General features: G+C 49.9%; 57 protein-coding genes, 3 pseudogenes and 1 other annotated feature (1 of these 61 only partly in view). Of the genes and pseudogenes, 24 read left to right on the forward strand and 36 right to left on the reverse strand.

The window, feature by feature from the left end:
* The first annotated feature begins 677 nt into the window (after window positions 1-677).
* Together ACFPYJ_RS16150 and ACFPYJ_RS16155 are read left to right on the forward strand one after the other, a co-directional pair.
* Window positions 678-2,009 carry an ArsB/NhaD family transporter gene (locus tag ACFPYJ_RS16150; protein WP_379189199.1) on the forward strand — a complete coding sequence of 444 codons (1,332 nt, stop codon included), beginning with the start codon at window positions 678-680 and terminating at the stop codon, window positions 2,007-2,009.
* Between the two features lie 123 nt (window positions 2,010-2,132).
* Window positions 2,133-2,804, forward strand: coding sequence for a DUF2642 domain-containing protein (locus ACFPYJ_RS16155; RefSeq protein ID WP_379189200.1), 672 nt, complete (start codon window positions 2,133-2,135; stop codon window positions 2,802-2,804).
* 199 nt (window positions 2,805-3,003) lie between these two features.
* On the opposite strand, the gene ACFPYJ_RS16160 is transcribed toward ACFPYJ_RS16155, so the two are convergent.
* The 7 genes from ACFPYJ_RS16160 to ACFPYJ_RS16190 all read right to left on the reverse strand — a co-directional run bounded on the left by ACFPYJ_RS16160 (window position 3,004) and on the right by ACFPYJ_RS16190 (window position 10,880).
* Window positions 3,004-4,164, reverse strand: a complete 1,161-nt coding sequence (locus ACFPYJ_RS16160; RefSeq protein ID WP_379189202.1) for a hypothetical protein — start codon at window positions 4,162-4,164, stop codon at window positions 3,004-3,006.
* 865 nt (window positions 4,165-5,029) lie between these two features.
* Entirely contained in the window at window positions 5,030-5,209 is a 180-nt protein-coding gene (locus ACFPYJ_RS16165) for a hypothetical protein (RefSeq protein ID WP_379189204.1), read from the reverse strand.
* A 510-nt stretch (window positions 5,210-5,719) separates the two neighbouring features.
* On the reverse strand, window positions 5,720-7,483 hold the full coding sequence (abc-f, locus tag ACFPYJ_RS16170; RefSeq protein WP_379189205.1) for a ribosomal protection-like ABC-F family protein: 1,764 nt from the start codon (window positions 7,481-7,483) through the stop codon (window positions 5,720-5,722).
* Window positions 7,484-7,996: 513 nt separating this feature from the next.
* Complete coding sequence (locus tag ACFPYJ_RS16175) at window positions 7,997-8,218, reverse strand: hypothetical protein (protein WP_379189206.1); 222 nt, start codon at window positions 8,216-8,218, stop codon at window positions 7,997-7,999.
* A 121-nt stretch (window positions 8,219-8,339) separates the two neighbouring features.
* A complete protein-coding gene (locus ACFPYJ_RS16180; protein WP_379189208.1) occupies window positions 8,340-8,753 on the reverse strand; it encodes a DUF2203 domain-containing protein in 414 nt (137 codons plus the stop codon).
* A gap of 77 nt (window positions 8,754-8,830) precedes the next feature.
* Entirely contained in the window at window positions 8,831-9,499 is a 669-nt protein-coding gene (locus ACFPYJ_RS16185; protein ID WP_379189210.1) for an MgtC/SapB family protein, read from the reverse strand.
* Between the two features lie 142 nt (window positions 9,500-9,641).
* The gene (locus ACFPYJ_RS16190; protein ID WP_379189307.1) at window positions 9,642-10,880 is read right to left on the reverse strand and encodes a winged helix-turn-helix domain-containing protein; all 1,239 of its coding nucleotides are present in this window, start codon (window positions 10,878-10,880) and stop codon (window positions 9,642-9,644) included.
* A gap of 224 nt (window positions 10,881-11,104) precedes the next feature.
* Here ACFPYJ_RS16190 and ACFPYJ_RS16195 point away from each other — a divergent pair, with 224 nt between their 5' ends.
* Entirely contained in the window at window positions 11,105-11,479 is a 375-nt protein-coding gene (locus ACFPYJ_RS16195; RefSeq protein WP_379189212.1) for a hypothetical protein, read from the forward strand.
* A gap of 109 nt (window positions 11,480-11,588) precedes the next feature.
* Here ACFPYJ_RS16195 and ACFPYJ_RS16200 read toward each other — a convergent pair.
* Window positions 11,589-11,753 (reverse strand): annotated as a pseudogene (locus ACFPYJ_RS16200) (NAD-dependent dehydratase); the annotation flags it as partial.
* Window positions 11,754-11,906: 153 nt separating this feature from the next.
* Here ACFPYJ_RS16200 and ACFPYJ_RS16205 point away from each other — a divergent pair.
* The 3 genes from ACFPYJ_RS16205 (at window position 11,907) to ACFPYJ_RS16215 (ending at window position 13,607) form a co-directional block, all read left to right on the forward strand.
* On the forward strand, window positions 11,907-12,053 hold the full coding sequence (locus ACFPYJ_RS16205; protein ID WP_379189214.1) for a hypothetical protein: 147 nt from the start codon (window positions 11,907-11,909) through the stop codon (window positions 12,051-12,053).
* A gap of 106 nt (window positions 12,054-12,159) precedes the next feature.
* Window positions 12,160-12,585: a cupin domain-containing protein gene (locus ACFPYJ_RS16210; protein ID WP_379189215.1), complete on the forward strand. Its 426-nt coding sequence runs from the start codon at window positions 12,160-12,162 to the stop codon at window positions 12,583-12,585.
* 161 nt (window positions 12,586-12,746) lie between these two features.
* Complete coding sequence (locus tag ACFPYJ_RS16215; protein ID WP_379189217.1) at window positions 12,747-13,607, forward strand: AraC family transcriptional regulator; 861 nt, start codon at window positions 12,747-12,749, stop codon at window positions 13,605-13,607.
* Window positions 13,608-14,009: 402 nt separating this feature from the next.
* Here the strand turns inward: ACFPYJ_RS16215 and ACFPYJ_RS16220 are convergent, their stop codons facing one another.
* From ACFPYJ_RS16220 to ACFPYJ_RS16230, 3 genes and pseudogenes are all read right to left on the reverse strand, one after another.
* A complete protein-coding gene (locus ACFPYJ_RS16220; protein WP_379189218.1) occupies window positions 14,010-15,140 on the reverse strand; it encodes a glycerate kinase in 1,131 nt (376 codons plus the stop codon).
* An 81-nt stretch (window positions 15,141-15,221) separates the two neighbouring features.
* Window positions 15,222-15,656: a glycoside hydrolase family 32 C-terminal domain-containing protein gene (locus ACFPYJ_RS16225; RefSeq protein ID WP_379189219.1), complete on the reverse strand. Its 435-nt coding sequence runs from the start codon at window positions 15,654-15,656 to the stop codon at window positions 15,222-15,224.
* 66 nt (window positions 15,657-15,722) lie between these two features.
* Window positions 15,723-16,909: pseudogene (locus ACFPYJ_RS16230) on the reverse strand (glycoside hydrolase family 32 protein).
* A 240-nt stretch (window positions 16,910-17,149) separates the two neighbouring features.
* Between ACFPYJ_RS16230 and ACFPYJ_RS16235 the strand changes: the two are divergent.
* Together ACFPYJ_RS16235 and ilvD are read left to right on the forward strand one after the other, a co-directional pair.
* Window positions 17,150-17,377, forward strand: coding sequence for a hypothetical protein (locus tag ACFPYJ_RS16235; RefSeq protein ID WP_379189220.1), 228 nt, complete (start codon window positions 17,150-17,152; stop codon window positions 17,375-17,377).
* A gap of 16 nt (window positions 17,378-17,393) precedes the next feature.
* Complete coding sequence (gene ilvD / locus ACFPYJ_RS16240; protein ID WP_379189221.1) at window positions 17,394-19,085, forward strand: dihydroxy-acid dehydratase; 1,692 nt, start codon at window positions 17,394-17,396, stop codon at window positions 19,083-19,085.
* A 143-nt stretch (window positions 19,086-19,228) separates the two neighbouring features.
* Here the strand turns inward: ilvD and ACFPYJ_RS16245 are convergent, their stop codons facing one another.
* From ACFPYJ_RS16245 to ACFPYJ_RS16255, 3 genes are all read right to left on the reverse strand, one after another.
* A complete protein-coding gene (locus ACFPYJ_RS16245) occupies window positions 19,229-19,357 on the reverse strand; it encodes a hypothetical protein (protein ID WP_379189222.1) in 129 nt (42 codons plus the stop codon).
* Between the two features lie 430 nt (window positions 19,358-19,787).
* Window positions 19,788-20,027, reverse strand: a complete 240-nt coding sequence (locus tag ACFPYJ_RS16250; RefSeq protein WP_379189223.1) for a hypothetical protein — start codon at window positions 20,025-20,027, stop codon at window positions 19,788-19,790.
* Between the two features lie 357 nt (window positions 20,028-20,384).
* Window positions 20,385-20,651, reverse strand: a complete 267-nt coding sequence (locus ACFPYJ_RS16255) for a hypothetical protein (protein WP_379189224.1) — start codon at window positions 20,649-20,651, stop codon at window positions 20,385-20,387.
* Between the two features lie 315 nt (window positions 20,652-20,966).
* On the opposite strand from ACFPYJ_RS16255, the gene ACFPYJ_RS16260 reads away from it, so the two are divergent.
* Window positions 20,967-21,800, forward strand: a complete 834-nt coding sequence (locus tag ACFPYJ_RS16260) for a sugar phosphate isomerase/epimerase family protein (RefSeq protein WP_379189225.1) — start codon at window positions 20,967-20,969, stop codon at window positions 21,798-21,800.
* 77 nt (window positions 21,801-21,877) lie between these two features.
* Here ACFPYJ_RS16260 and ACFPYJ_RS16265 read toward each other — a convergent pair whose 3' ends face one another.
* Window positions 21,878-22,141, reverse strand: a complete 264-nt coding sequence (locus tag ACFPYJ_RS16265; protein WP_379189226.1) for a zinc ribbon domain-containing protein — start codon at window positions 22,139-22,141, stop codon at window positions 21,878-21,880.
* 312 nt (window positions 22,142-22,453) lie between these two features.
* Here ACFPYJ_RS16265 and ACFPYJ_RS16270 point away from each other — a divergent pair, with 312 nt between their 5' ends.
* From ACFPYJ_RS16270 to ACFPYJ_RS16280, 3 genes are all read left to right on the forward strand, one after another.
* On the forward strand, window positions 22,454-23,200 hold the full coding sequence (locus tag ACFPYJ_RS16270; RefSeq protein ID WP_379189227.1) for a spermidine synthase: 747 nt from the start codon (window positions 22,454-22,456) through the stop codon (window positions 23,198-23,200).
* A gap of 125 nt (window positions 23,201-23,325) precedes the next feature.
* Window positions 23,326-24,756: a helix-turn-helix domain-containing protein gene (locus ACFPYJ_RS16275; protein ID WP_379189228.1), complete on the forward strand. Its 1,431-nt coding sequence runs from the start codon at window positions 23,326-23,328 to the stop codon at window positions 24,754-24,756.
* Window positions 24,757-24,820: 64 nt separating this feature from the next.
* Window positions 24,821-25,228, forward strand: a complete 408-nt coding sequence (locus tag ACFPYJ_RS16280) for a VOC family protein (protein WP_379189229.1) — start codon at window positions 24,821-24,823, stop codon at window positions 25,226-25,228.
* Between the two features lie 10 nt (window positions 25,229-25,238).
* Here the strand turns inward: ACFPYJ_RS16280 and ACFPYJ_RS16285 are convergent, their stop codons facing one another.
* The 4 genes from ACFPYJ_RS16285 to ACFPYJ_RS16300 all read right to left on the reverse strand — a co-directional run bounded on the left by ACFPYJ_RS16285 (window position 25,239) and on the right by ACFPYJ_RS16300 (window position 29,207).
* On the reverse strand, window positions 25,239-26,435 hold the full coding sequence (locus tag ACFPYJ_RS16285) for an aminotransferase class I/II-fold pyridoxal phosphate-dependent enzyme (protein ID WP_379189230.1): 1,197 nt from the start codon (window positions 26,433-26,435) through the stop codon (window positions 25,239-25,241).
* A 143-nt stretch (window positions 26,436-26,578) separates the two neighbouring features.
* Window positions 26,579-26,819: a binding site (T-box leader), on the reverse strand.
* Between the two features lie 109 nt (window positions 26,820-26,928).
* Window positions 26,929-27,210 carry a DUF6171 family protein gene (locus ACFPYJ_RS16290; RefSeq protein ID WP_379189231.1) on the reverse strand — a complete coding sequence of 94 codons (282 nt, stop codon included), beginning with the start codon at window positions 27,208-27,210 and terminating at the stop codon, window positions 26,929-26,931.
* A gap of 5 nt (window positions 27,211-27,215) precedes the next feature.
* Complete coding sequence (locus ACFPYJ_RS16295) at window positions 27,216-28,709, reverse strand: alpha-N-arabinofuranosidase (protein WP_379189232.1); 1,494 nt, start codon at window positions 28,707-28,709, stop codon at window positions 27,216-27,218.
* A gap of 246 nt (window positions 28,710-28,955) precedes the next feature.
* On the reverse strand, window positions 28,956-29,207 hold the full coding sequence (locus ACFPYJ_RS16300; protein ID WP_379189233.1) for a DUF1657 domain-containing protein: 252 nt from the start codon (window positions 29,205-29,207) through the stop codon (window positions 28,956-28,958).
* Window positions 29,208-29,321: 114 nt separating this feature from the next.
* Between ACFPYJ_RS16300 and ACFPYJ_RS16305 the strand changes: the two genes are divergently transcribed.
* Entirely contained in the window at window positions 29,322-30,182 is an 861-nt protein-coding gene (locus tag ACFPYJ_RS16305; protein WP_379189234.1) for a DUF421 domain-containing protein, read from the forward strand.
* 1,402 nt (window positions 30,183-31,584) lie between these two features.
* Here ACFPYJ_RS16305 and ACFPYJ_RS16310 read toward each other — a convergent pair.
* The 6 genes from ACFPYJ_RS16310 to ACFPYJ_RS16335 form a co-directional block, all read right to left on the reverse strand.
* Window positions 31,585-32,604 carry an LLM class flavin-dependent oxidoreductase gene (locus tag ACFPYJ_RS16310; RefSeq protein WP_379189235.1) on the reverse strand — a complete coding sequence of 340 codons (1,020 nt, stop codon included), beginning with the start codon at window positions 32,602-32,604 and terminating at the stop codon, window positions 31,585-31,587.
* 147 nt (window positions 32,605-32,751) lie between these two features.
* Window positions 32,752-33,153 (reverse strand): DUF4259 domain-containing protein, encoded by a 402-nt coding sequence (locus ACFPYJ_RS16315; protein WP_379189236.1) that lies wholly within the window; start codon window positions 33,151-33,153, stop codon window positions 32,752-32,754.
* Window positions 33,154-33,527: 374 nt separating this feature from the next.
* Window positions 33,528-34,601 (reverse strand): ABC transporter substrate-binding protein, encoded by a 1,074-nt coding sequence (locus ACFPYJ_RS16320; protein WP_379189237.1) that lies wholly within the window; start codon window positions 34,599-34,601, stop codon window positions 33,528-33,530.
* Complete coding sequence (locus ACFPYJ_RS16325) at window positions 34,598-35,401, reverse strand: ABC transporter permease (RefSeq protein ID WP_379189238.1); 804 nt, start codon at window positions 35,399-35,401, stop codon at window positions 34,598-34,600. The genes ACFPYJ_RS16320 and ACFPYJ_RS16325 overlap by 4 nt, the downstream gene beginning before the upstream one ends.
* 10 nt (window positions 35,402-35,411) lie before the next feature.
* Entirely contained in the window at window positions 35,412-36,230 is an 819-nt protein-coding gene (locus ACFPYJ_RS16330; RefSeq protein WP_379189239.1) for an ABC transporter permease, read from the reverse strand.
* Window positions 36,227-37,315, reverse strand: coding sequence for an ABC transporter ATP-binding protein (locus tag ACFPYJ_RS16335; protein ID WP_379189240.1), 1,089 nt, complete (start codon window positions 37,313-37,315; stop codon window positions 36,227-36,229). The genes ACFPYJ_RS16330 and ACFPYJ_RS16335 overlap by 4 nt, the downstream gene beginning before the upstream one ends.
* A gap of 244 nt (window positions 37,316-37,559) precedes the next feature.
* On the opposite strand from ACFPYJ_RS16335, the gene ACFPYJ_RS16340 reads away from it, so the two are divergent.
* The 5 genes from ACFPYJ_RS16340 (at window position 37,560) to ACFPYJ_RS16360 (ending at window position 41,228) form a co-directional block, all read left to right on the forward strand.
* Window positions 37,560-38,555 carry a 2-hydroxyacid dehydrogenase gene (locus ACFPYJ_RS16340; protein WP_379189241.1) on the forward strand — a complete coding sequence of 332 codons (996 nt, stop codon included), beginning with the start codon at window positions 37,560-37,562 and terminating at the stop codon, window positions 38,553-38,555.
* Window positions 38,542-39,234, forward strand: coding sequence for a hypothetical protein (locus ACFPYJ_RS16345; protein ID WP_379189242.1), 693 nt, complete (start codon window positions 38,542-38,544; stop codon window positions 39,232-39,234). Before ACFPYJ_RS16340 ends, ACFPYJ_RS16345 begins: the two co-directional genes overlap by 14 nt.
* Before the next feature lie 127 nt (window positions 39,235-39,361).
* Window positions 39,362-39,565, forward strand: coding sequence for an SRPBCC family protein (locus tag ACFPYJ_RS16350; RefSeq protein ID WP_379189243.1), 204 nt, complete (start codon window positions 39,362-39,364; stop codon window positions 39,563-39,565).
* Window positions 39,566-39,644: 79 nt separating this feature from the next.
* The gene (locus ACFPYJ_RS16355; protein ID WP_379189244.1) at window positions 39,645-40,088 is read left to right on the forward strand and encodes a hypothetical protein; all 444 of its coding nucleotides are present in this window, start codon (window positions 39,645-39,647) and stop codon (window positions 40,086-40,088) included.
* A gap of 585 nt (window positions 40,089-40,673) precedes the next feature.
* Complete coding sequence (locus tag ACFPYJ_RS16360) at window positions 40,674-41,228, forward strand: chromate transporter (RefSeq protein WP_379189245.1); 555 nt, start codon at window positions 40,674-40,676, stop codon at window positions 41,226-41,228.
* A gap of 280 nt (window positions 41,229-41,508) precedes the next feature.
* Here the strand turns inward: ACFPYJ_RS16360 and ACFPYJ_RS16365 are convergent, their stop codons facing one another.
* Together ACFPYJ_RS16365 and ACFPYJ_RS16370 are read right to left on the reverse strand one after the other, a co-directional pair.
* The gene (locus tag ACFPYJ_RS16365) at window positions 41,509-41,700 is read right to left on the reverse strand and encodes a DUF3658 domain-containing protein (RefSeq protein WP_379189246.1); all 192 of its coding nucleotides are present in this window, start codon (window positions 41,698-41,700) and stop codon (window positions 41,509-41,511) included.
* Window positions 41,701-41,702: 2 nt separating this feature from the next.
* Window positions 41,703-41,973: pseudogene (locus tag ACFPYJ_RS16370) on the reverse strand (excalibur calcium-binding domain-containing protein).
* Between the two features lie 192 nt (window positions 41,974-42,165).
* On the opposite strand from ACFPYJ_RS16370, the gene ACFPYJ_RS16375 reads away from it, so the two are divergent.
* Window positions 42,166-42,861, forward strand: a complete 696-nt coding sequence (locus tag ACFPYJ_RS16375) for a class I SAM-dependent methyltransferase (RefSeq protein ID WP_379189248.1) — start codon at window positions 42,166-42,168, stop codon at window positions 42,859-42,861.
* 123 nt (window positions 42,862-42,984) lie between these two features.
* Here the strand turns inward: ACFPYJ_RS16375 and ACFPYJ_RS16380 are convergent, their stop codons facing one another.
* The 4 genes from ACFPYJ_RS16380 to ACFPYJ_RS16395 form a co-directional block, all read right to left on the reverse strand.
* Window positions 42,985-43,611 carry a zinc dependent phospholipase C family protein gene (locus ACFPYJ_RS16380; protein ID WP_379189249.1) on the reverse strand — a complete coding sequence of 209 codons (627 nt, stop codon included), beginning with the start codon at window positions 43,609-43,611 and terminating at the stop codon, window positions 42,985-42,987.
* A 113-nt stretch (window positions 43,612-43,724) separates the two neighbouring features.
* Window positions 43,725-43,901, reverse strand: coding sequence for an NUDIX hydrolase (locus ACFPYJ_RS16385; protein WP_379189250.1), 177 nt, complete (start codon window positions 43,899-43,901; stop codon window positions 43,725-43,727).
* 15 nt (window positions 43,902-43,916) lie between these two features.
* Window positions 43,917-44,207: an NUDIX hydrolase gene (locus ACFPYJ_RS16390; protein ID WP_379189251.1), complete on the reverse strand. Its 291-nt coding sequence runs from the start codon at window positions 44,205-44,207 to the stop codon at window positions 43,917-43,919.
* Window positions 44,208-44,233: 26 nt separating this feature from the next.
* Entirely contained in the window at window positions 44,234-44,707 is a 474-nt protein-coding gene (locus tag ACFPYJ_RS16395) for a hypothetical protein (protein ID WP_379189252.1), read from the reverse strand.
* Between the two features lie 332 nt (window positions 44,708-45,039).
* On the opposite strand from ACFPYJ_RS16395, the gene ACFPYJ_RS16400 reads away from it, so the two are divergent.
* The gene (locus ACFPYJ_RS16400) at window positions 45,040-46,026 is read left to right on the forward strand and encodes a phosphotransferase enzyme family protein (RefSeq protein WP_379189253.1); all 987 of its coding nucleotides are present in this window, start codon (window positions 45,040-45,042) and stop codon (window positions 46,024-46,026) included.
* A 433-nt stretch (window positions 46,027-46,459) separates the two neighbouring features.
* Here ACFPYJ_RS16400 and ACFPYJ_RS16405 read toward each other — a convergent pair whose 3' ends face one another.
* Both ACFPYJ_RS16405 and ACFPYJ_RS16410 read right to left on the reverse strand, forming a co-directional pair.
* Complete coding sequence (locus ACFPYJ_RS16405) at window positions 46,460-46,951, reverse strand: GNAT family N-acetyltransferase (RefSeq protein ID WP_379189308.1); 492 nt, start codon at window positions 46,949-46,951, stop codon at window positions 46,460-46,462.
* 67 nt (window positions 46,952-47,018) lie between these two features.
* The gene (locus tag ACFPYJ_RS16410) at window positions 47,019-48,800 is read right to left on the reverse strand and encodes an SgrR family transcriptional regulator (RefSeq protein WP_379189254.1); all 1,782 of its coding nucleotides are present in this window, start codon (window positions 48,798-48,800) and stop codon (window positions 47,019-47,021) included.
* A 125-nt stretch (window positions 48,801-48,925) separates the two neighbouring features.
* Here ACFPYJ_RS16410 and ACFPYJ_RS16415 point away from each other — a divergent pair, with 125 nt between their 5' ends.
* Together ACFPYJ_RS16415 and ACFPYJ_RS16420 are read left to right on the forward strand one after the other, a co-directional pair.
* On the forward strand, window positions 48,926-49,126 hold the full coding sequence (locus ACFPYJ_RS16415; protein ID WP_379189255.1) for a hypothetical protein: 201 nt from the start codon (window positions 48,926-48,928) through the stop codon (window positions 49,124-49,126).
* A gap of 266 nt (window positions 49,127-49,392) precedes the next feature.
* Window positions 49,393-49,617 carry a hypothetical protein gene (locus ACFPYJ_RS16420; RefSeq protein WP_379189256.1) on the forward strand — a complete coding sequence of 75 codons (225 nt, stop codon included), beginning with the start codon at window positions 49,393-49,395 and terminating at the stop codon, window positions 49,615-49,617.
* Here the strand turns inward: ACFPYJ_RS16420 and ACFPYJ_RS16425 are convergent.
* Complete coding sequence (locus tag ACFPYJ_RS16425; RefSeq protein WP_379189257.1) at window positions 49,595-53,560, reverse strand: IPT/TIG domain-containing protein; 3,966 nt, start codon at window positions 53,558-53,560, stop codon at window positions 49,595-49,597. The genes ACFPYJ_RS16420 and ACFPYJ_RS16425 overlap by 23 nt on opposite strands.
* Before the next feature lie 276 nt (window positions 53,561-53,836).
* On the opposite strand from ACFPYJ_RS16425, the gene ACFPYJ_RS16430 reads away from it, so the two are divergent.
* The gene (locus tag ACFPYJ_RS16430; RefSeq protein ID WP_379189258.1) at window positions 53,837-54,487 is read left to right on the forward strand and encodes a fumarylacetoacetate hydrolase family protein; all 651 of its coding nucleotides are present in this window, start codon (window positions 53,837-53,839) and stop codon (window positions 54,485-54,487) included.
* Between the two features lie 102 nt (window positions 54,488-54,589).
* Here the strand turns inward: ACFPYJ_RS16430 and ACFPYJ_RS16435 are convergent, their stop codons facing one another.
* A complete protein-coding gene (locus ACFPYJ_RS16435; protein WP_379189259.1) occupies window positions 54,590-54,979 on the reverse strand; it encodes a VOC family protein in 390 nt (129 codons plus the stop codon).
* A gap of 451 nt (window positions 54,980-55,430) precedes the next feature.
* Between ACFPYJ_RS16435 and ACFPYJ_RS16440 the strand changes: the two genes are divergently transcribed.
* On the forward strand, window positions 55,431-56,540 hold the full coding sequence (locus tag ACFPYJ_RS16440) for a glycoside hydrolase family 88 protein (RefSeq protein WP_379189260.1): 1,110 nt from the start codon (window positions 55,431-55,433) through the stop codon (window positions 56,538-56,540).
* Window positions 56,541-56,577: 37 nt separating this feature from the next.
* Here the strand turns inward: ACFPYJ_RS16440 and ACFPYJ_RS16445 are convergent, their stop codons facing one another.
* Window positions 56,578-57,210: the 3' portion of a helix-turn-helix domain-containing protein gene (locus tag ACFPYJ_RS16445; RefSeq protein ID WP_379189261.1), read on the reverse strand. The gene runs 243 nt beyond the window's last position; the window shows 633 of its 876 coding nt (coding positions 244-876); its start codon lies beyond the right edge, outside the window; the stop codon is at window positions 56,578-56,580.

The raw sequence follows: 57,210 nt of genomic DNA on the forward strand, positions 1-57,210 counted from the left end.
TTTATTTTTAAGTATACAGGTCTTCCATTAAGGCGTGTCTACTAAATAGTCTAACTGCAAATTGAGCTTCCAATAAGCCCTTTAGCTCTTCCTGCGGTTTTTTAGCTGCAAATTTCCAGTATAGCGCCCGCTTGAATCAAAAAAAGCCCCAAATACCTGCAATTATCCCGTATAGATGCCGTTGACGATACAATTTTCCACAGCTGAAGTAATACCTCGCTGCTGCGCATCCCTAAGTCCCCATTTAAAGGTTAGGGGGCTGCCCCATAACCACCTTCTGACTTTTCAACCCCGCTTTAATCCTCCTATCTTAACGAACATAAAGAATCTTAAGCTCCACTTTTTCAGTGGTGGTTTTAAGGTTTTTTTGCAGTAAGAAGTAAGGATTAAATCTCTTGTGTTACGAACTCCATTAGGCAGCCATCTATTACTGACAAGTATCATTAAGAGATATCTATCATCAATTGATAGGAGATGGTTTTCATAGAGTTAGGGATAATGACCAGTGCGAGCTATATGTCTTGTACGTATATATACAGTACATAACTGCTTATAACAGCATACAAAAGGAGGCTCATCTATGAAATTGATCTAGCGATCAAAGCATCATCCCAGTATGTAAAGGAGAGCAGATTCCTAGAGAAAATGAACATCAATCCTTGAAAAGAGGCTAAATCATGCACGACTTAATGGTCATTATTACAATTTGCTCCTTCATTTTGACTGTCGGCTTCATCTACTGGCGACCTAATGTCAATGAAGCTATACCGGCGACCATAGGTGCTTTCTTTGTTCTTCTAAGCGGCAGCGTAACATTGACCGATCTATGGAAAATAACAGAAACGATAAGCGGTGCCGCCATAACGATTATTGCAACTATAGTTATGGCAATCGTTTTAGAGAGCTTTGGATTTTTTAATTGGTCAGCCGAGGTGCTCACAAGAAAGGCAAGAGGGTCAGGCATTCGCCTTTTCTGGTTAACCAATCTGTTTTGCTTCCTCATGACACTCTTTGTCAACAATGATGGCAGCATTTTGATTACAACTCCGATTCTATTGCTTTTGCTGAAAAAAATGGGGCTTAAAACCCATCAAAAAATACCTTATCTGCTCTCCGGAGCCTTGGTCGCAACAGCCTCCAGCGCACCCATCGGCGTAAGTAACATCGTCAACCTGATTGCACTCAAAATCGTTCATATGGATCTTTACATGCACACGGCTATGATGTTCGTTCCCGCATCACTCGGGCTCATCCTGCTCACGTTTCTCTTATTTGCAGTCTTCTATCGTGCACTCCCCAAGAAATTGCCTAACGCCGGTCAATGGAATATAACCCCTGGGAATCATCCGCTGAAAGATGTTTCCCCGCAGGAGAATCGCAGCAAGTTTATGCGAAATATATTGATTTTCGTCTTCTGCGTCCGCGTCAGCCTGTTTGCCGCATCCTTCATCCACTTCCCGGTTTCTTTAATGGCCGTCATCGGATCCTTGTTCCTGCTGGGATGGCGCTGGATCTATTTGAAAATTTCCCCTGCCGACATGTTGAAGAAAACGCCTTGGTACATCCTCATTTTTGCCTTCAGCATGTACGTGATTATCTATGGCTTGAACAACATCGGACTGACCGAGAAGCTGATCCATCTCCTCCAGCCTGTAATGTCCGGCAGCCTGCTGGACGCTAGCGTCCTGATGGGCATCCTGTTAAGCGTTTTGTCCAATTTATTCAATAACCATCCTGCATTGATGGTCGGAACAATAACGCTGACCAATATGGGACTCGATCCCTTAACGCTGAAAATCTCCTATTTGGCGAGCGTCATTGGCAGCGACGTCGGCTCGCTCCTGCTGCCGATCGGCACTCTGGCTACGATCATGTGGATGCATATTGTCAGGAAGGGCGGTGTGAAAATCAGCTGGGGTCAATATTTGAAGGTTACCGCCATCGTCATTCCGGTCACCGTTATATTCACCTTGGTTATTCTCACTTATTGGGTCTCTTGGTTATTTTAATGAAGCTTATGCTTCCGATGCGAGTGTTTGCTCTCAGGGAAGCCGACGAGCAGTTTGCGCAAAAAACGAAGCGTATGCTCCCAAAGCGAGAGGTTTGCGCAAAAAACTTTAGGAGGAATCAGATTGAACGAATTTCAACCTTTTATTGGTAAGAGAATTATGGTAGAGGTATCGGGGAAACGGCCGCTGCCGGGTAAATTAATCGATATTGGACCGGACATACTCGTACTTGTCCACCAGCAGCGTTTCTTGTATATTCCGATCGCCCACGTGCACAACTTAAAGGCAGATCTCCTGTCAGACGAGGATATCGGCCAAACCGACGACCTGCTGGTGCAGCCTCAAATCGAACAAATATCGGTTCCCAGAATGCTTCGTGAAGCGAAAGGCATATTCGTTGAAATCCAAGTGAGCGGGAACAAGCCCCTCCGCGGTTATTTAATCGGGATCATGACGGATTACATTGTCATTCACTCACCCGTCTATAAGTCCATCTATGTATCCCTGCGTCACATGAAATGGCTCATTCCCTATCCGCCTTCCTATGTTCCTTATTCACTGTCCGCCGATCCTTTGCCTGCACAGCACGCTTCTCTCGCATTATCCAAAACATTCGAGACCCAGTGCAAAAAAGAAGAAGGAAAAATGGTTGTTCTTGATCTTGGGGAGCAGCACGAGAAAATAGGACTCATCAAAAGGGTAAGCAGCGGAATCATGGATTTCCTGGATGCAGACGGGAACAGCAACCTATTGAATATCGAACATTTAAAAACGATGTATACTCCCTCAAAGTAACAAATGCGAAAGATGACAGCTATGAACGCTAGGATACCGTTAGGGCTGACCTTCGTTTTTCTCAAAAAAAAAGACCTCCAAGAAGAAGGTCCAACAAAGAGAGTCATGCACATCATAGTCTATGTGAATGGAATTAAAAAAGCGCGGGATATTTGTCCTTAAATCATAGCCGGGATGGAAACTGGGTTCTATGTCCAACTTACCCTTCTACCTTTAAGGCAGTTAAATAATAATCCTGTGAATCATTGTCCCTAACGATAAAATAAACGTTTTGCTCCGCTTGATCATACGCTACGAAGTTCGCATACGGCTGAAAGCCTTTTTGAATGGGCAGCAAGGCTCTGCCTGCATCATCATAGAGGTTCCACTCTGTGCTGCCGATGTCATAATTAAAGGTGACCGCATCCTTTCTCTGCGTGGACCAACCTGATTGTTGGTCCTCCGGCAGAGAGGTGAATTTCTGTTTAAGCTGGTATATATCTTTACCGGTATTTAACTCGTAAGCATAAAGAAAGACTTGCGGCTTGCTGTAGTTCGGCCAATTAATGTTAGCAGGGTGTGTACCGTTGTTATGCGACATAGCAATATACACTCGATTACCGGTAACATTCATTGCAAATGGAGTGGTGGAATAAAACTTCTTATACACCGTCTTCGTGTCCAGATTATATACTTTAATAAAATAATCGGATCCCATGATATAGCTGCCGCTGTATTTTACGATTAAATGGGAAGGATTCTCCCAGCTCCAATCCCTCACGTTAATATATTCGTATAGGGAATTCGGCTTAATTTTCACTTCTTCAGCAAGAAAAGCTTTATCCCACGGGAATTGAAATAAACGGAAATTCTCTTGATTCATGAGAGCGATGCGCTCCTGCATTTTTCCTTGAGGAGGTATCCATTGTACGGTTTTCGCATATTCGTTATCTGACTCCGGAACGGTCAGTTTGTTGTTAAACACGTCCCTAGATAAGAGTTTGCCATCAAAATTATACACTTCTTTATGCAGCTTCCCATTCACAGCCGTTATGAGAACGATTTTATCCGGGTGACTCAAGAGATGCAGATCTTGTATCTCCTCTGTCGTAATCTGCCATAGCAGCACATTATGAACCAAATCTAGCATGTTAAGAGATGTTTTTGGTTTGCCGCCAGAACCGCTATCTACAATAAGAGCTCTCCGATGATCGGGAAGTGCATGAATGGAGTAAGGGTTCCATATGATTTCATCAGAGAAATGCGGTCCAGAAGACGGGTCTTCCGCCTGTGCCGCAGCAGGCATGGAACTAATAATGATGCAGACGAACAATAAAAGGCTGATAGAGATTCGTTTCAACTGAATTGCAACACCAATCACAATTATTCCTCCTAGCACATTTGCAACTTTATTCCATTTCTAAATTAGACGCAGCAAGGTCGGACAAGTTTCACGAATAAGGAATATAGCTTGCTTAAGTTGATGACATGAGGATCCCTCATCATTGGCAGAAGAAACAGAACCGTTAACAGCAGCAGTATTAAACAACACTAACACTAACATTAACAGTACCAGTATCCAGCATCAGTACCAGATCAACGTCAAAATCATAAGGTACCATTTCCATCATCAACACCAACACTAGCATCATCAGCATCCAGCACCAGCATCAGCAGCATCCAGCACCAGCATCAGCAGCATCCAGCACCAGCATCAGCAGCACACCAACATCAGCATCTACATCAATATCATCATAAGTACCTGTATCCAACATTTAACATCATCAGCATCTACATCAATATCATCATCATAAGTACCTGTATCCAACATTTAGCATCATTAGCATCTACATCAATATCATCAGTACCAACACCGACACCAACATTAGTACCAGATCAACGTCACTATCAACCTCATCAGTACCAACATCCAACACAACACCAACATCAGCATCAGTATCATTTCAACATCAACACCATGAACATCATCAACACCTACATCAACATCAGCATCAACATCAGCACATCAACATCAACATCAGCACACCAACATCAACATCAGCACACCAACATCAACATCAGCACACCAACATCAACATCAGCATACCAACATCAACATCAGCACATCAACATCAACATCAACATCAACATCAGCACACCAACATCAACAGCACCAGTATCTACATCCAACACCAGCATCAGTATCAGTATCATTTCAACATCAACACCTTGAACATCATCAACACCTACTTCAACATCAGCACACCAACACTAACATCAGCAGCACCAGTATCTAAATCCAACACCAGCATCAGTATCATTTCAACATCAACACCTTGAACATCATCAACACCAACATCAGCATCACCAGTATCTACATCCAACACCAGCAGCACCATCACAGCACCAGAACCAGCATCTTCCATTACAGCATGTCTACTAATTAGTCTAGTCGCGTCATCTCGCATCAGCCTCTATACTGCATATATGCAGCTATTTGAGGCTTTTTTGTGCTTTATGTACACTATACTGGATATTTACACTTAAAAATCCAGAATGTTGCTCGAATGTGCTCAAAAGCGCTCTTTGTGGAAATTTAACTGTATGAAATACAGTATAGCAGCGAGATTGGTCAAATATGGCTCTCTATACAGTATGAAATCCAGTATAGCCTTTGTTTAGAAAGGATGGAATAGCTTATTGCATGGAGAAGAGACACGCAAATTAAATGGCTGCGCAGGGTTTACACCCCGTGCAGCCATTTTTTCGTGAAGCTATTATTCCAATGAATCAATCAGGTGAAAACTGCCAACAACCGAAGCGAAGCTCAATTCCTTTAGGGAAATCCTTGTTGCCCGCTGTTGCCCGCTGTTGCCCGGTGTTGCCCGGTGTTGCCCGCTGTTGATGTTATCTCTTTTAGAAGCGCAGCGGCAATCCTAGGTCAGCTTACGCTCAACCAGTTTCTTCTTCTCCAGCATCAGCTCCTTAAACTCCAAATCCAGAGCTTCGTACTGCGGGTCACCCGGCATATACCGGCTTAGCTCCCCTATCACAAAAGCTAGCCGATTCTCGATAATCATTCTCTGCTCCTGCAATTGTGCCTTACCGCTGCTCGGTGCGCTCTTCTCCTGCTCCAGTTTCTCCATGTAAGCCTGGAAGCCGCTCTCGAACTTGCTTATCTTCCCCTCAGCGAAGATAAGCAGCTTCTCACAGGTCTTCTCCAGGAAATATCTGTCGTGAGAGACGACGAGCAGCGTCCCGCCGTATGAAGCTAACGTTTCCTCCAGCTGCTCTCTGCTCGTCAAATCCAAATGATTCGTCGGCTCATCGAGAATTAGAAGATCCTGCTCCTGCATGATAAGCCCAGAGAGCTTGATCCTCGTCCGCTCGCCCAAGCTCAAATTCTTGATCGGTTTCTTCAGCATCTCCTCTTCGAATCCCATATTCGCAAGCAGCGTGCGGGCTCTGCCGGCGTCAGCACGAACGTCATGCGTCTTTGCCAGCAGCTCCAATACCGTTCGTTCCGGTTCTAAATCCATCACATCTTGAGTTAGATAAGCAATTCTGGCAGTGGGACTGACCCATATTTGTCCCGCGTCAGCTGTCTCTTTGTTCATAATCATCCGAATGAGAGTTGTTTTACCGCAGCCATTAGGCCCGAGGAGCCCTATTTTCTCCCCGCGCTGGATATAGAAGGAGCTGTCACGAAACAGCAGCTTTTCTCCGAATGATTTCGTTATCCGATCCGCTTCCACGATCCGTCTGCCCCGTTTATCCGGGCTTCTCCAATCAAACTGCACCTTGGCTTCTTCTTTAGGCTTCTTTACCCCTTCGATTTCGATCTTCTCGAGCCGTTTGATGCGTGACTTTACCTGCTGATCCATTTTTTTGGCTTTACTCCGGTAGAACTCTTTGACTCCGGCGCGCATTTCAGCCATTTTACCGACCTTGCCGGCCTCTCGGTGCGCCTTGGACGACCAGTTCTTCAATCGATTGATTTCCATCTCAATCTTCTGCTCGTATTTCTTCTGCTCCTCATATTGGTGCAGCTGACTCTGAAACCTCCGGGCTTTCTCCTCCCGATACCAAGTATAATGGCCCGGATAATCATAGGAGTTTCCATCCTCGAGCTCCACAATGCGCTCCACCGTGTGATCAAGAAAATAACGATCATGCGAGATGATGAGCATAGCTGCATCATAGGTTTTCAGTTCATGGATGAGCCACTCCACCCCTTGAAAATCCAGGTGATTGGTCGGTTCATCCAAGATGAGAAGATCAGGCTTGGAAGCGCAAATATGGGCGATGGCCAGCTTCGTTTTCTCACCTCCGCTTAAACCGGCTATCCGATCGGCGCTCCACTCCTGGACCTTTTTCAATCCCAGATGGCTGGAGAACTCCAGAAACCGTTCTCCATCCCTTGAAGAATCGTCTGTTTCCACCATGCTGTGAAAGGTATGCTGGGTGTAAGAGGTCGATTGCAGCAGGTAACCGATACGCAGCTGTTTGCTGTGACGGAGAACCGTGCCCCCATCCGGCTTCAGACTGCCCATAATGATATTGGCCAACGTTGTTTTGCCGCTTCCATTCATACCGACTAACCCGATTCGTTCCTGGTCCGCAATATCTACATTTATCTGCCGGAGAACCGACAGCTCTCCAAAGCTTTGTTGAATGCCTCGACAGCTTATTAATGTCATAGAAATCACCACTTTGCGTTTAGTATAGAACCTGCAAGAAGGGGCGCTGACATTCGAGGACACAAGGGTTAAACAGCTAAAGCCGTCGTATGCGGCGGAACAAGTGCAAGTCTCATTCCAGCGATCTACAGCAAAGGTATACGAAGTTGAAGCTTGCTATAGATACAAAAAAGACCGCAGGCTTCACCTGCGGCAGTGGATATGCGGAAATAGGAAATGTACCATTAACCTCTAACCATGCCAAACGGCAGTGAGGTGATGGTCAATCGCTGAGCAGAGGCAGATTACACCTGCCAGCACAACGATAAAGGAGTCTCCCCTTTTAGACACAGTTTCCCTATTCCCGCTCCGCTGCACAGGCAGAGCATCACTCGTCGTCCTATCGAATTACGATAAATGACTCGGGAATTAGATCCACATGATGTCTAAATTAGATACCTCCTAGAAATTCACAATTACCCCTATTATAGCATGGGATATGATAATGTAAACGTTCCATTTTCATTCTTGTTACTAAAGCAGCTCCGGTTGAGCGAACCGCATTACGATGTATTCACGGCCGGATATCGCTGCTTTAGATAAAGTCCTCGGGGCCCGGATCACAGCAAGGCGGTTCTGAACCTTCGATGCCTCTTCCATATGTATGACCTGCCGGGGATCAATGCCGAAGCAAATAGCCGCAGCCCCACCAAAATCATTATCCGGCACTTCCATAAGCCGGGAGGAACGATTCACAACTTCTTGGCTCGCCGTTGTTACTTTCCTTCCCGCACATCGCTGGCATGTCCAAAATATCCGGGATCAAGGACTTCGACTGCTTCAATTGGAGCGCCGCCCTAACCGGGTTTGGAAGATGCTATGCTTCCGGCAGCGGCTTGCGTCCATTAAATCCATCATGCCAGCCGTGGTAGTGCGTAATTCGCTCTTCCCCTTCTTTCCAGCAGATGAGCACTTCTTTCCCCTCAACGATAGCCGGAAAATCAATTAACCCTGGCGTGATCATCTTCAGCAGGACGCCTTTCCGGTTAAAATTCTCGATTAAGAGATCCGCTTCGAGGCGCATGAATTCAATTCGCCCCTCAGCCTCAAAGAACGGATCATGGGAAGCATCCGGGCGGGCAGGCGTATGCTCGTATTTCTCTTTATTCTTCTGCAGCTCGATATACTGGTCTTCCATCTCTTGAGCCAAGCCCCGCAAAGTCTGCAGGTCCTCCCTCAGCTGCGGAAGCAGCTCGTTGGCTTCGCTAAGCGTAAATAATTTATGTTCCACGTCTCATCCACTCCTTAATCCAAAGTGTACTAAAGAGCGGCCTTAATTTCCAATCCGATGCTTGCAGCCGCTCCCGTTTATTTATTAAATTCAACAGCTCGAATATGCGTGCACTGGTTAATAAGCGGCAATAAATCCCCAATATCATAGTCACTGGGCGGTCTTACGCTCATCTCCAACGTAATCTCGCCCCCGTCGCTGAGGTTCGTTTCCGCCTGAAAGCTGACGATCATAATTCGTTTTTCCTTCAACAGCTGCCGCACTTCATCGATCCCGCCCGGTTCATTCGCCAAATGAATAATCAGCTGCTCGGTCTTCGGTGAAACAAGCCAGCTGTACCGTCTATGCAGCATAATCTGCCCGATCAAGATAATCAGGGCGACCCCTCCGCCCACGACATACAGTCCTGAGCCGATCGCCATCCCCACTCCGGCTGTAGCCCATATGCCGGCAGCCGTTGTTAATCCCTTAATGGTTTGCTTTTGCAGAAAAATCATACCCGCACCCAAGAATCCAACCCCGCTGACGACCTGCGCAGCTATACGTGAAGGATCAAGAGCGATGCTGTTCCACGCGGTAATATCCTGAAAGCCGTATTTGGAAATCACCATCATCAGAGAAGCTCCCACAGCTACGATAAAATGAGTCCGAATCCCCGCTTCCTTCATCCGATTCTTCCGTTCATACCCAATAAGAGCGCCTAAAATTCCGGCTGCAATGACCCTGAGCAAATATTCATATTCCACGTTACCACCCTTTCAGCAAGTCATCCATAATTGTATTACTATTACCCTGTCTTCTCCACTTATAACTGAAGGAGTGCGAAAACAAGACTCCTTCGGAGTTCCCTCTCCGCAGCCTCCCTGGTTCCACCTTGCTGCCACCCGTTCATTCGCTTGATAATGCAGCAAGCCAAGTCAGATCCTCCTGCTGTTCAGGGCTAAATACCGCTTCTAAGCGGACTGACTTCACACCCAGAAAGTCCATGAATTGACGGAAGCCTTCGCTTAACCGCTCCACCATCTGTGCTGACACTGTGATGCCGGGCTCCCACCACCAGTTTTTGATTACAAGCTCCTTCTTCTTCTTATCGAGCCCGGGCTCAAATCTGGCGGCAAACCGGTTTCCGCACATGACCGGCAGCACATAATAACCGTATTGACGCTCCTGTAAAGGCTTGTAAACTTCCCACCGGTAATCAAAATCAAACAGCTCTTTAATCAACCGGCGATCCCAAATTAAATTGTCCAGGGGCGCTAGTATGAAGGCTCTTGAGGGATACGAGTAATCCTCACGGAGGACCTTCGTAAGGAGAGGGAGATCTGCTGCTCTCATATACAGCTGCTTCTGAATGCCTTCCACTTGGAGCGGGACGATCTTGCCCTTATCCTGCAGCTGCGCAATGGCATGGGTTCTCTCTTTGCTCTTCATTCCGGAAATTCCAAGCCACGCATCACCCGACATATTCCAAAGAAAACCAATCCCTCCCATACGCCGCAGCACATACCACTCCCAGTAAGCTTCCTCCGCCAAATTGGGATCCGCCGCCAGCAGCAGCTCTGCCGGCAAATGCCGGTTGGAGAGATCGTAAACCTTGCGGGTCCGATCCTTATGATGAACGATTAAATCACCTGTGAAGTAAAGACTCTCCAGCACCGCCCGTGATAATCGAGTCGGCGCCCAAGACCAATCGACGACCTGATTATAGTCCAAGCCGCCCGAAGAAAGAGGGCCGCCTGCCGAGAGCGTCTCTATAACCTGCGGCACGATTTCATTGACATGCGGCATCGCTTCCAGTCTCGCGGCGGCTGCCCGTCTTAACCGGGTGAAATAGGGCCAATCCTCCCGCCGGTAGATCGACATATTCTTATCCCAACCGTCTACCAGCACCCGGTCCGTATAAAGCAGCTCATTCAGCATTTCGGAACGAAAGCCCGGAATACGGGACTGCAGCACCAGCTCTTGGTTGTATCCGACCACGTTCAACGGATCAAACTGCAGACAGCCCACACGCTCCACATAAGCCAGTATCCCGGCTTTCCCTTCGAACCTATTCGCCGTTAACAGCCCATGATGGGCTAATAGAAAATTCTTTGCTTGCTCATTGGTCACCATTCGTGCAGCCATCAAGTGGAAACTCACTCCATTCCCGGAAATGACTTCAATAAGCTTATTATAATAAAAAAGAATCATGGAATCACCTGATACCGCCATAAGGAGGATGGAAGGGAGCCTCTGGAAAACCTCGTGCATAAATCACTCTAAACGGACAAATAATTGTTCGGAGTACATTTTTTGTTAAATCCATGGACGGATAACGCAGCGGATCATACACGAAGGGAGCAGAGAAGATGACGGAAAAAAGCATCCTCGCCTATTTCAACAGTCCCGATCAAGCGGAAGAGGCTTTAACGCGATTAAAATCACTTCGTATCGTCGAGAGCTCCATTGACCGGTTCGACGGGTATCCAGGAGAAGGCAGCGACCACATCGACAATCCGGTAACGGGTGATTTCCCGGGATTAGGTTATTTAACGCTGGGCGGTGATTTCTCAGATGAAGACGCCGCCATCTTGGCTGCGGCCAGCGTCAGTGCGAGCGGAATGAGCTCCGGAGGACCGGAAAACCGGGTAACCGGCCGCGACATTTTATTAACCGTCGTCGTAGAGGAATCGGATCACGAAGAAGCGCTGCAGGTTGTGCGCGAAGCTGGCGCTTTGGTCTAGCAGGAAAGCCGGTCCAGAACCAAATAAGGCAGTGAGCGATCTATTTCAATAGATGCCTCACTGCCTTATTTATTTATCCGAAATTGGGATTAGTAAGATGCCGCAACAATTACGGAATAACCTTGCGTCTGCGGAAATCATCGAAGATGCTGAAGAACATTGCCTCTGTGTCCACATATTCGTGAAAGCCGAATCTGCGGGCTTTGGATCCGTCAGCGAACATATCGTATTCCCATGAGAATACGAAATCACCGAAGCCCCAAGAGGACAAATCCTTATAAGGGTGGGCTTCAAGGCCAAAGGCTTTTCGAGCCGCTTCAATTGAACGATTCAATGTATCTCCAGAGTCAACCGCCCTGCAGAAAACTAGAACATTTTTCAATTCCCAGAGGGAAAATGCAGTTTTTATCGAATGAATACATCTATAATGACAATAAGAAAAGCCCTTCTCATAACCAGCAGCTCTTCCCTAACGGGGCAAGGGATCGAAGAGCAGAAACTTGAACAGCTGTTGGATGGCGGCAGCCAGTCACAAAGACGTTCAGGGATGGGACTGCTTAATACGGATCAATAGTTAAAGCAGCTCTATGCCAAAGGCCTACAAATTCATAGTGACCTCAATCAAGGAACAACCGAACAACCGTCTCTTCAACAAACAATTCGAAAAAGAGGTGGAGCGCTTGACTAGCTATCCTGAATTTGATTTCGCAGCTAATCTTCGTGCAGGGCATATTCTCGCCCCGCAGGGTGCTGCTCTTGTCATTGCGGAATGGACTGCCCCAGGCTGTCCAACTGGTGAACAGGCGGAATTCATCGCCCCGCTGCATCTTCATCATGATGATGACGAAGCCTGGTATATCCTTGAAGGCACCTTAGGATTCCAGATTGGGGATGAACAAATCGAGGCTTCCGCAGGAGATGCCCTCACTGCACCCCGGGGAACCCCGCATACCTACTGGAACCCAAGAGCCGACGAGGCTCGTTATCTGATCATAATGACTGCTCAAATTCGGGCATTAATTGACGCCATTCATGCTATGGAACAGCGTGATCCGGAATCGCTGAAACTGCTTTTTGAACGATATGGAGCTCAATTGCTGGACTAGCCACCCCCTATCGGCCGTTAGAATGGCTCGGTTCACCGGGCTGCTGCTAACGGCTTATTCTTTGTATGCAGGAAGATCGAGGCCTGTTCACAAACAGCACGCAATGACAGGATAACCTGCTAGGTCGATGATAAGATGATAACAAAGGGAGGTGATGCGGTGTGGATTGGTTCATTCGAATGAAGAATGCTCTGGACCTCATGGAGACGAAGATGGAAGAACAGCTGGATATAGGCGAGATCGCAAAAGCGGCTTATTCCTCCCCATTTCATTTTCAACGGATGTTTCATATGCTGACCGGAATGACAGTGGCCGAGTATAACCGTAAACGCAAGCTGACCTTGGCTGCTCAAGAGCTGGCCATGACGAGCCTTAGAGTCGTGGATGTTGCGCTCAAATACGGCTATGACTCGCCCGAATCCTTCACGAAGGCGTTTCGGAAAATCCATGGCGTGACGCCATCAGAGGCGCGTAATCCAGAAGTTAGCCTGAAAGCCTTTCCCCGCATCTCCTTCCAGCTTTCACTGAAGGGAGATCAAGATATGGATTATAAAATTGTGGAGAAGGATGCGTTCACAGTTGCCGGCAAATCGATTCAGGTAAGTACCAAGGAGGGAGAGAACCACCGCCAAATCCCTGCGTTCTGGAATCAAAGTCACGCAGACGGCACGATTCAGAAGCTGGCGGCAATAGGCGGAGACGAGGATATTCTTGGTATTTGCCTGGAAATGGATCACAGCAAGGAACAATTCACTTACTTAATTGCCGTTAAGGCTCATTCTGAATCATCGGGTGATGGATTTGGCTTAACGAACATCCCTGCTTCGACTTGGGCGGTATTTCCATCTATTGGTCCGATGCCAGGAGCGATACAGAACGTATGGCAGCGAATATTCCAAGAATGGTTTCCCGCTACAGGGTATGAGCATTCCAACGGACCGGATCTTGAAATCTATCCGCCCGGCGACACGGCCGCGGAGGACTATCGCTGTGAAGTATGGGTGCCGATCATGAAGAAATAGCAAAATGAATAAGCCGGCTGCCCGAAGCAGCCGGTTTATTTCACCTCCCTGTTCCATTCCTTTCAATCGCTCGACAAAAACTCCTTATGATCATTTTGCCAGCTGCTGCAGAGCATTGCTCCAGCAGGCATCGTTAATTATTAACGCCTTTAAGTTCGTTAAAATCAGCACAAAAAGACCAGCGCACACCGCACGCTGGCCTCATTATACTGAGCTTTAAACTCTTCTTTTGGCTGGAAGCATCTAACGCTGTCCATATCGTTCAGAGCTGTAAATTTCCATGATCCCTCGAAAGTTAACAGCACTAAACGTTCTTGATCCACCTGTACTGGAGGTGGAACACCTGTTTACGAACATAGCCAGGAAGTCATCTCCTCCACGAGGAGGTCCTAATCCAGCCTATCACGGTTTTGTAAACTGTAATAATCGAATGATGTTCTGAGCTGCATGCATCAGGTTGGATTTGCCTGAACGCAGCGCTTCCTCGAGCGTACAGGGATAAGGGGTGATGCTGTGAACGGACAGCTTGGCTAATGCATACAAGTCCTCATAGCCAGGCTTGACGGAGCCCGCAAATGCCAGCACAGGAACTCCCGCCGCACCCGCCCTCCGGGCAATGCCTGCGATGACTTTACCGTCAGGTGTCTGATCGTCAATTCTGCCTTCACCGGTTATGACATAATCCGCAGCTGCCAGCTTATCATCAAAGCCGAGAGTATCCAGAACAATATCGATTCCGGACATTAATGTTCCTCCGCACAGCAGAAGCGCCCCGCCAAGGCCGCCCGCAGCGCCGGCGCCGGGAACATCGATTGACTGTCCTGTTGACTCGCTCAGCACCTCAGAATAGTGGCGCATACCAGCTTCGAGCAGCTCTATCCTATCCGCTGTTGCCCCTTTTTGAGGGCCGAATACATGACTTGCGCCCCGCTCGCCGAGCAGCGGATTATTCACATCACAAGCTACACGAATCGATAGTGCAGACAGACGTGAATCCAAGCTGCTGAAATCTGCTTTCTTCAGGTCGCGTAATGCGCCGCCTCCGTATCCGATTGCTTGTCCCTGCGAATCAGACAAAGAAGCGCCGAGTGCCTGGAGCATGCCTGCTCCTCCGTCATTCGTAGCACTTCCGCCAATCATGACAATCAGCCGCTCCAGCGGATAGTCAAGGGCTGCCAGAATCAGTTCCCCCGTACCATATGTGGTTGTCTTCAGCGGATTGCGCTGCCTGGGAGCGACAAGCTGCAGACCGCTGGCCTGCGCCATCTCAACAACTGCCGTTACTCCATCACCCAGCATGCCGAAGCAAGCTTCAACGGGTTCACCGAGCGGACCCGTAACGGTAAGGTAGTGGCGGGTACCTCCCGTCGCATGGACGAGCGCTTCCAAGGTTCCTTCCCCCCCGTCTCCGACAGGAAGCAGATCGGTTATCGCTTCGGGAATAACGCTTAAGACGGCCGATTGAATGGCACTGGCTGCATCGGCAGCTGCCATGCTTTCTTTGAACGAATCCGGAGCAATCAAGAATCTCATTGTGTAAATCTTCCTTCCTGTTTCGATAAAGCGCAAAACGCTTGACCGTTTCATTTGCATACAGGGTATGAATCAGACCATTTACCAGATCGACTTAAGCTCCCAGGCATCGAATGAATGAAGGATTGCTTTTCCATTCCTTGCAAACAGCTTGAAGCCAAGACTGCCTGGATCCGGGTAAATCCGGTTCGTTATCGTTTTTCGGCCCTCATTGACGAATAATTCAACTGAGGTACGGTCCAGGAACAGGTGCAGCTTCATCCTGCCGCCTTCCATCGGCTCAATCGTAACCTCGCTGATCCCGCCGTCACCTTGCCCCGCTTGATTACGGTCCATGATAAGCCGGCTGCGGTCAGCGCGGTAAGAAATTTCCGTATACTCGCTGTCATCAGCCGAGCAGCGCAGCAGCAGGCCGAACTCTTCTTCGCCAGATTGGCTGACTTCAAAGACCGCGATAATCTCGAGCGCATCCGATTGAAGGGCTGGAACCGGCAAGGCAGCATCCCGTTCAATCACCTGCCGCTCCAAGGAATGGAGCTTGCCCGGAGTGCAGTCAGCTCCGCTGAGGCTCCATCGGAGCGGTCATCGATATCCGAGAAGCCTGACTGTGTCCGGTCCAGGAACAGCAGATTGCCCGCGGGAGAGTACCCGAGTCGCCTCCGACCCTGAGGTCCGCAAACGAAAGCCAAATTCCCGGGCATCCTGCCACTTCATGACCGCTTCGAATTCATAATGTTCACCTTCATAATCAAGCACGAGCGTTTCAGCGTTGACGATCACGGCATCCAGCTCAAAAGGCGCTTCCCGCATAAGCCTGAGCTCCTGGACCGGCTGCTGAATCAGTCTCAGCTCTCCTTCTTCCATGTGCAGCGCGAGGGATCTCGGGATTGACATCGCTCCCTTCCAGGCTTCAGTCGGCGCATTGAACGGGTATTTCCAATTGGACATCCAGCCCAGCCAGATGCGCCGTCCATCATCTTCTAATATATCCGAATAGGAGACCGCCGCATAGAAGTCTTGTCCATAATCCGTCCACCGCACCTGATCGCCCGGCAAATCATTGACGAAAGTCCGTCCATCGAACTCACCGACAAAATATTGGCAGTCGAGCCGTCCGTCTCCTCATTGTCGCCGATGCTGACATGCAGCACCCATTTCAGCTTGTTCAGCTCCCCGTCCACCGGCAGCGGGAACAAATCCGGACACTCCCACACCGCAGCATGAGATCCCTGATTGCCGCCGAATTCGCTCTCGAACCTCCAATGAATCAGATCCGGCGAGCTGTAGAAATGAATCCGTTTATCTGCCGATACCACCAAGATCCACTTTCCCGTCTCTTCATGCCAAATCACCTTCGGATCGCGAAAATCCTTCAAGCCCGGGTTCGGAATAACCGGATTGCCGGCATATTTCACCCACTCCCGCCCACTGTCCTTGCTGTAGGCGATGCTCTGAGTCTGCAAGCCTTCCTTGAAATGCGTGAATATCGCGACAAGTCCGGCTTCCCCGCCGAACAAACCGCTGCTGTCCTTCCAGTCCACAACTGCGCTGCCGGACCAGATATCCCCGAGCTCGTCACCATCCAGCGCAATCGGCAAATGCTCCCAATGCAGCAGATCACGGCTGACCGCATGCCCCCAGCGTCCCGTATACTGATAAAACTGATGATACTCGCCATTATAATAGACCATGCCGTTCGAATCGCTCAGATTACCGGCCGGCGGAGACAGATGATATTGGAGCCGGTAGGGTTCCTTATAGGTGGACATGTCCTCATTCTCCTCTCCCCTGATGACTGCTGCCGTACCGAAAAGGTCCTTCACGGATACATGACCGGTCAGGACCTCTTGGGCACAACAACGCTTGCCTGCTGCTGTCCGATTATTGCTTCAGCGTGATTTTAATGCCTTCTTCAAGCATGTTCTTCCCGTTAACCGCGAATCCGAGCGGAGGGCGAGCGGAGGGCGAGATTTTTTCTTGATTTAAATATATGCATTCATATAGAGCAGATGGAAAGAGTCCACATCCTAACAGAGGAGTACGCTCCTAGTTTCTGGTTCGGGTTCCGTCTCTCCCTGCGGCCACCGCAGCAGTTGTTGAAGAATATCCCGCAATTATTAACCGCATTGAAAAAGGCAATACTGATACCGCCTGATTATGATGAAGAAAAAACGATTATCATTTTGCCTTTTGCCATGCTTGATCCGGCCGGACACATGAATGATGAAAAAAGCTAAGAGAGGAGCCGTTAACATGATGAAGAAAGAAGATTTGAGGATTCGAAGCAGGGTCATCAGCGAAGGTGTGAACCGGGTTCCTAACCGGGCTATGCTTCGGGCGGTCGGTTTTAAGGATGACGATTTCAAGAAGCCAATGATTGGTATCGCCAGTACGTGGAGCGAGGTAACACCCTGTAATATTCATATTGATGAATTAGCCAGAGAAGCCAAGCTTGGTGTTCAAGCAGGCGGCGGAGCACCGCTTATTTTCAATACGATTACGGTATCTGACGGTATCTCTATGGGGCATGAAGGGATGCTTTTCTCGCTCCCAAGCCGGGAAATTATCGCGGATTCTATCGAAATTGTTACGAATGCGGAACGTTTTGACGGATTAGTCGCAATCGGTGGCTGTGACAAGAATACACCTGCCTGTTTGATGGCGATCGGGCGCATGAATCTGCCTGCTGTCTATGTCTATGGCGGTACGATTCAGCCGGGTAAGCTCAAAGGCCAGGATGTGAATATCGTTACCGCATTTGAAGCGGTAGGCCAATACCATGACGGCAAAATGACCGATGAAGAATTGCATGAAATCGAGTGTCATGTATGCCCAGGTGCAGGTGCCTGCGGAGGAATGTATACGGCAAATACCATGGCTTCGGCGGCAGAGGCGCTTGGCATGAGCTTGCCGGGTTCTTCTTCAACTGCCGCTATTGCCCATCATAAAGCATCGGAATGTGTGGAAGCAGGGAAAATGGTCGTCGAACTGCTCAGGAAACAGATTTATCCAAGAGATATTATGACAAAACGCACATTCGAGAATGCAATCACCGTCGTGATGGCGCTTGGAGGTTCAACCAATGCGTTCCTCCATCTCCTCGCTATGGCGCATGCAGTCGAAGTGGATCTAACCATTGATGATTTTGAGCGTATTCGCAAGAATGTCCCTCATCTGGCTGATCTGAAACCGAGCGGCCGCTATATGATGCAGGATCTTAACGATGCGGGAGGCGTTCCCGCTGTCATGAAAATGCTGTTGGAACATGGCCTGCTTCACGGTGACTGCATGACGGTAACAGGCAAAACAATTGCGGAAAACCTTGCGGAGGTTCAGCCTCTAAGCGATAAGCAGGATGTAGTCCGGTCCTTCGATAACCCGCTGAAGACAAGCGGTCCCCTCGTCCTATTGAGAGGCAACCTCGCTCCTGACGGTGCGGTGGCTAAAATGTCCGGTCTGAAAATCCTCCGCTTCACGGGCCCCGCGCGTGTATACAACAGTGAGGAGGAAGCAACGGAGGCCATATTGAACGATCAGATCCGCAAAGGCGACGTGGTCGTTATCCGCTATACGGGCCCTAAAGGCGGCCCGGGGATGCCGGAAATGCTGTCAGTCACAGCTATGATTGTCGGAAAAGGCCTCGGCAGTGATGTCGCACTGCTCACCGATGGCCGATTCTCCGGCGGCTCGCATGGATTCGTTGTTGGACATATCGCACCTGAAGCACAGGTTGGCGGACCGATTGCCTTCCTGCAGGATGGCGATATCGTCACCATCGACAGTGAAACGCAGGAAATTAACATGGAGGTTTCCGCAGAAGAACTGGCCGCAAGGGCCGAGAGCTGGATCAAACCACCGTTCAAATTCCGATCTGGCGTGCTCGCGAAATACGCAAAGCTTGTCTCCTCTGCCTCCAAGGGAGCAGTAACGGATTTGGAGCTTTAACACTGACCAGGGGCTGCCGCTGGGGGAACACTTGCACAGTAACCTCCAGCAGCACCCTAAATAACACCGCATTTGATAGAGGCCCGCCTCGTACTCATCGCATACTCCCGAACCCGATCGTTCGCCGAATGTCCGCTTCACACTTACCCCATACTCCCGAACCCGATTATTCGCCGAATGCCCGCTTCACACTTACCCCATACTCCCGATCGTTCGCCGAATGCCCGCTTCACACTTACCGCATACGATCGTTCGCCAGATGCTCGCTTCACACTTACCGCATGCTCCCAATCGTTCGCCGGATGCCCTCTTCACACTTCCCCCATACTCCGATCGTTCGCCGAATGCCCGCCGAATGCCCGTTGGGTGCTAGCCGGTTGCGACATTTCGTTATTTCATCTGCTCCTTACACTAACACCAGAGCCTATACTGGATATTTCCAGTTATTTGGACCATCAGCGATCCATAGTGAGCGCTGTACTGGATATTTCCAGTTAAATTTTCATTTTTAGAAGAATGTTGGCCTTGTGAGGCGTTTTAACTGTATGGAATCCAGTATAGCCAGCTCCGATCACCGAATTGCCTCATTTAACTGTATGAAATCCTGTATAGGCTGCCCAGATCGAATGTCAGTAATTAAATCTGCATCAGTGAACTTCAGTGAACTTCTATTCTCTCGTAAAGTGAGGTTTGGTTTGGCACTTACCGCATACTCCCGATCGTTCGCCGAATGCTCGCTTCACACTTACCCCATACTCCCGATCGTTCGCCGAATGCCCGCTTCACACTTACCGCATACTCCAATCGTTCACCGGATGCCCTCTTCACACTTCCCCCATACTCCAATCGTTCGCCGGATGCCCGCTTTACACTTACCGCATACTCCCGATTGTTCGCCGGATACTCGTTGGATACTCGTTGGGTGCTAGCCGGTTGCGACATTTCGTTATCTCATCTGCTCCTTACACTAACACCAGAGCCTATACTGGATATTTCCAGTTATTTGGACCATCAGCGATCCATAGTGAGCGCTATACTGGATATTTCCAGTTAAATTTTCATTTTTAGATGAAAGTTGGCCTTGTGAGGCGTTTTAACTGTATGGAATCCAGTATAGCCCGCTGCTAACACCGAATCGCCTCATTTAACTGTATGAAATCCTGTATAGGCTGCCCAGATCGACTCACCTTTACTGGCAAATAAAGTGATGCACAACAAACAGCAGCCAAGAACGTATTATGTCCGTGGCTGCTGCCTTTGTTCATCTGAGGTATCTGCTGAACGTAACGTGAGGCACAGTTAATTCAAGTCTTTTGCAAAATGCGGTTTACTATAATGGCTGACTCCGCCAGAGCCGACGAGTACTCTTCCGCCTTTGTTGAAGATGATCAGCTTTCTCAAGCCGGTGGTGAGCAGCACCGTTACTTTCGCATGATTTGCAGTTGCGGTATAGATGACATAGCCGCTTCCAGAAATCGTCGTTCTCCAGTTTTTATCGAATTCGGAGCGTACGACCCGATTCGAGTAGACCTGGTTTTCCAGCCTCGCTGCTTGTATCTTCGCCATTGCAATCCACCCCTCTCTTCGAGCAAGTATGTTTTCCTATATCGTATTCGGAACACACACTTTGGAATGGACAGCTTTGGTGGGATCCTTCCTATTTCTTATAGTCGGCTTCATGGGAGAGACACGGATCCCGAATAGCACCGAACGCTGCACTATCGTATCGTTGGCAGCATTGATCGCCGTCGGCCGCTCAACGTTCGTACTAAGAAAATAATAGATCGCCTAACGGTTGCATAAACGCGTGTTTATGATATACTTTGCGCATTATAGTATTCCTGCTAACCCACACTACTTCAAACAAAGGAAGGGATCACGATGCGGCTTGGAGGACAGGTATTTCTAGAGGACAAGAACCCGGAAAGTTGGTCAAAAGCACTCTTACAAGCGGGCTTCCGCGCAACTACCTGCCCCATTAACGGGGATGACGACATCGCTGAGCTGGATGACTACCTGAGAGCGGCTGACAAGCATGATATTCTGATCTCTGAGGTCGGTGCTTGGAGCAACCCGATCAGCAGGGATGAGACAACAAGGCGCAATGCCATTGCCTACTGCATCAGACGTCTGGAGCTGGCGGAACGGATAGGTGCCCAGTGCTGCGTGAATATCGCCGGCTCCCGCGGGGAGCAATGGGACGGGCCGGATCCGGACAATTTCAGTGAGGAGACCTTTGAACTGATCGTAGAGACGACGCGCGAAATTATTGATGCCGTACAGCCGGAACGCACGGTATTCGCTTTGGAGATGATGCCTTGGGTATTCCCGGATTCGGCCGACTCCTACCTCTCTTTGATCAAGTCTATCGACCGCAAAGGCTTTGGAGTTCATTTTGATCCTGTTAATATCGTGGTCAGCCCCCGGACGTATTACCGGAACGGAGATATGATTCGGGACTTTTTTGCGAAGCTTGGCCCCCATATCCGTAACTGCCATGCCAAGGACATTCTGCTGCGGAGCCGGTTAACCGTCCATCTGGACGAGGTCATCCCAGGCCAGGGAATGCTGGATTACCGCATCTTCCTAACGGAGCTGAACAAGCTGCATCCGGATACGACACTTATAATCGAGCATCTGTCCACTAACGAAGAATATCAGCAAGCAGCGGATTACATACGTATGACCGCTTCGGAGCTGGGCATCTCCTTGTGATCAACAGTGCGCCCTCTCCTCAGACACAAAAAAAACCGCTTTGCTTCCGAAAGAGAAGCAAAGCGGTCTCACTGCCTTTATTTTGACCATCGTTCCAGTTTGTGAATGTTTCGGGTAAAGAAGCCTGTCAGAAACTTGGGAATGCCGAATTCGATCAGTTTTTGTTTAACCCGGTCTTTCATTTGTTCCAATGTTAGGCCCGGTAAGGTGAATTCACCATTCTGATAACAGTGGCTGCAATATGTTTTGCTTTTATCCCCGTTTTTTTCTGTCCCTCCCCGTTGTTCATCACGGGCCAGCGGCATACCGCAGCTCTGGCAATGCTTAAATTCCTGTTCCATTTCCTTTCGCTCCTTTCTATATGGATTCTATATCCCCGCTCTTCGTTTTTGATTTTTGAGTCCAATTCCGTTCCCTTAAAGTCATCAGCTGAATTCCCTCATTATATCACCAGTTTACGAGGCAAAGTATTCCTGCTTTAAACGTTTTGTTTTATCAATTAGATGGATTCAGACGTTCGAAGGGGACATCCTAAGCTGCTGTCTGTCCGGATTTAGCAGGTTGGATGAATGGCGGCATGGTATAATCGCAATGTCAATAGGAACAAGCCCTGATGGCAGCCTCCATCCTATGCTTAAAGGAGATCAATCAGCTTGCATATACTTTATCAGCAAACCGGCAGCAATCATCAAATTACGGTGTACGACACGACAGAGTTAGAGGGCGAGAAAGGGAATTTCCGGGTTCTGCAGTTCTCGAATCAGGCCGCCCAAGGGGCGATGGATCTGGACGCTCCGCAGCGCATTCTGTTTGAATATCCGCGGGCAATGATTCATCTCATGGATTTTAACAACCCGTCGTTCCAAAACTTATTTATTATCGGCCATGGGATTGGCACAATCGCCGGCCATTACAAGGATAAGCAGGTAAAAATAGCGGAGCTCGATGACAACGTCGTGGAGTTAAGCAGAAGATATTTTGAATACAGCCAGGATAATGTAATCGTGGGGGACGGACGCCGGATTCTGGAAGGTGAAGCGTCGCACCGCTATGATTATTTAATTCTGGATGCCTTCACCGGCAAAGGGACCCCGCGCCACTTAACAACCAGGGAGTTCTTCAGCGCAGCACGGGCCAAGCTCGATTCCCAAGGGGCTATCCTCATGAATGTAATGGGAAAAGGCGAGAATGACCGGCTGATGAATGCCATTCATACGACACTTAGCGGGGAATTTGCTTATACCAAATCCTTTTGCCTGCTCTCAGGCGGCGCCGCACATGATCTCCAGAATATCATCCTCATGGGCAGCAGCAGGCCAATCGGGTTCCAGCTGCGCCAAATGGCAGGCTTCACAGAGATTGAACCAGGACAAGGCCACATCATTATGGACAGTGATTGAACTGTAAAACCATCCGGTCCGAGGAAGGGCGAGGTGGATTTTTTGATAAAATAATACACTTGCTCCCACATTTGATTTGTTATGATGAAAGCAGTTCAAACCATATCCGCAAAGTGGTGAAGGTGATGGAAGCTGTAAAGGCTGTGCAGAATGCGATCGATTATATGGAGGAGCATCTCTACGAACATGTCGAGCTGGAGCAGATTGCAGCGGCTGCTTATATGTCCGTGCCGTCGATGTATCGGATATTTTACGCGCTGACTGGGCATCCCCTCAAGGAGTATATTCGTAAGCGGCGGACCAGCCAGGCTGCGATTATGCTTCGGCAGTCCAAGCTTCCGGTCGTGGATATTGCGGTTGCCTGCGGATTTGAATCCTATCAGGCTTTTACCAAATCCTTCAAGAAGCTCGTCGGTCTGACACCAGGCAGTTATCGGGATGCTGTACTCTATTACAGCTTTGAGAAGGTCAATCTGCTGGAGAAGGTCCATTATTCGGAGCGGCGGGAGGTCAGCGAGCAATACCCCGATGTGAAGGTTATCCGGACCGCCCCCATGAATGTGCTGTCGTTCAAATATCGCGCTTCGCTTAGAGCAGGGCTTGAGGAACAGGCTTTTCACGCCTTTTATCAACGGCTCGCTGAATCCGATTTCCCTCTGAATGAAGCGCGGATTATCGGACGTAATCTGGAAAAACCGTCAGGCTGTCAGAAAGAGCATGAATATGAGCTGATGGCCGCTTATCCGCAGCAGCACCTGCCCCACCCGCTGCCAGATGATCCGGATCTCCAAAACGCTATTCTGCCGGGTGGATTATACGCCGTAAGTCTTACCCCGGCCGATGCGGCTTCAACCATCATCGCTTCGTGGAACCGCATGCTTGCAGAATGGCTTCCTAAGAGCACATTCACGCTGGGCGAGCACTCTTTTCTCGAAGAATGGATGCACTACAAAGGGCGGGTGACGAGACTTAAACTCATGCTGCCCGTAGAACGGGTCAAAGAGCAGCCTTCCATCGAGGTGATGGAGCTTGCTTCTGTGCCCCTGCGCGTCTTCCGTTCCTACGGAGCCCATAGTCCATCGCTTGCGGATGAGAGGCTTACTGCATGGCTCACCGAACAAGAGCTTCGCTCCGATGATGCGGGAAAAATTCAGCTGTATATGTTCGCAAACTACGGCATGCTGCCCTCAAGCGACGAATATTGGTATGAACTGGGGGTCTCTCTTCCCCATGATCCCTCAGCTCTGCCAGATGAAAATACGAGAGTCGTTGGAGGATTATACGCTTGCCTCACTACCCCTGCATACGGCGCAATGACAGGGGTGATGGATAAGCTGTACAGCTGGCTCTATCAGAACGAAAACTATGAACACGACGAAAGCAGACAGGGATACGCCAGATATACGCCGGGCGCTCCGGATAATCTTGAGCGGACAACGTCCGTCACTACCTGCATCCCGGTTCGTCTTCTCCATTCAAGAAAGGAGCTCCGCAATGGAACAGCGTGCAAGCCATCATCTGCCGGAGGCTGGTCGTTCACAACCGACTTCAGCTGAATCCGAGAATTATAGACCCTATCTGGTGCCAAATGCTTTGAAAATGATTAAGGGAGGGCTTCAGATGAATGAACAAGAACAGCAAGCCGCTTCACCTGCTGCCGCAAGTCCGATTAAGAACAAAATAGGCAGCGTGTTTATTCCTGTGAGCGATATTGAGAAAGCCCGCGATTGGTACTGCAGCCTTCTCGGACTTACCACCGATTGTGAAATTATGAATGGCCATCTCTGCCCGCTGCCAATGGATGGCGCCGGCGTCATTCTGGACACGATGCCGATGTGGGGCGGCAAGGAACCGGGCGGCGCTCCCGCTATCCAAACGCCGGCGTTCATGTTCTTGACGAACGATCTCGCAGCATCCTATGCCTATGCCCAGGAGAAAGGCATCGAAATCGTTACCGACATCCAATTCGATCATTGGTTTGTCATCAAAGATCCGGATCAGAATAAGCTCATGATCTGCCGGGAATAGAGAACTGCGATCAGCTGTTGACTGCCGATTCCCTCAAACAGCGGTCAATCCGCTCCAGCGCCTCTTCCAGCTGACTGATCGAAGAGGCGTAGGAGCATCGGATGAACCCCTCTCCGCTTGCTCCGAATACATGGCCGGGAACGGTCGCTACTTTAGCCTTGCGTATAAGATGCTCGGCGAACTGCTCCGAGGTCATGCCCGTATGGGCTATGGAAGGGAAGGCATAGAAGGCACCCTGCGGCTCATGGCAGGGCAGGCCGATTTCCTGCAAGCCCCGTACGAACATCCGTCTGCGCTGATTAAACGAATCCTTCATAAAATCCTTATCCGCAAGACCGCCGCGCAAGGATTCAATCGCTGCAATTTGCCCGATAATAGGCGCGCAGAGCACCGTATACTGATGGATTTTCAGCATGGCTCCCACGAGCTCCCGATGTCCGCAGGCATATCCGATTCTCCAGCCTGTCATCGCGAACGCCTTGGAGAAGCCGCCGATGAGAAGGACCCGCTCCTTCATGCCCGGAAGCGAGGCGAAGCTTACATGCTTCTGGTCATAGGTCAGTTCCGCATACAGCTCATCGCTGATAACGATTAGATTATGCTCTTGTACGAGCTTCGCGATCGGAAGCCAATCCTCATAAGTCATCGTTGCGCCGGTTGGATTGCTTGGGTAGTTGATCAGAAGCGCCTTGGACCTTGGCGTTATCTTCTGGCGCAGCGCATCCGCTGTCAGCTTGAACTGATTCTCGGCCAAGGTTTCGACTTCGACTACGCGTCCCCCATTCAGTGCGGTGAGAGGAGAATAAGCAATGTAGCTTGGCGACGGCACGATAATCTCATCCCCCGGTGAAATCAAAGCCCGCAGAGCGAGATCGATCGCTTCACTTCCGCCGACCGTAACCATAATTTCATTGCCCGGCTCATAGCTCAGCTGAAAGCCGTTAACCAAATACTGCGCGATCTCTTCCCTAAGCTCCACTAACCCCGCATTCGGTGTGTAGGAAGTTCTGCCCCTCTCCAGCGCACGCACGCAAGCCTCCCTAACCCGCTCTGGCGTTACGAAATCGGGCTCCCCGACACCCAGCGAAATCATTTCCTTGCTTCCCGCGGCCAGATCGAAGAACTTCCGTATACCTGAAGGCGGTATTTCTTTCACGATCGGTGAAATCAGTTCACTCATTGAAAATGGTCCCATGCTTGTTGTCATGCGCTTTCCCTCCCTTTTATTGAAAACCATGAAGAAACAGGTGCTCCCTGTGAAATGAAGGCGCCGCAGGTTTCTTCGCACAAGATTAGATAACGTGAAGTGAAATGAAAACTTTTCTGAAAAACAAAAAAAACCCGCCCCTGTAAAGGGACGAGTTTATACCCGTGTTACCACCCTAGTTCCACGGCAAAGCCGTGACACTCCGCTCACGTATCCATCAATACGTGTTCCCGCTAACGCTGGAAATGCGGCAGAGCTTACTAAAGTTTCAGCCTGCTTCTCGGAGATGGCTTTCCGTTAAGACCCGAACGCCGGGTTTCAGCAACCCCCAGCTCTCTGTTCGATCAGGCCAAGCAACGTACTCTTTCTCGTCAATGAATGTAGAGCTATTGTGTTTGTTGTTGGTAATTATAACGACAACAAACTGGAATTACAATAACATTTTTTTATGATCCTGGACGAAACGTCTAAAGCGGCTGCCCGGGAACGGCCTCTATTCCTTCCAGCGTGAACCGCCGGGATGCGGACAGCCTCTAGCCGCAAGCTTCGCCCGAACCCGCACAAAACAGCCGCAGTGGGCGCATGTCGTCCCGTATTGAAGTGATGGACAAGTCCCGCATGTCCCCAGGCGCTCCGCATAATCGGCATCATCAACGCAATCATCGGGATGGCTTGCCAGCTTGCTCACAATCCGGTCCAGCTGCTCTTCCGATACATGGACGTTGGCGCTGCAGCCTTTACATCCATCCTTCCGCTCGGCTTCTTGTTTGAGCATCAGATTTATTCGATTGTCAGCACGACAACCGACGCGGGAGGCAGGTTAAGATTCAATTTTCCATCCGCATCCAGAACCAAGCCGGTCAGCGGCTCAGGCTTAACAGTCTCTGGCTTCTCCACCGTATTATGAGCGCTGAGAGCGCTGCTGCGCAGAAGCGTTCCATTCACCGAGCCCAGCGCATCGCCCCCGACTCCTCTAAGCTCGATGGATGTTACTGCAGCCTCATCATGGCTTAGATTGCATAAGCTGATGTTCAATTTGCCGTCTTTGCCTCTAGATGCGGAGACACTCGTCTGTGCAATCGATTCGCCGCCCAAGCTGTAGCTGGCCGGCTGATGGAATACGTCAAGCGCATCTGCATCATGATGGACCTTAAACATTTCATAGACATGGTAGGTCGGGGTCAGAGCCATTTTGGCGCCTTCCGTCAGTACAACGGATTGCAGCACGTTAACCGTTTGTGCGATATTGGTCATACGGACACGGTCGCTATGGTCGTGGAAAATATGCAGGGATACCGCTGCAACAAGCGCGTCACGCATCGTATTCTGCTGATACAGGAATCCCGGATTCGTACCCGGCTCAACATCGTACCATGTTCCCCACTCATCAACGATCAGGCTGATGCGCTTGTTTGGATCGTATTTATCCATAATCGTCTTGTGCTTCGTCACGAGCTCGTCCATGAACAGCGCCTTGCGCAGCGTTACGAACCAATCTGTCTCCGTAAAGTCCGTCGAAGAACCTTTCTTCTCCCAGGTTTCCGGAACGGTGTAATAATGGAGCGTTAGTCCATCCATATACCTGGCGGCCTCTTTCATGAGAGTCTCCGTCCATCTGAAATCATCCACGTTCGCGCCGCAGGCAATTCGGAAAATCCGGTTACTGCCGTAATTGCGCACATATGTCTGGTAGCGGCGGTACAGGTCTGCATAATACTCAGGCCGCATATTGCCGCCGCAGCCCCAGTTCTCGTTGCCGACGCCGAAGAAGTTGACCTTCCACGGATTCTCGCGGCCGTTTGCAGCCCGCAGATTAGACATCGGCGATTCGCCTTCGAAGGTCATATACTCGACCCACTCCTGCATCTCCTGAACCGTTCCGCTGCCGACATTGCCATTGATATAAGGCTCGCATCCGAGCATTTCACACAGCATCAGAAATTCATGCGTGCCGAAATGATTATTCTCGACAACCCCGCCCCAGTGTGTATTAATCATCCGTTTGCGGCCTTCGCGAGGTCCGATGCCGTCCTTCCAATGATATTCATCGGCGAAGCAGCCGCCCGGCCAGCGCAGCACCGGAATATTCAGGTTCTTAAGCGCTTCCAACACATCATTGCGAATCCCTTTTGTATTCGGGATATCAGAGTCCTCTCCGACCCAAATTCCCTCATAAATGCATCTGCCCAGATGTTCGGCAAAATGCCCGTATATATTGCGGTTAATGTTCCCTTTAGTCCGATCCAAATTAACAACTACGCGGTTTGGCGCCATGATCCAACATCTCCTCAACTTGTGATTAATGAATTCATTAACTAATTTCTGTTTTCATAAAGTAACAACTCTATTAAACAATAATAAAGGACTGTTTTCAATCCTTTTCTCGTTCGTTTTATGAATTAATATTCTCATTAATCACATGAGATTGTGATAGACAAAAACATAGTTGAAGCAATGACTGCACGAAGAAAAGGGCATTCCTCAAGGTTATATGACTGACCTTGAGGAATGCCCTTTCGCTTAATAACCCGGGTATGACGAATCTTCATGCTCCAGCTGATGCACGCGCTGTTCCATTTGCTGGACGATTTCAGCTGCTGATTGAGCAGCTGTCGTGAACATGTTCTTTGCTTCTTCGTTTGGCGTAATGGCTGCGAACTGCTCCAAGCTGGTTTGAGCGTTACGAAGGGAGTACAGACAAGCTTTTACTTGACTGACCGGTGAGCTGGGAATGATCTTTCGCCTCCTTTTTGCATGCGACGAAGAGTTCAAGCATGAAGCTCAATCTGCATGCTTGTCGGTTCTATTGTTGAATGCAGCAGAGGGAAATATACATAAAAAATTGGAAATAGGGGATATTTTTACTGAGAAACGGAGGTCATGAACTTGCCTGATTGGTTTGAGATTGCATTACGTACGTTATTTGCTGTCGTGTTTCTGTTTCTGCTTACGAAGCTGCTCGGCAAACGCCAAGTGACACAGCTTTCGCTGTTCGAGTACATTACCGGCATTACGATCGGTAACTTGGCCGCTTTTTTGTCCACTGACTTAGATTCACATTGGAGTTTAGGCATGATCGCTTTGGGTGTCTGGGCATTGTTTTCTCTGGGCATCGAGTTCGTGCAGCTGAAGAGCAAACGCGCTCGGGATTTTCTCGATGGCAAAGCAACCGTACTTATCAAGGATGGTCAAATCCAAGAAGCGAATCTAAAGAAAGAACGAATGACCTCCGATGATCTGCTTGAGCAGCTGCGCAAGAAGGACGTGTTTCGGATGGCTGATGTGGAATTTGCCCTGATGGAAACAAGCGGTGATCTTAATATACTGCTCAAAAAAGAGAATCAGCCGCTGACTGCGTCCGATCTGGGCATCACTGTCGGCGTCGAGCAGGTATCTCAAGCCGTCATTATGGACGGTAAAATCATGGATGAGCCGCTTGCAGCCATCAAGCAGGATCGCACATGGCTCGAAGGCGAGCTGAAGAAGCTCAATCTGACCGCCGATCAGGTATATCTCGGACAAGTGGATACCTATGGGCAGCTTTCTGTCGATTTGTACAATGATCAGATTACCCTTCCGGAATCCCAACAGAAGGCGCAGCTGCTCGCCATATTGAAGAAATGCGAAGCCAATCTGGAGATGTTCGGCCTCTCCACTGAGCATAAGAAGGCCAAAGCGATGTACCAGCGCTGTGCGAAGAAACTGGACAAAGTGATCACCGACGTGAAGCCGCATCTGATCCAGTAAAGAGCGCATGGTTGGATTTGTTCATTAGCAGCCTCTGCGCCGGATTGTCTCCAACCCGGTGGACGCCAGCTGTACAAGACATGCCGAAGGCAGTACGTATGGTTGACCGCCGATATGCTACGCCTCACCGCCCGCTGGGAGCACGCGTGGTTGACCGCCGACACGCACACCGCCGCACCGCCCGCTGGAACACGCGTGGTTGACCGCCGATACGCACACGCCTCACCGCCCGCTGGGAGCACGCGTCGTTGACCGCCGACACGCTACGCCTCACTGCACGCGTGGTTGACCGCTGATACGCTCACCGCCGCACCGCCCGCTGGGAGCTGCACATGGTTGACCGCCGATACGCACACCGCCGCACCGCCGCGCGCTGGGAGCTGCGCGTGGTGCAGAAAGTAAAGCAGCTATTGGGCTTCACAATGGTGACATCGGCTAAACGTTCGCCCGTCCCTCATCGATAGTTATGCACCGAATCCTCTTCCACCGGTTATGTCAGGGTGCCGGCCTGACATAACCGGTGTTTTTCACATGCTGGTATGGGAAGGACTAATCACGGATATGTGCCGCTGCGATTCGATATTCCGATGGAATAACACCACTACCACCTTCTCGTCCTCTTGCTAAATATGAAGACCTGCCTATACTGGATTCGATACTGAGATTAGTCGCACCTATTCTGGATTTCATACAGTTAAGGACGATAGCAGGGATCTGCAGCACCTATACTGGATTCAATACAGTTAAAAGGACAATAGCAGAGATCCACGACCGCTATACTGGATTTCATACAGTTATATTGACCGTTGGGGGCTCAAATGTTCAACTTTGCGTAAAAATAAGTGGATATTTCCAGTTTAGTCTCCTTCGGGAAGCCAGATAGCCCCAAATAGATGGATATTTCCAGTTTAGCTGACCTCGCTTGAGTTAATATGCCATTTGGATGCCGAAATGCACCAAGAATAAAAGGTAGATATCTCTGATTTAGCTATTCCCTATGAGCTAATATGCTATTGGTAGATATCTCCAGTTTAGCTATTCCCTATGAGCTAATATGCTATTGGTAGATATCTCCAGTCCAGCTATTCCCTATGAGCTAATATGCCGTTTGAATGCCGAAATAAAGGCGGTTTGGATGCCATAGTCTGGACACTCTTTTAAAGAGTACAGACTATGGGTACCAACCCGAAATCAGTGCTCCCGACGTTAACGGGGACTGTTACATCAGCTAAGCAGCCAGCCATACATCAATAGCTGCTTTCTGCCATTGGCTCGCCTTGTTTAGCTAGTGGTCAAGCGGTTGGATAACTCATACAGCGCGGAGGCAGCTTTGCCCAATCATGAATGGAACTATAAAAGGGTGAGCGGAAGTCACAGTTGATGACTTTCGTTCACCCTTTTGTTATTCCGGCGGCTGGATGCCGAAGGCCTCGGCGAGCAGCTTGAAGGATTTGCGTTTTGCTTCGTAGTCATGAACAATCGTGGCGATCATGATTTCATCGGTTTCGTACAGCTCGCTTAGCTCCAGCAGCTGTTTCTTCACGGCTTGCGGGGAGCCGACGACAACGCGTTTGCGGTTCTCTTTGATCCGCATCAGATCCGTTTGCGAGTAAGGATAGGCCAATGCTTTCTCCGGCGTTACTACACCCTCTGTGAACCGCCCTTGCTCGAGCAGCAGGAACTGATAGTCGAAGCTGGATACCAGTCGTTCAGCTTCCGCATCCGTGTCCGCACAAATGACGAAGATGGCTACCATGGATCTGGGAACCGGATCATAGCCGGTTGAAAGATGTTGCTCCTTGTACGCCTTAACGACAGGAGCACCGCCTGCCCCGTTTATAAACTGCGCAAAGGCGAAGGATACGCCAAGCTCCGCTGCAAGCGCAGCACTGTCGCCGCTTGAGCCGAGCAGCCAGACCTCAGGCTTGGAATCCACAGAGGGTGATGCTACTAAGCCCGGGAAACGATGGGTATCCGAATCGGAATCGTTAAAATAATGCAAGAGATCCGCAATTTGCTGCGGATATTGATCCACATAGCCAAGTCCCGTTTTACCTTCCTGGAGAGCTCTTGTCGCAATCGGCAAGCCGCCGGGGGCTCGTCCCAAACCAACATCAATTCGGCCTGGATACAGCGCTTCGAGCAGACGGAAATTCTCTGCTACTTTATAGGCACTGTAGTGAGGCAGCATCACACCGCCCGTACCGACGCGAATAGAGGAGGTATGTGCGGCGATGTGCGAGATGAACACTTCGGGACTTGAGTGCGCGAGACTTGACGTATTATGGTGCTCGGATACCCAGAAACGATGATAGCCCAGACGTTCGCTCAGCTGAGCCAGCTTCACCGTCTCAATGAGCGCCTGCTGAGCGGTGCTTCCTTCCGGTACCGGTGATTGATCTAATACACTCAAACGCAGCATCATACACCTCCTGCCCGGGTTGATTATTATTTTCTAAGCTTGCCGGGGATAATTCTGTGACCGGATTAATTCAAGCTAACTTTACTCCCTTTACCACGAATATCTTAGATCACCCCAGCCCTAACCCATTTAAGCCGCCGCAAGCAGCTAAACGAGCTTCTTCAGCAGCTGCTGTACATTGCTTGTCCATGCCTCATAATCTTCACTCTCTTCCCAGAGCTCCTTCAGCTCCGAGTTATCGAGCAGCCGCGTGAGGGCTTTACCTGCCAATGCCGCAACCGTGTCACTTACTTTCTTCGGTTTAAAATTCACTAACGCTTCAGCAAGCTCTTCCGGCAGCGGACCGTTCGGGTTGCCCCGCAAGGCAGCAACAACCTCGGCGGCCGCAAGCGCGGATGAGCCGTAAGGCTCCTCGATATACACTTCTTGTTCCTCTGCCACACTGCTCAGCGTTTCATTCAGAAATCCAAGTGAACGCGCCTCTAGAAACTCCCCCATCCAGTCCATCGTATCGTCATTATCAAAAGTCTTCGTTCCCCATGCTGCCATATCGAAATTCCTCTCTCTCATCAGATAAATTCATGCATTGCCAATCTCTTATCTCCAGCAATGAGCCAAAACCTCTCACTTCCAGCAATGAGCCAAAACCTCTCACTTCCAGTCAATCCTGAAGTCCAGTCGCTCAATTCCAGCCAATCTTACAAGCCTCACAATTCCAGCCAACCCTACAGCCTCACAATTTCAGCCAATCTTCCTTGCCGTTCAAACCTCTCACTCCAGTCAATACTGGACCCCAGCCTCACAATTCCAGCCGATCTTCCTTGCAGCCCAAGCCTCTCAATTCCAACCAATTCCAGACCAGTCGCTCAATTCCAAACAATCTTGCGCTACTCGCACTCCAGCCGATTCCGAGTCCCAGTCCCTTACTTCCGGTGCATCTTAAATTCCAGAAACAGCTCATTATAATGCGACAGCATCCGCTTGCCCAAATTCTTATAAACCTCAAGCTTCTCGGTCAGCTCAGGATCCGGATAAAAGCGTTTGTCCTGCGCAATCTCCTCAGGCAAGTATTCCATCGCCTTCTCGTTAGGTGTCGAATAGCCTACATATTCCGCATTCTGCGCGGCATGCTTCGGATCGAGCATGAAATTAATAAACTGATGCGCCCCTTCGATGTTGCGGGCAGTCTTCGGAATGACCATGTTATCGAACCACAGATTGGAGCCTTCCTTAGGAACGACATAATCAAGCTTATCATTCTCGTCCATAATCTCCGCAGCATCCCCTGACCAGACAACACCGACAGCCGCTTCCTCATTGGCCAGAAGCATCTTTATTTCATCGCCGACGATAGCTTTGACATTGCCCGTCAGCAGGTTGAGCTTATTCTTCGCCTGCTGCAGATGAGTCTCATCGGTATCATTGAGCGAATAATGAAGACTGTTCAGCCCCATCCCGATGATCTCGCGGGCACCGTCCACCAGCAGGATCTGATTATGCAAACTCGGATCCCATAGCTCGTCCCAGCTCGTAAACTTCTTCCCGCCCAGCATATCGGAATTGTAGATAATGCCGACCGTTCCCCAGAAATAAGGAATCGAATACGCATTATCCGGGTCAAACGACAGATGCAGGAAGCGCGGATTAATAAATTTCAAATTCGGCAGCTTTGATTTATCGATGGGCAGCAGCAGGTTCTCTTCTTTCATTTTGCTGATCGCATATTCGGATGGAACGCTTAGATCGAAGGTTGTGCCGCCCTGCTCAATCTTGGTCATCATCGCCTCGTTGGAATCAAAGGTTTGATAGACAACCTTCATTCCGCTTTCCTTCTCAAATTCCGCAATCAATTCGGGATCGATATAATCGCCCCAGTTGTAGATCGTCAGTGTATTGCCGCCGGTGAACCCTTCCGATGAATTAAGCGCAGATGCCCCATACATGAGTGCCAGCGCAATAACGACGACAACAGTGAACATCTGAATGAGCGGTCTCATTTATTCGGCATCCCCCAATCCGTGCGGGTCCTGTTGCTGCGGTTGATGAAATAATACCCGACAACCAGAAGGAGCGTAAGCAGGAAGATGAGCGAGGATAACGCATTGATGGACAGCGCAACACCCTGCTTTGCCCGGGAATAAATCTCGACGGACAGCGTAGAGAAGCCGTTGCCGGTTACGAAGAACGTAACGGCAAAGTCGTCCAGCGAGTACGTTAATGCCATGAAGAATCCGGCAAAAATCCCCGGCTTGATAAACGGCAGCACGACCTTCGACAGCACATCAAGGCCCGTTGCCCCAAGATCGCGCGCCGCATCGATCAGCGTCGGACTCATTTCCTCCAGCTTAGGCAGCACCATAATAACCACGATCGGCACGCTGAAGGCGATATGCGACAGCAGGACGGAAGTAAAGCCAAGCTTAATGCCGATAATCGTAAACAGGATTAAGAAAGATGCGCCAATAATTACGTCCGGACTTACGATCAGGACATTATTGAGCGAGAGCAGCGCGTTCCGGGTTTGATGTTTCTTCACCTGATGGATCGCAAGTGCGCCGAGAACCCCCAGAATCGTTGATATGGCTGAGGATAACAGCGCGATGACAAACGTATTCAAGACGATAATCAGCAGCCTCGTATCGGCGAATACCTCCTTGTACCACTCCAGCGTGAAGCCTTCGAACTCATGCATCGTCCCCGCGCTGTTGAACGAGTAATACATCAAATAAAAGATCGGCGCATACAAGATAATAAATACGGCGATCAAGTAGATGTTTGACAGTTTCCATTTATTCATCCTGCAGCCCTCACTTCCGGTTACGGTTGCCCGTTAGAATCATAATGACCGCCATGGCAATAATGAGGAAGACGGCTATGGTTGCTCCCATTCCCCAATCCTGCGTGACGAGAAAATGCTGCTCGATCGCCGTTCCAAGCGTTATGACGCGGTTGCCGGCAATGAGGCGCGTGATCATGAACAAGGACAGCGCCGGAATGAATACCGCCTGACAGCCTGACTTCACCCCGCTGGTCGTCAAGGGGAAGATGACACGGCGAAACGTCGTCCAAGGCGATGCGCCGAGATCGCGGGCGGCATAGACAAGCGATGGATTCAGTTCTTCCAGCGCATTAAAAATCGGCAGAATCATGAACGGGATGAAGATATAGACCGATACGAAAATAAAGCTGAAATCGGTAAACAGAATTTGCTGCGTGCCGATGCCAAGCAGCTCCAGCATGGAATTCGCCGCGCCGTATGTACCGAATAAGCCGATGAAGGCATAGGTTTTGAGCAGCAGATTGATCCAGCTCGGCAGAATAATGAGCAGCATCCACAGCTGCTTATGCTTCGTCTTCGTCAGCAGATAAGCGGTTGGGTAGGCCACGAGCAAGGAGAAAGCCGTAATAAGAAAGGCATACCAAAACGAGCTTAACGTCATTTTCATATAGACCGGGGTGAAGAAATCCGCATAATTACCGAAGGTGAAGTTCCCTTCCACATCGAAGAAGGAATAATACACAATCAAGACGATCGGAGCTATAACGAACAGCACGATCCATAAGAGATAAGGAATCAGATAGAGATTGCGGGTTCCGGCGGTGTTCCTCAGTACGGCCGCTTTCATGAGTAAGCTTCCAATCGTCTGTCGAAATCTTCCTCGGACTCTCCAAAGCGCATAACATGGATCGCTTCCGTCTCGAACGTAAGACCGATCGCTTCACCGACGACGACCTTCTTCGTGGAATGGACAAGCCACTTGTTCCCGGTCTCATCGCTGCACAGAATCTCGTAATGCACCCCCCTGAACAGCTGCGTCTCAACCTGTACCTGAAGCTTGCCCTGCTGCACAGCCGTGATCTCGAGATCCTCCGGTCGGATGACAATCTCAATCGGTTCATTCGGATGAAGTCCGCGGTCGACGCATTCGAAGGTTCGGCCGCCAAACTCCACAAGGAAATCCTGCGTCATTTTTCCTGCAACAATGTTCGATTCACCGATGAAATCCGCAACAAAGCGGTTGATCGGCTCGTCATAGATATCAGTCGGCGTCCCGCTCTGCTGAATGATTCCTTCGCTGAGCACGAAGATCTCATCGGACATGGCTAGCGCTTCCTCTTGGTCATGTGTGACGAATATGAAGGTGATGCCGAGCCTTTGCTGCAGCTCCCTAAGCTCATATTGCATTTCGGTTCGAAGCTTAAGATCCAGTGCAGACAAAGGCTCGTCCAGCAAAATGATTTCCGGTTCATTCACAATCGCACGCGCAATCGCAACCCGCTGCCGCTGCCCGCCGGACATCTCCTTAATTTCCCGGCTCTCATAGCCGGTCAGATTAACGAAACGAAGCGCTTCTTTAACCTTGGCCTCAATATCCGCCCTCTTCAGCTTCTTAATCCGCAGGCCAAAAGCGATGTTCTCAAACACATTCAAATGCGGAAACAGCGCATAGTCCTGAAAAACCGTGTTCACCTGCCGTTTGTTGGCGGGAATATGGTTAATGACTCTACCGTTGAAATAAATATTGCCGCTCGTAGGCTCCGTAAATCCGGCAATGAGCCTTAGTATCGTTGTTTTGCCGCAGCCTGACGGGCCGAGCAGCGTGTAGAACCTGCCCCGTTCGATCGTGAAGCTCACGTCCCTGAGAACGGCTGCGTCACCTTGATATTGTTTGGTTACCTTTTCGAATCGAATGATGGGTTGTTCATTCATGGTTTGGTTTATTCCCCCTTGAATGGTATAGCTTCCGATTGCATTACACCTCGCCGGCCTATAGAAGCTGCGTGAATAGCAGGCCTAATTATTGTTCGATCCTGCTCGTACCGTCCTTCTATCATACGATGAAAACAACGGAAGCTAAATAGCTGATGAGAGCGGATTCGATATTTTACAAAATGGGTATATGAATGTGGATAATTGAGTCGTTCATATCTATAAGAGACGGGGTTGATAATCGATGCACAGAAAGAAAGCCGTGCTCATTACTGCACAAGGAAGGGCAACCTTCTCACCGGAGCAGCAGGCGCGTTTGGAAGAGGCCGGTACCATTTCGTATGTTGAAGCTCTCCACCCACTCTCTCATGATCAATTAATTACCCTCCTGCAGGATACGGATGTGGCCGGACTTACTCCCCGCTCCGTGCCTTCTATAGAACGGGAATGGCTCGCCCGGCTGCCGCGCCTGAAAGGAATTGCCGTATTTGCGACCGGTGTCGATTATATCGATGTGCAGTGGCTGGAGGATAACCGGATCCAGCTCTCCAACCTGCCCGAGTATTCGACGGTTTCGGTTGCTGAGCATACGATAGGCATGCTGCTCACATTGTCCAGGCGCATTCATCTGAGCCAAGACCGGGTAAGAGGCCGGGTTCCGGCGGGTACATCCGTGAAGGGCTGGGAGCTGCGCGGCAAGACAATAGGCCTGATCGGTCTTGGCCGAATCGGCGGCTATGTTGCCGAGCTGGCTCAGGCCTTTGGCATGCGGGTGCTGGGCTATGACCCCAAAGCAGATGATGCGGGAGATGTGGTGAGAGTATCCATCGAGGAGCTGCTCGCTTCCTCCGATATCGTTTCCCTCCACTACCCTGCGGCATGGCAGGGAACCTTCAGCTTCGGAGAATCGGAGTTGAAGAAGATGAAGAGCGGAGCCTATCTGCTGAATGTGTCCCGTTCGGCGCTGGTCGATGATGCAGCTGTTATACAAGTTATTGCGCAAGGCCATTTGCGCGGCTACGCCCTTGATGACCGTTTCTCCTTAGCCGAGGATGCGGCGGCACAGCGCTTGATCGCAGAGGGGCGCATCCTTCAGACGGGCCATACCGCCTGGTACTCACAAGAAGTGATTGATCGCGGCTACGACACCTGGGTTGACCATGTTATTGGCCTGTTGACGGATAATCCACAGCATGTCGTGACTGGAGGCGGAGGTTCCCATGCCCTTGAATCCAGCTAGATTAGCGAAGATAGAGCGTTCCCTGCTTATTTGCGCTTTTACCCTGTGCAGCTTGTTCGTCGTCCTTCTGATTGCGTTAAAATGGCCCAGCTACTGGGTGTACATCGCCTCCGAGCAAACTCCGATGACCTGGCTGCAGAGCGTGATCTGGTTCGGCTGCGTGCTCTTTGCGCTCCTAAGTTTCACGCTTCTATATATACAGGAGGGCCTGAGACGGCACGCCTTGACTTGGCTGATGTTAGCCGGCGCTTTTCTTTTCCTCATGATGGATGAACGGTTCGCCTTTCATGAGCGGGTTCGGGATCATTACTTGAAACCAGCCGGTATTAAAATACTCCCTTGGATGGAAGCCGGCGACTTCATCCTGCTGATGTATGCAGTGGTCGCCCTTGCCTTCGTCATTCCGATCTACCGCGTATATCGCGTAAGGCGCACCGCGCTCATATGGCTGGGTATCGCAGCAATACTGTTCGCCACTGCCGTCGGCATGGATACATTGGATGTCTCCAAAATGTCGAAAGCAACCGAACGGTTCGAACAATCCATGGAGGAGATCATCGAGCTGCTTGCCGTACTCTCCTTATTCAGCTCCGTTTGGCTGATGATCGGCTTTTATCTGTCGGCTTTCAGGGGGAGCGCCGCAGCGGCTGTCTCTGAGGAACAATCCGGTGAAGGATAGCAATTGGAGAGAAACTATGGCGCAGCCTGGCTGCTATACGAAGGCTATCAAGAAATGAAAAAGATTCCATTTTGGAGGGATACCGGCGTCTGAGATTGAGGCAGCCGGCCAGGCAGACAATGAAATCGTGAATACCCGTATTTTCAACACTCCACGCGAGCGCCTATTCGAGGCTTGGACCTATGCCCCCGATGGGAACGAGCAGAACTTTGATCGCTTGGAGGCGAATTTGGCGAAGATCGAGGGGAAAAATGAAGGGCTGCCAAGCGGCAGCTTTTTCTTTTGTGAAAATTTGAAATCCCAGGTCCACAATCGCTTGATCCTCACATGAACTTGCTCGCATGAACATCACTAAGAGGTGCAACATCATTTCTTTGTGATCGTCTGTATATGCAGAGGAGGTCAAAACGATGAGACCGTTATTTTATCTCTTTGTTAAAGGTGCTATGCTGGCAATCCTATGCCTGTCCGTATCAGGCTGCGGTAATTCTCAAGAAACGAATGAGGACGGCAGTAAGAAGCAATCGTTACGTACAGCTGCAGAAGCCGCTCCCCCTGCTCCGAAAGAGAATCGCAACGCCAGCTATAAGAATGAATTAAGACAAATCGCTTGGGACAGCTTAGCTGAACAAGTTAAAACGACAGTTAAGGGAAATTGGAAGCGGGCCGTGGTTGAGAAAGTAGACCCCGGCGATTATTCATCACCGATCATGGTGACCGAGCAACCGATCAGCGATTCCGCTGATGTGTATAAGGTAACATTCCGTACGACTGCGGATGAAATGTTATTCCCCATTGGCATTTATATCGATCTTACAACGAAGCAGATTGTAGGCCGCGATGCCCGCGAATAATCAAAAAGGGCGCTCCCTTGTGCAGATGATTCTACAGGGGAGTGCCTTTTCGAACAACCATTATGGATTGCTGAACGTACCGCTTTTACTTGCCTTGGCGAGATCATTGTCGACTAGGAACTTCCAGCACGACCGCAAGAACGATGACTGCCACAACCACGGCCGCTGCGACAACCTGCTTCCAGTTATCCTCGAACCACTCCCCGACCTCCTCCCAGAAATGGCCGGTCGGATCGGTATAGCGCAGCGGATTATTCAGCACATAGCTGTACCGGTTCCAGGCCGAATCGTATAATTATGCAGGTATGGTTAGTTCGGCTTATTGCCTCTAGTTCTAATAGTCTGAAAAATAGAAACAGGTTCGACAGTTTATTCGAGTCTGCTGTCAACCGTACTGCCTTTGTTAGGATCAAATTGCTAATGACTGTGAAATAAAATCATTGAAAATAATTACGTATCGATGTATTATTTCCATAATAAACTTCATAACGTAATTTAACTCGTTTAATAAATTACAACTTGAATGAACAGGGTCGGTCTGGCCCGCTGCTGCACTCGGCGAAATTGATTAGGAAAAGGATCGTGATGAATATGTGGAATGAACTGCTGAAGTTATTTATTTCTTTTGGCCGGGCAACCATGCTGGGTTATGGCGGAGGCCCTTCGATTATCCCGCTTTATGAGAATGAAGTCGTGAGCCGGATGAAGTGGATGACAACCGAGGATTTCGGCCATGCGCTGGCGTTTGGGAATTCCCTGCCTGGACCGATTGCAACGAAGCTGGCTGCCTATATCGGATTCAAAATCGCCGGCTGGGCCGGTGCTGCAGTTGCGCTTGCCGCTGTTGTTATGCCTACCGCGTTATTGATGATCGTGCTCGTCGGCGTAATGTCGAAGCTGCAAAATAACCCCATTATTAAAGGCATGATTCGCGGTATACAGCCGATTATCTTCGTGATGATGGCGATGCTTGCGTATGATTTTGCCAAGTTCGCGCTGAAAACTTCGCCGGGTGTGATTAGTTTCATTCCATTCCTGCTGGCTGCCGGATACTTCATTCTGGTGAATTATTTGAACCTGAGCGCGGTTTATGGGATTATCGGTTCTCTGATTATCGGGGGCATTTTCCTGCGGGGGTAGGCTGTTTCAGGTTAATTCAAGAGCCAAGCTTAAGGTCAAGAGCATGCTTGAGGTCAAGAGCATGCGACACGCTCCACAGCAATCGGCCTTCAGCCGCTGTTAAACTCGTTCAGCCTGATTAGTCGACTGCGGTCGCTGAACAAGTTTAAAGGCGGCACGTAAACTTTCCAGCTCGATTGCTGCTGCGCTTAGTCACACTTAAATGACAGCCCTAATAAACCTGAATGCATACCGAGGCAGCTAGAATGACTGAATGCTCCCTGCAATAAAGGTGAGCATGTCATACCACTCGAACGCAGTATTGATATAAGGCAAATGGCAGCCCTTTAAAGGCAAGCACTCCATTGCTTATTAATGTCCACATCCGATATTGAATGAATGAGTCCCCAACAAGCTGATGCAGATTACTGCAGATCTTAGCTATTACGCGGCCTGCTCTTACAAAATCGTCCTCGGATTCTTCCTCCAGCATCCCTATTGCTCACAAGCGATGAGATCCTTGTCGCGGTCGCTCTTTTTGTTAGCATCGTACAGCTCTTGAGATACAAAAGGTTTATATTTCGTCTTGCCGCCTTTATTCTTAGGCGGAAGCTGAACGGGAGACGCCCCCTTTGTAGTCCTTATGCATTGCGGTACAGTTCTTATAAATTTTAGCTGCTGTTTTGGCTTCTATAGGCTGAGCCCAATGGAAAGAAAGACCCAAGAGTAATCCAAATGATAAGACGATGGCAGCGGTTTTGTTCATGACCTACAGTCTCCTCTCTAGTTGTATCTCTCATATTTAACCATATAACACAGAATACTTATACAAATTCCAGTCCCCCAATATATAGCTGTTATCTATAATACTGATAGTTATTATATATTTTACGAATAAACGGTTTCCCTCTACACTGACATTAATACCATTAACGATTACTCACTGGAGGCGGAGTGAATGGACAACCAAAATGAGGTTAGCAGCAGATTCGATGCCGCAGCCGCTGCTTATGACAGTCAAAGGAGAAAGCTGATTCCTTGTTTCGATGATTTCTATGACACCGCTATAGCTTTAGCAGATGCTTCTACGGATAGCCCGGCTGTATTAGATCTGGGTGCCGGAACAGGGCTGTTATCCTCCCTGCTTCTCCAGAAGTACCCTGCCGCGAAGGTCACCTTAATTGATATTTCCGAGAAAATGCTGGACCTTGCGAAGCTTCGGCTTGCCCAATACCCGAATGTCAGCTTCGTCCTGGGCGATTATACCTGCTTCCATACATCCGGGCCATGCGATATTATTCTCTCGGCCCTCTCCATTCACCACCTGACGGATGCGAATAAAGCCCAATTGTACCAAACCGTCTACACCAATCTGAGAGAAAACGGCATCTTTATCAATGCGGACCAAGTTCTTGGACATACCCCGTTTGTAGATGCCTTATACAAAGAGGACTGGAAGGCAAAAGTAGAAGCGAGCGGCCTTACCCAAGAAGAGCTCACCTCCGCTTACGAACGAACCAAGCTCGACCGAATGGCACCTCTGGCCGCGCAGCTGAACTGGCTCGGTCAAGCCGGCTTCACAGAGGTTGACTGCGTGTATAAATATTTTAATTTTGCTGTACTGTACGCTCGAAAGGGAAGTCCGTTAGCGTGACAAAACGAGCAGGCACGATTGTACCTGCTCGAATCCTCAATTATTCGTTCACGCTTGATGCGGATATCACCAAATTCTGGTCATAATACGGTCCGTACATATTCCCTCTCCACCCCAGATTCTTTACCCAAGCAAACGCTGTTCATTTATAAATGCCAGACTCTTCTGTACGGAGCTGTCTATGAATTCGATAATCTGAGTATTGTCATCCTGAAAGAGCTCAAGTGTCTGGCTGGCAACTTCCTCATCAAAGGAGAAATCCTTCTGCAGCCACTCAAGCAAAGCAGGTAAATAGGAATTAAAATGAACCTCATTTATTGTTATCTCTCTGGATATGGGAAGCGTTTTATGGTCCAATGCGTAATGATTGATTAATCTGCCGTTTAATCTCCAGTAATCCCGGTAACAAATTTGCAGCGTTTCTTTTCTTTCTTCCATGGACATATTCTGAATGAACGTATCGTACATGTCTGACCAAACCACATCAGATATTAAATGGCATAAATAACCCAGATAAAAGGGTTCATGGACGAACTCCTTATAGGTATTGTAGTATCGCAGCACATTGATACGGCCTTTCCCATGCTCGTCTACATCAACGAAATGAGTCACGCGTTTGGGCTTAGTAACCTCCATAAAGGCATGAATATCCGGTGCGATTCCGCCAAGCAGAAATTCACGGACATTCGTAAGACCCAGCCTCTCGCTCAGCAGGGAAGCTATGCAGTAATGCATAATTCTCGATCCCATGGCGTCCCCTCTTTCCCAATCCATTCAGTGATAAATAGCTATGGCTTATCACTTCTGTGACTTTTACCTGTTCAGCGGCCAGTGGACCTCCATTTGGATTCAAACTTCTTAACTCATTTGCCGGCTTTGAGGTAATATATAATGCCCGCCCGGTCCACATCCGAGAACTGCAGCGGATCCTCATTCATCAGTCTTCTCAGTTCATCTACCGGAATCCACCGGATATGCTTCGTTTCATCGCCTGCCTCCAATAATTCCCCTTCCGCTCTGCAGCGGAAATACGCTCCCAATGAATCAATCGGCCCTTAGACGGTCTGATAAACAGCGAATGGTTGTATGCATTCCACTTCAAAATCCGGATCGATACCAACGGTGTCAATCCTCGTCTCTTCCCCTTCAATTTCGACTACATCGAGGCCTGTCTCTTCCTTAACCTCCCTTATGAGCGCGGCTAGGAAGGATTCATAAGGCTCGATTCTTCCGCCAGGAAGCTCAAGCCTCTGAGGCCCACCTGGCTTATTTCGCGTCTGAACTACGATTTCTATTGCTTCCTCTTGAGTCCGTTCAATGATTGCACGGGAATTAACGAAGAACATGGATCCATCCCAACCTTTCAGAAGTTCTATTCTTTGACAGAAAAATCAATTTGGGCTTTGATATGAAAATCTTCTTGCTTCTCTTCGTTACCGATCTTAGACTGTACATAGAAATCAGCAAAGCCAGCCGCGACATAATAACCGCCCGGAAAGCGCATATCCCTTAGGTCTTGTATGAATGCAATATAGTTCTTATCATCATGTTCATCGTACCCGCCGCCTCCCTTGTATTGTTCTCGCAGAGGTACTCCCTTTTTTAGAACGGTGCTTATTAAGGGTGTGTTCATATTGTAAGCAATTTCATAATCTCTTGTTTTCTCCGTTATTGGAAAATAAAACGGCGATGCGGCATGAAAAATAGTGACCGATTCCTTGTCGCCCATATATTCTAACTCTCCATAAATCTTTACTGCTTCGGTTTCGCGATACTCTGCTTTCTCCGTAACCAGACGATAGATAAAATCCCCTTGAACAGCTTCTGCACTTTGCTTGTTAAGCATCTCAACCTCAGCTGGTTCAGCGTTCTTGTTATCATTTCCCGTTTTCGTTCCTCAGCCCGTGCATACAAGAGTTACGGTTATTAATGCGGTTAAAAAAGGTATGCGCATCTCAAATCACCTCACACACGTATAACGTTTCTCATCTCGAATAAGTTGCCAAAATTATTCCATTTCCCAGCAGGGTTAGGAATCCATCAGCATCCTACCCAACAGGCAGGCAATCATTCCACACTGCTGTGCCTGAAGGAAAACATAACTTAAAGTGGAATATATCGTTATACCCCTTAGAACGGCAACCATTTCTTGGCTGAAATAAGAAAAGGAGAGACAGCATGGACATTAAAGCTAAAGCCTCTTTCAACGACGGCATTGTAAGAGAGGCCTGTCATCGATACGGATTGATGACAGATGAATTATCCTTTATCGGCGGCTTCCAAAATTTCATCTATGCGTTTCAGCGGAATCAATCGGCATATATTCTACGATTCACCCCTATTTCCCTGCGGACAACGGCAATGGTTGAAGCTGAACTCGAATGGCTCCTATATTTAAGCGATAATGGCGTTGCTGTATCGAAACCCATCCCTTCTGCTCATGGTCGCCTTGTTGAGGTCGTGCAAGGAGCAGATTCATTCTTTAATGTTGTTTCCTTCGATAAAGCACCCGGGCAAAAGTCCACTTATCCGGATTGTCTGCATGATATCCGATTGTTTGAGAACTGCGGCAGGATTACAGGGCGGATGCACAAACTGGCCAGAGACTTCCACCCCCTCCATAAAAGACATGACTGGACGTATAATGACTATCTGCTGAATCGAACAAGCTTCATCCCTGCCAGCCAGGCTGCAGTCCATGACAGCTGTAATCGGCTTATGGATGATCTGAAGAATCTCTCCCATAATGCGGATTCATATGGTCTCATTCATGGGGACATTAATGTCGGTAACTTTACGGTTAATGACGGGGCCATTACGATGTTTGATTTCGACGAGTGTCAGTACAGCTGGTTTGTGGAGGATATTGCGATCCAGCTCTACTATATGGTCTATGTGTATGGAGATGACAGCATCCCGGAGCGGATGCTCCAGTGTCAGCGATTCATGGAGCCTTTCATGAAAGGATACCTGCTGGAAAGCCATATTTCAGATTCTGAATGGAGGCAAATCCCGCTCTTCCTTAGACTGCGGGAGATCATTGTCTATACCGGCATGCACCGGAGCTTCGATATGTCAAAGCTGGATCAATGGACGACTGATTTTTTAACCCAAAGCCGAATTAGAATTGAGAATGAAATTCCCATAATTGAAGGCTATTTCTAATCCAACATCAATCAACGAATGACCTCCACTAACGGATTATCGTAAAAGAGCAAAGAGATGGGCATTTTACCCATTCCTTTGCTCTTTAACGATAAGACCTTCTCGCGATTCCGCATCATTAAATCACTACAAGCTCAGGAACACGCCTGCGGAATTGAACAATCTCACGAATACCATAGGATTTCAAGAGCTCGGTCGCCTGACCGAAACCTAACTCGTAATTGCTCAGGCTGTGTGCATCCGAGCCCAGCGAAAACCATTTCCCGCCCAAATCCAAATACATCTCGATTAAATACGTCTACGCGGACTTCATTCGGACTTGCACTACTTTTATAGCCTCCTAAGCCATCCTCGTCTTTCTTCCATTGATTACAATAAAAAGGATCAAGCAATATCGCTTAATCCCCCAGAGAAACCTTTTACCTTGCATAGTCTAATGTGGTTCGGATAACGGAAAGCCAATTTTTTCCATGAGCTTATAATAGAGAATCGTTGCATGCAGCTCACCGTTCGCAGATTGTGCAAAGTCTGGAATCCGTCCAGCTTGAACATAACCGATTGAAGTGTACAACAGATTCGAAGGGTCGCCTTCTCTTGTATCGAGAACGAGTAACGATCGATCCTCCTGTACGGCTCTGTCTTCAGCAACCTGCATCAGTGCACGCGCGATCCCTTTACGCCGAAAGTGCGGGTGTGTCATCAGCTTCGCAATTTCCGCCCGATGACGACCATTTTGCTTGGCGCATAGATGAAGCTGGATCGTCCCGGCGATCTGATTATCTATTCGGGCGACGTACAGGACCACTTCAGGCTGCCGTACATTCTCCCAATAGGCTGCTCCCTCTGAAAGTGTCAAAGGCGGTAAAAAGCCAATCGACGCACCATCTTCTACGACGAGGATGAGCAGTTCCGCAAGCTCGTCCATATGCTCCTGCACGGAATCTAATTGTTCGATCGTCACATTAGCAGCCACTATATTCACCTCCGTTTATTCAAGCCAGCCAGACTTCCCTGAAGTCGATCCATCCTAATGAATTTACGCCTACGCCTCTCATCGTCGGATGGTAGAAGGTGTCGACTTTCTTGTGCAGCAGGAATATGACATGTGTCTCCTCCCGAAGCTTATCCTCGATTTCGGCCAACAGCCTCCACCGCTCTTCAGCCTCCCTGCTGCCAAGCACTAGGTCAATCTTACCCTTCACCCATTCTCTCAGACGGGGATCAAGATGCTCCCGAAGAAAATTTCCCGGCTGTTCATAAGTCTCGATTAAGCACACCTCATCCTCTGCCAACACGACACAATAGATCAGACCATCAACGCCGCTGCGTACATCCGGGTTTCTGATCGTTTGCCATGTCTCTGCTTGAACCTCTATGTTAATGCCGAAAGAAGCAAGATTCTGCTGCAGCCACCTCGCATCCTGGACATGAATGCCATATGTGCCAATGCGTACCGTCTCACCGCTATAGCCGGATTCCTTCAGCAGCTCTGCTGCTTGCTCCGGATGATAAGAATAATCCTCAGCGAGGTTTGCATGATTAGGTTGAAACCCGCGGGCTGGATACTTGCGGTCCTCTCCAAGCTCTTGAATCATTCGGGTGCGGTTAACGAGGAGATCGAACGCGCTGCGGAAGGCAGCCGATTGTTGAGGAGCATCCTTCCTCATGTTCCAGGTGAGCAGGCTGCAGCCATTACACAAATGCTCCACGACCTGCCAGTCATGGCCTGGCGGGTTATCCTGCGGATGATTATCGTATAGAAGCTGCTTCCAGCTCTTGGAATAGATTGATGTATCCTCCGGCATGATGACAATAACTACGCCGTCAAGATGCACTCTTCCTTGATAATAAGCAGGGTTAGCCTCCAAGGTGAACCGGTCTTCGGTCCACTCAACAAAGCGGAAAGGCCCCGTCCCGACGGGATGCTTCCAGAATTCCACATCCTCCTCCACGAGATCATGCGGCACGATAACCATTCCCGAGGCGCATAGGAATCTGGGAAACAACCAATTGGGGCGGTCAAGTGTAACCTTAATGCTTCTTCGTCCTATCGCCTCGACCTGGAGCACGAAACGCACAAACCAACTGGAAGTGCCGCCTTCGCGAAGCCGCTCCAGTGAGTATACGACATCTTCAGCTGCAAGCTCCCTGCCATGGTGAAACCACACACCCTTGCGAAGATGGAAGATCCACTCTTTCCCCTGTTCGTCATGCTCCCAGGCATGAGCCAGAGCTGGAACGACCCGCTCCTTAACGTGATCATACTGCAGCAGTCCGTCAAACAGCTGTTTGACCAGATGGGCGCTGAACGCATAATACAGCTCCCTCGGATCCAGCGTTAGAATGGGACGGTAGACGGGCAGCCGGAGCATATCGGAATGACCGTCATGATCCTGTGTCAAACGGTAACCGAAGTGTCCGTTCAACCACTCCACGAACCGGCTCCGCGACGAGGTCCCTTCACCATAAGCCTGCAGCAGCTCGAACGCTTGTTTATACTCCCCTTTCTGCGCAAGCTGCTCAGACCTATCAAGCAAAAGCTTCTCCCTGTCTATTAAGAACGTAAGCGTTGACCGGTTGCCCCTGCCGCGGCCGGCTTGCCAGACAATCATCTTTTCTTCCTCAAGCTTGCGAATAATGAGCTTCACATTGCGCGGGGTACAGAAGAGCGCTTCAGACAGCTCCTCAAGCGAAACCAGGCATCCTTCCGCTCCAGCGCCGGGATTTGCAAACTTCAAATGTAAGGCCAAATAACGTTCGAACAGCTGCTGCATATCAGCTTCCTCCTTAAAAGGGGAAATATATGAGTCAGATTATACTCTTTTTATCCCCTTTTAACGACCCCATAATGAAGCTAATAGAAGAGCCATCGCGAAGTGGCACAAGGAGGAATCGTACCATGCTTATCCATGATTATGTTGCAACAAAATTGATGCAGTACCGGGAGGCGGAACTTAAGAGACGCGCATGCGGGGGTGAGTTCATACGATCAGACAACGCGGATCGCCGCCGTTTCTGGGGTTTATTAAAAGCAAAGCCACGTAAGAAGAGTGAGCCGCTTCCGCCATGCGAATCCTCTGCTTCCCATCCTTTCGGATGATCGGGGTAATATCCTTCCGGGTAATCGAGCCGGAAAGTTTACGTGCCGCCTTTAAACTTGTTCAGCGACCGCAGTCGCCCTAATCAGGCTGAATGAGTTTAACAGCGGCTGAAGGCCGATTGCTGCGGAGCGTGTCACATGCTTTTGATTTTAGCTTTTGACTTTAGCTTCGTCCTTCCCCAAAAAAAGAAAAAGGACCTCCCCCATTAATGAAATGGAGATGATCCTTCCCTCACTTCAAATCCCCGTGAAGCTGCAGCAAGCAAATGAGCCCGCCGCAGCCTGACTACTCCTTACGAGAAGCTGATCGCCTGAACAATCATATCGAGCGCATGCCAATCCGGAACAGCCACAACCAAATCATGGTTTGCAGGCAGAAGTACAGCAGCCACCTGATCATTGAGCGGTGTATTCGACTGCTTATCTACAGTGAACGCACGGACATCAACGGTCTGCTGGCCGCTGCGGTTACCGATGCGAACCAGCGATAATTCCGGTGACAGTGTAATGTCCAGGTCCGCCGCCCAGTCCTTTAATCGCTACAGCTCTCACCTGATCGCCGACCTGACGGGCAAGCGTCATCGTGAAATTGCGGTCCGCACCAGGCGTGAACCGAAGCTGCGAGTAGTCGGCATTGGTCGACAGGACATCCTGTTGGCCAGCCTGTGTCGTTACGTCGGATATCACAACGGATAATCCATTCGGCAGCACCGAATTATACGTATACGTACCCGAGCCGTTGCCCACGATTTTGCGGGTTAACGCAACATTTTCTGGGAGCATATAAGCGCCCGGCACTAAGTAGAACGGATGGCTGTCCGGAATGTCGGAGCGAATTTCCGTGCCGAATCGCCCTGCCGTTAAGCCATTCTCATCCGTTATTTGCAGGTCTGCCGGAGAGAGCAGGAAATCGATGACGAAGCGGGTAAGCCCGAGCGGTCCGCTGAAAGGCAGATCATGGTCAGCCAGCAGATACTGGCCGTTCGTCATCGTACCCAGCGTAATGCCGTCGCTGCTGCGGAACTTCGCGGCAGCCGAATCCGGGAAATAATCAAAGACGAACGAGCCGCCGCTGCGCCGGAATACAAGCTTGCAGTTCGGGGAATCCGGGCGGTTGCAGTCCCACACGAACATCTCAACCCCATCCAAATCCGTAATCGTCGTCGACCCGTTAGCCGATAACTGCGGCCCTGGATGGCCCGGCGGATAGACGAATTTATAAGGCATCACGCAGTGCGAGTCACTCAGCTTATCCATGTAACCTGAATCCCATATCGCCCCGGATGGAATGAAGAACAGGAGCGGCGCATTATCGCGGTCGACGCCGCGCAGGAAGGTCGCTTCAATCTCACGATACGTTTTTTCCACCCGCGCAAGTCCTTCACGGCCTTGATCATGGAAGTGAATCAAGCTCTCACGGCTTAAGAGCCGCCCATGAATGGCGGTCAGGAACTCATGAAGGCCGGCTTTTGTAAGCGTATGCGTATCATTGCGGCCCTGCCACAAATTGTCTGCCACTAGAGCTGCCAGAGACGTACAGAAACCGGTGGCCAAACCTCCATTCGCTTTTCCTTTCAGGAAATAGTGGTAGAAGCCGTAGAAAGCCGCAGTCAGAATCGGATGGCCGAACACCGGGTCAAGCTGCTCATGCCATACCTCTGCTGCGCCATATGTATCCTCATACGTGCTCCAGCTTGGGATACCATCCGTAAAATTGCCAAACGGCAGATTATGCAGGCCATAGGTGAAAGGAATCTCCAGTACGCGCGGGATCGACGCGGTTCGGCTGTTGCTGACCAAGCCGTCTGGATTACGCACCTGCAGGCTGGCTGTTCCTCCGGCATTGCCTGCTCCGCCATTACCCGGCATGACAAAATTCAGCTGATTGCGGTTGATGACGGTCGCCGGTGTCGCCGCCCCATTGATGAGCACGGAAGCTCCGGCGAGGAACGCCCGTCCCGTGAGGGCAATTGTCGCGCCAGGGGTAAGAGTAATGTTGAACAGATCGAGCTGCGGCTTAACCCGAAGCGTTAACCGGTTGCTCTCCGTGCCGTCCTCCCGGCGTACATAAACGGACTTATTCCCGCCTTCCGCATCAATAGGGATATTAACCGAGATACTCTCATCCGCATTCACGGTCGGCACGAGCACAGCCCCGCCGAACAGAACCCTGTCATGGCTTGTAAAATGGCTGCCGCGCAGCGTAATCTTATCGCCCGGAAAAGCTTGGGAAGGGGTGATCTCGGATAACCATGGACGCTTCAGCAAATCCTCCCAGGCATCCTCGGAGAATTCGAGGAACTGCAGCGAGCCGTCTATGCCGTCGTAAGCGGCATCAATTCCCGGATTGCCTGGCTGCCCTTGAGCGCCGGTTCTGCCGTTGCGCGCATCCTTGCAGTACTCGCCGACACCGCTGCGTCCGCCGGACCCCGGTGATCCGCCGCTTCCGCCGTCTCCGCCGCGGCCAAGCTGACCGCCTTGGTTCTTCAGCTTGAAGGCGCGGTTTGTTACCGTCGACTCTAATGTCCCATCAAGAACGCCGATCGTAATATTGCCGCTGGTCCCGCCATTGCCGCCGCGCCCGCCGCGCCCGCCATTGCCGCCATCGCCGCCCTCACCGCCGTCACCCGGGTCGGTATAGCAGTGCCAGCCGAACAGCCAGAAGATCTCTCCGCCCTGTCCATCCGCACCGTCACCGCCTCGTCCGCCGTGCTGTCCTCTGCCGCCTTTGCGTCCATCTTCCCCATTCAGATCAATATTCGGCATGCCGGACATATCCTTGACCCATATCTCAAGATTCGGGGCCTGTGCACCCTTGGCCCCTTCAATCCCCGGATCGCCTGCACGGCCATCTTCACCGCTCAGACCATCGCGGGAACCCTCAGCCGTGTGAATGCCTGACCAGCCGCGTCCGTTAAGGTCGGGATTATCCTGCCTTGGAGGCGTCGAGCCGCCAGGCCTGCGCCAGGTGATGCTGGCGTTGTTGCCGCAGATGATTTTCTCCGCGATGATATAACAGGTCGTGACATTGGGCTCGATGACAAGCTGCGTGTCTGTTAAATCGAGCGTATTGGCAATGATTACAGCGCTTGTCAGCGGAATGGTTTTGAGCGAGTACAGATGTGAAGTTTGCTGGGAGGTTTCCGGCCAGGAGCTAGGCACGCGCGCTTCAAGCTTGTCAAAAATGCCCTGGTCACGAAGTTCAATCTTGCTGTTGTCTTTAATGCTAATGAGGTCGGATATGGTTGAAGCATCTTTGAATCTGCGAAGTACAGGACTCTCGCGAAGCACCTGAGTCGGAAGCTGAACGCCGGTGCGGTTCACGGTTCCGCCGGATAGGCCCCCTCGAACTGTGTTCGTGCTGGCAGCGTTTACATGAATAGGCTGGCGAATCGGTCCTGATGGTACGATAAAAGGATTCGTGGAGGGATTGGTAGTCGTAGTCGTAGTCGTTGCCGTTGTCGGTATCGGAATTGAAATGGAAGCGGTCAGCCGCTTTAAGGTTGGCGAGCTGTTTCGGTTAATCATATATTTCGCCAGATTCTCACGCAGCAGATCTTTATTGGCTGCAGCGGTGAACTCCTTGGCAATAGCTCCCCAATCGATCTGCCTGACGTTGTTTTTTCGGGGGGCCAGCAATATTTTCCCTTGTGTCATGACCGTCTTTGTTGTGATGCGGAGTGTATCCAGATCTGACAGCTTCTCTACGCCTGCTGCATTGATTAAATCTTTGATCGGCTGCAGCCGTGCCCTGCTCGCATCGGGAAAGAGGTTGACTTTAATATTTCCATTGCCGGTCGCAAGCTTCACCGCCTGCTCGATTTGAGCCGCTTTCTGCTGCCTGGCAATTTGTAGGCCTGCATCCAGTATGCCCTGCTTGATCACCACGTTGCTGACCCGTCCGCTGAAGGAGTGGACCTTGCCGTCAATACCCGCTCCAACCTTGAAACCGAGCGGTCCGACATTCTGGATTGAGCCTGGAATGGTTTGGTGTCCTACGGTCTGATCATTGATTTGGAGCTCCATCGTCCCGTCATCATTGCGCATGAACCGAACGCCTGCCGTTTCGCCCGCTTTGATCAGCGTGCTGCCGCTGTCAATGCTGACCCATCCGCTTGCTGTGCAGACAGAGCCGACCAGCTTGCCATCCTTCTCAATGAACAAGGCGACAGACGGGCTTTGCGCTTCCATAATATTTTGCCGTTGACCGCCGACGGCATCCGGATTAATCGTCGCCTCCAGCGTAAAGGCTTGAAGCTGATCCAGATCCGGGCTGCGTGCCAGTTCAATATAGCCCTTAGTCAGCTGAAACCCCCTCTCCATCTCAAGCGGCTTCGCATTCACCGTCCGTGCAATGGATATCCCTCTTACCGAGCCATCATAAGCACCCTCCGAATCATTCTTAAGTAAAAATAACGTACCGCCTCTTTCCATTCGATTCCCTCCTAAGATTATTTCGACTTCTTAAAACTGGATTCGACAAGAAATTATACTAATTATTACCAGTTAATAATAGCATCTTTATCTCACCAGAAAAATCCAACCTAATCCCCGAATAACCGCGGCTTATCCTACCCTTGTAATGCGACGATTGGCCTTCTCCTCGACATTCCGATCCAAAATGCTGCAGGATGCCGTCATATCCTCGAAGCTTTTATTTATCAACCCCGCAAAAAGGTTTATACTATGATTAAAAGGAGATGATGAAGAATGGCTGCTTTTGAGCAAATTCGCAATATTTATTGTGTCGGAAGAAACTATGCGCTGCATGCCAAGGAACTCGGAAATGACGTCCCCGGGCAGCCGATGATTTTCTCCAAGCCTACACATGCCCTTCATCCTGCCGAGGGCAGGCTTCAGCTGCCTGGCGGCGTAGGGGAAATCCATCATGAGCTGGAGCTCGTTGTGCGAATCGCTGCCCCGTATGAGCAGGGAAAATCACTAACCCAGCTTATTGACGGCGTGGCGCTTGGCATCGATTGGACGGCGCGGGATGTTCAGAATGTGCTGAAGGAGAAGCGTCACCCTTGGCTGCTGGCCAAAGGCTTCAAGGGCTCGGCAGTTCTGTCAGATTTCACCGCCTTCAAGGGTGCAGAAGCGTTCGAACAGCTTCAATTCAGTCTTCGCATGAATGGTGAGATTATCCAGAGCGGCAGTCCGAAGGATATGATCTTCCCGCTTGAACAGTTGGTGAATTACATAGGTACACAGTATGGCCTCGGTGCAGGCGACATTATCTACACGGGGACTCCTGCCGGGGTTGGCCCTGTTAAACATGGCGATATCATTGAGCTAGTATGGGAAACAGCAGTGGAGGGCAGCAAGCAAAGCTTTGGCCCGCTTGAGATTGAGCTGGTCTAGCTCAAATAACGGCTTGATTAAGAACGCACACAAAGAAAGACGCGGCATCTGCCCCGTCTTTCTTTGTCTGTCCGCTTTTGCAGAGGAAATGATTGCCCGCTTCTAGCTCAGCATCCTGTAGATCTCCAGCAGATTGCCGTCTACATCGCGAAAATGGGCAACCCGCGCACTCCACTCCGGCCGGTCATGCGGCTGCGTCACAAACTCAATGCCTTTATCCCGCAGCTCCGTGAACGATGCATCGACATCCTCCACACTCAAATTCAGCAGAAATCTCGAAGGAGCCACCGTGTCCAGGGTCATTCCCGCTTCCCCGACGATATCCGCAATAGCTTGATGGGCAAGCAGCTCAATCTTCGTCTCTCCGGTATCAAACAACGCATATTCCTGCTCCTCGCTGTAATAGCTCACCGTAAAGCCCAGTAAATCCTTATAAAACGCAGCACTCTTCTTAAAATCCTTTACCATCAGCCGAATTTGCAGCAGCTTCATCCTATTCGCCTCCCGATTGTCCTCTTTCTTCCTTATTACCATCCGGGCCCCGTTTATAAACGTCAATCCAGCGGCAAAAAGAGACCCGCAGCAACGGGCTGCGGGTCTGAAAAAAAACTATATTAAAAAGGGGGGTTGTCCTTATTATAGCCGCCGAATATTAACGGAAGCTGAAAATTACATGTCAACCTCATTACATTTCTATTGCAGAATATGTAAATTCGCGCCGGATGACAGGACAAGTTCTCCGTTCGGATAGCTGCTGACTGCTAGAATGACAAGATATCAACATTTCCTCCCGGTTCTCCGTCACTTTTCTCCTAAGCTTCGTCCTATAATCGAGTCATGCTTGCACTTATGCTTGAAATGTTTCGATGTCGTTTCTTCTGCTGCTTATTTCTTCGGATGGACATGCGGCGGAGCTATGAAATATCTTTGAGGAGGAATACACATGAGTACGGGATATTGGTCTGAATTACTGGAGCGGCTGGATCGCAAAGCGGAACGAATGACAGCTCTGATCGGCGACAAATCGCCCCACTTCGCCGGCGGGGACGGCAAATACGATAATTCCAGTACGGACTGGTGGACATCCGGCTTTTGGCCGGGATTATTGTGGGTAATGCATGATATGACGGGCAAAGCCCTGTACAAAGAGGCCGCATGGAAGTGGGATCAGGAGCTGGAGCAGTGGTTTACGAAGGAAACAAGACTTCACCATGATGTAGGCTTTCAGTTCCTTGCAACCGCTGTCATCAAATATCAGCTTACCGGTGATGCAGACAGCAGACGAAGAGGCATTACGGCAGCCAACTACTTGGCTTCCCGCTTCAATCCTGCCGGGCAATTCATACGCGCATGGAATGGGGACAGAATCGGCTGGGCTATCGTGGACTGTATGATGAATATCTCCTTGTTATTCTGGGCCAGCCGGGAAACGAAGGATCCGCGTTATAAGCAAATAGCCATCCGGCATGCGGAAACAACAATGGAGCATGGCATTCGCGAAGACGGATCAGCCAAACATATTATTTGCTTCGATCCCGAGAGCGGCGCCTATATAGAGAATTTAAGCGGGCAAGGAGATGCGGCGGATTCCGCATGGAGCCGGGGCACAGCTTGGGCACTCCATGGGTTTGCCAATACGTACCGGAACACCGGCGATGCCCGTTTCCTGAATGCAGCCAAACGAATCGCTCATTTCTTCATCGCTTCACTTCCGGAGGATCATGTGCCGTATTGGGACTTCCGTCTGGAATCCTTTGAAGGTCAGCCTCGCGACAGCTCCGCGGCAGCCATTGCGGCTTCCGGCTTGATCGAAATTGCAGATGCTGTTCCGGCCAAGGAAAAGCAGGTCTATCTGGGCGCCGCCGAGCGGATTCTTCAATCGCTCGATAAGCATTATGCCGCGTGGGATCAGCCGGATCACGAGGCGATTCTGCTGCATGGAACCGGCTCCAAACCGTCTGACTTCTGTGTCGACGGATCGCTCATCTATGGTGACTACTACTTCGTCGAGGCAGCGGCTAAGCTGAACGGCTGGAAGCATCGGATGTATTAACAGGAATAGCCGATCCAGCTTCAAGAAGCTGATTTCCCTAGCTTTCTATTCGATATTTAAGCGGTGTCGTACCTATGACTTTCTTGAATGACTGAATGAAATAGGAGACATTGGGCATGCCCACCTTTACTCCAATCTGATCCACCGGAAGCCGGGTCGTCTGGAGGAGGCGGCATGCCTGTTTCATTCTGCGGGCGGTCAAATAATCGATCATGCTGCTGCCTGTTTCTTCCCGAAACACACGGGAAACGTAAGAAGGGGACAGGTGGATCGCCTCCGCTACCCTCTCCAGCGTCACTTCCTCCGAATAATGAGCTTCGATCCACTGCATAACGGCTTCCGAATAATGCAGGTTTCTCCTCGTGGACAGCCTGCCGGTGCCACCGGCTGAATCCCCGCTCGCCGAACCTATGATGCCAAGCTGCTGAAGCATGAGCATCGTAAGCGCCTCCTGCTTCACGGCTCTTCCGGCTTGGACAGCTTGTTCATACTCGTCTAACACCTGCTCCATCCATTCGGTCTGCCTGCTGAGGTCAAAGGCCTGGCTGCCGCTGTTCCCCTGCCACAGCTGCATGAATCGCTCATGACGTTCAGGAAATGCACGAAGGCTCTCATTCATCACGGAACCATCAAAATGCATGAGGGTCCTCACATACGATTGACCAAGATC

Origin of the sequence: Paenibacillus solisilvae, from assembly GCF_042656405.1 — a bacterium.
Taxonomy (GTDB): Bacteria; Bacillota; Bacilli; order Paenibacillales; family Paenibacillaceae; genus Paenibacillus_Z; species Paenibacillus_Z solisilvae.

Coding starts and splice junctions, on each gene's coding strand:
- ACFPYJ_RS16150 (WP_379189199.1), top strand. CDS start 678: ATGCACGACTTAATGGTCATTATTACAATTTGCTCCTTCATTTTGACT.
- ACFPYJ_RS16165 (WP_379189204.1), bottom strand. CDS start 5,209: ATGGAAGATGCTGGTTCTGGTGCTGTGATGGTGCTGCTGGTGTTGGAT.
- abc-f (WP_379189205.1), bottom strand. CDS start 7,483: ATGACATTAATAAGCTGTCGAGGCATTCAACAAAGCTTTGGAGAGCTG.
- ACFPYJ_RS16190 (WP_379189307.1), bottom strand. CDS start 10,880: ATGGCTGCACGAATGGTGACCAATGAGCAAGCAAAGAATTTTCTATTA.
- ACFPYJ_RS16195 (WP_379189212.1), top strand. CDS start 11,105: ATGACGGAAAAAAGCATCCTCGCCTATTTCAACAGTCCCGATCAAGCG.
- ACFPYJ_RS16205 (WP_379189214.1), top strand. CDS start 11,907: ATGACAATAAGAAAAGCCCTTCTCATAACCAGCAGCTCTTCCCTAACG.
- ACFPYJ_RS16220 (WP_379189218.1), bottom strand. CDS start 15,140: ATGAGATTCTTGATTGCTCCGGATTCGTTCAAAGAAAGCATGGCAGCT.
- ACFPYJ_RS16235 (WP_379189220.1), top strand. CDS start 17,150: ATGGAAAGAGTCCACATCCTAACAGAGGAGTACGCTCCTAGTTTCTGG.
- ilvD (WP_379189221.1), top strand. CDS start 17,394: ATGATGAAGAAAGAAGATTTGAGGATTCGAAGCAGGGTCATCAGCGAA.
- ACFPYJ_RS16250 (WP_379189223.1), bottom strand. CDS start 20,027: ATGTCGCAACCGGCTAGCACCCAACGAGTATCCAACGAGTATCCGGCG.
- ACFPYJ_RS16255 (WP_379189224.1), bottom strand. CDS start 20,651: ATGGCGAAGATACAAGCAGCGAGGCTGGAAAACCAGGTCTACTCGAAT.
- ACFPYJ_RS16260 (WP_379189225.1), top strand. CDS start 20,967: ATGCGGCTTGGAGGACAGGTATTTCTAGAGGACAAGAACCCGGAAAGT.
- ACFPYJ_RS16265 (WP_379189226.1), bottom strand. CDS start 22,141: ATGGAACAGGAATTTAAGCATTGCCAGAGCTGCGGTATGCCGCTGGCC.
- ACFPYJ_RS16275 (WP_379189228.1), top strand. CDS start 23,326: ATGGAAGCTGTAAAGGCTGTGCAGAATGCGATCGATTATATGGAGGAG.
- ACFPYJ_RS16280 (WP_379189229.1), top strand. CDS start 24,821: ATGAATGAACAAGAACAGCAAGCCGCTTCACCTGCTGCCGCAAGTCCG.
- ACFPYJ_RS16285 (WP_379189230.1), bottom strand. CDS start 26,435: ATGACAACAAGCATGGGACCATTTTCAATGAGTGAACTGATTTCACCG.
- ACFPYJ_RS16290 (WP_379189231.1), bottom strand. CDS start 27,210: ATGCTCAAACAAGAAGCCGAGCGGAAGGATGGATGTAAAGGCTGCAGC.
- ACFPYJ_RS16295 (WP_379189232.1), bottom strand. CDS start 28,709: ATGGCGCCAAACCGCGTAGTTGTTAATTTGGATCGGACTAAAGGGAAC.
- ACFPYJ_RS16310 (WP_379189235.1), bottom strand. CDS start 32,604: ATGCTGCGTTTGAGTGTATTAGATCAATCACCGGTACCGGAAGGAAGC.
- ACFPYJ_RS16315 (WP_379189236.1), bottom strand. CDS start 33,153: ATGGCAGCATGGGGAACGAAGACTTTTGATAATGACGATACGATGGAC.
- ACFPYJ_RS16320 (WP_379189237.1), bottom strand. CDS start 34,601: ATGAGACCGCTCATTCAGATGTTCACTGTTGTCGTCGTTATTGCGCTG.
- ACFPYJ_RS16325 (WP_379189238.1), bottom strand. CDS start 35,401: ATGAATAAATGGAAACTGTCAAACATCTACTTGATCGCCGTATTTATT.
- ACFPYJ_RS16330 (WP_379189239.1), bottom strand. CDS start 36,230: ATGAAAGCGGCCGTACTGAGGAACACCGCCGGAACCCGCAATCTCTAT.
- ACFPYJ_RS16335 (WP_379189240.1), bottom strand. CDS start 37,315: ATGAATGAACAACCCATCATTCGATTCGAAAAGGTAACCAAACAATAT.
- ACFPYJ_RS16340 (WP_379189241.1), top strand. CDS start 37,560: ATGCACAGAAAGAAAGCCGTGCTCATTACTGCACAAGGAAGGGCAACC.
- ACFPYJ_RS16355 (WP_379189244.1), top strand. CDS start 39,645: ATGAGACCGTTATTTTATCTCTTTGTTAAAGGTGCTATGCTGGCAATC.
- ACFPYJ_RS16360 (WP_379189245.1), top strand. CDS start 40,674: ATGAATATGTGGAATGAACTGCTGAAGTTATTTATTTCTTTTGGCCGG.
- ACFPYJ_RS16365 (WP_379189246.1), bottom strand. CDS start 41,700: ATGCTGGAGGAAGAATCCGAGGACGATTTTGTAAGAGCAGGCCGCGTA.
- ACFPYJ_RS16375 (WP_379189248.1), top strand. CDS start 42,166: ATGGACAACCAAAATGAGGTTAGCAGCAGATTCGATGCCGCAGCCGCT.
- ACFPYJ_RS16380 (WP_379189249.1), bottom strand. CDS start 43,611: ATGGGATCGAGAATTATGCATTACTGCATAGCTTCCCTGCTGAGCGAG.
- ACFPYJ_RS16390 (WP_379189251.1), bottom strand. CDS start 44,207: ATGTTCTTCGTTAATTCCCGTGCAATCATTGAACGGACTCAAGAGGAA.
- ACFPYJ_RS16395 (WP_379189252.1), bottom strand. CDS start 44,707: ATGCTTAACAAGCAAAGTGCAGAAGCTGTTCAAGGGGATTTTATCTAT.
- ACFPYJ_RS16400 (WP_379189253.1), top strand. CDS start 45,040: ATGGACATTAAAGCTAAAGCCTCTTTCAACGACGGCATTGTAAGAGAG.
- ACFPYJ_RS16405 (WP_379189308.1), bottom strand. CDS start 46,951: ATGGACGAGCTTGCGGAACTGCTCATCCTCGTCGTAGAAGATGGTGCG.
- ACFPYJ_RS16410 (WP_379189254.1), bottom strand. CDS start 48,800: ATGCAGCAGCTGTTCGAACGTTATTTGGCCTTACATTTGAAGTTTGCA.
- ACFPYJ_RS16415 (WP_379189255.1), top strand. CDS start 48,926: ATGCTTATCCATGATTATGTTGCAACAAAATTGATGCAGTACCGGGAG.
- ACFPYJ_RS16420 (WP_379189256.1), top strand. CDS start 49,393: ATGAGCCCGCCGCAGCCTGACTACTCCTTACGAGAAGCTGATCGCCTG.
- ACFPYJ_RS16425 (WP_379189257.1), bottom strand. CDS start 53,560: ATGGAAAGAGGCGGTACGTTATTTTTACTTAAGAATGATTCGGAGGGT.
- ACFPYJ_RS16430 (WP_379189258.1), top strand. CDS start 53,837: ATGGCTGCTTTTGAGCAAATTCGCAATATTTATTGTGTCGGAAGAAAC.
- ACFPYJ_RS16435 (WP_379189259.1), bottom strand. CDS start 54,979: ATGAAGCTGCTGCAAATTCGGCTGATGGTAAAGGATTTTAAGAAGAGT.
- ACFPYJ_RS16440 (WP_379189260.1), top strand. CDS start 55,431: ATGAGTACGGGATATTGGTCTGAATTACTGGAGCGGCTGGATCGCAAA.